Origin of the sequence: Variovorax sp. CAN15 (assembly GCF_030462475.1) — a bacterium.
GTDB lineage: Bacteria > Pseudomonadota > Gammaproteobacteria > Burkholderiales > Burkholderiaceae_C > Variovorax.
Map to the genome: position 1 here is coordinate 55896 of NZ_JASMRZ010000016.1, position 45907 is coordinate 101802.

Below are 45907 nucleotides of genomic sequence, written 5' to 3' on the forward strand. Positions count from 1 at the left end.
GACATGGCGCCGGGCACCGCCGATTTCATGCCCGGCAGCGGCGCGAGCTTGTTGGGGCGCTCGGTCTGCGCCAGGGCTTCGCGCGAGGCAAATGCAGCCAGCGCGGCACCCGCTGCACCGCCGGCCATGAGCTTGAGCATGTCACGGCGGCCTTCGTAGACCTCGCGGGGCGTGATCTCGCTGGACAACGGATGGATGAAGCCGTTGCCGCCGCTGTTGCTGGCGCTGCCGGTGCGGCGGATCGGACGGGAGTGGAACGACATGACGGGCCTTTCGCGGAATCGTTGTGCTCAGGGTAGTTCGTGGCTTCCCCTGATCTGGTTACGCGCAGCCGGAGCGCGCGGTTTCAAAATTCTTCGCGAAAGCCCGCGGGCCTGCGTTCACAGGGTGCCGTAGCTGTGCAACCCGCTCAGGAACATGTTCACGCCCAGGAAGGCGAAGGTCGTCACCGCCAGGCCGCCCAGCGCCCACCAGGCTGCCACGGTACCGCGCAGGCCCTTGACGAGTCGCATGTGCAGCCAGGCCGCATAGTTGAGCCAGACGATCAGCGCCCATGTCTCCTTCGGGTCCCAGCTCCAGTAGCCGCCCCAGGCGTCGGCCGCCCACAGGGCGCCCAGCACGGTCGCGATGGTGAAGAAGGCGAAGCCGACGGTGATCGACTTGTACATGACATCGTCGAGCACCTCGTTGGCCGGCAGGCGCGCGGCGATGCGCTTGCGGCCCAGCAGGATACCCGCGGCGATGAGCGCCGAAATACCGGCATAGACCACCCAGTAGCTGCCGCCGGCTTCCTGCACGCGCTGGCGGAACGCCACCGGCACGAAGCACAGTGCCACGCCCAGCAGCCAGATGGGCGTGAGCTTGTACCAGCGCTTCTCCTCGGCCTGCTCTTTTATGAGATAGGCGAAGGCGACCATGGCCGCCAGCGCGAAGGTGCCGTAGCCGATGAAGTTGGCCGGCACGTGCAGCTTCATCCACCAGCTCTGCAGGGCCGGCACCAGCGGCTGGATCTCGTGCGCCTCGCGCACGATCGTGTACCAGAGCAGGAAACCCACCGCCGCGCTGACCACCAGCATCACGAAGGCACCGAGCGCGCGCGTGTTGTAGCGCTCCTCGAAGTAGAGATAGAACGCGGCCGTCAGCCAGCAAAACAGCACGAACACTTCGTACAGGTTGCTCACCGGGATGTGGCCGATGTCCGGGCCGAGCTGGTGGCTCTCGTACCAGCGCACCATGGTGCCGATCAGCGCCATCGTGACGGCAGCCCAAGCGAGCCGCGAACCGATCATGTCGAAGGTGTCCGACTGCTTGCCGCCGAAGAAGCCCAGCCAGTAGAACAGCGTGCTCATGAAGAACAGCATGCTCATCCACAGGATGGCCGACTGGCTCGACAGGAAGTACTTGAGCCAGAACACCGTGTCGGCGCGCGCCAGGTCGCCCTGGTAGGAGGCGATGGCCAGCAGCGAAGCGGCAGCCACCACGATGGCCAGCACCCGCAGCGGCCGCCAGAACCAGCAGATCGCGATCAGCGAGACCATCGCGGCCACGAGGATCGGCTTCTCGTAGTAGTCCATCGACCCCGCATGGCGCGCGAAGGCGAACAGGCCACCGGCCACCACCAGTGCCGCGAACACCCAGTCGAACAGGTTGCGGCGCGAGAGCCAGCTTTCATTGAGCGTGAGGGTCGTGGTGTTCATGTTGTCCCGGGGTCTTGTTCGCTTATTCGTTCAGGGCGAGCAGCTTGCGTTTGAGATGCTCGAATTCGCGGTCGCTGTCGATGGTCTTGCGATTGACCGAGAAGGCCATCGTGGCGGCCGTCGTCGCAGGTGCATCGCCTTCTGAAGCCTTGCCATCGGGTGCCAGCCACACCCAAAGGCGGCGCTCGCGCACGTACAGCATGGCAAAAATGCCGATGATCAGCAACAGGCAGCCCAGATAGACGATGTTCTTGCCAGGGGCGCGCGCCACCTGGAACACGCTGGCCTGCACCTGGGTGAAATCGGTCATCATCATCGCGACCGGGGCCGGGTAAAAGTGCGCGTCGCTGATGGCCAGCACGGCCTGCGTCAGGTAGGCCTGGGTCTTCTCGTCGTTGGGCAGCGCGGCAAGGCCGGCGCCTTCGCGGCTCAGGTTCAGCACCTCGAACAGCACGTCGTTGAGGATGCGCACCAGCACCCCGCCGGCGCGCTCGCGCTCGGCCTCGGGCACGTTGACTTCCATGAATTCGGCAATAGCCTGCCAGCCACCCGTGGCGGTGGCGCCGGCCTTGGCGGGTTCGCTGCCCGCGAACAGCGCCAGCGCACGCGTGGCCGACACGCGAAGCTGCTCGGCCATCTCGGGGCGCTTGGGGTCGGTGGCCTTGGCGATGTAGCGCTCGACGGCGCGCTCGCGCGCGGCAGGGTCGGCGAGCGCGGCGCGCATGCGCACGAAGCCGTCCATCGAGCCCTGGTCGTCGGCCGGCACGCGCAGGTAACGGAAGGGCTCCTCGGGCTTCTCGCGCATGCCCAGCAGGAACACCGGCTGGCCGTCGCCGGTGTCGACCGGCACCATGTAGTTCTGGTACTCGCGCGCCTGGCCGGAAGCATCGCGCAGCTTGTAGCCGATGCTCGGGCCGATGTTGCGCAGCACCTTCGGCTTGTTGGTCTTGTTGGCGGCGCCCAGGCGCGATTCGATGTCGTGGCGCAGGTCGACCTTGCGTACGTCGGCGCCGCTGCCCATGGCGTTCGCGTCGGCGAAGTTCTCGACGTTGATCACGCGCAGCGCGGCGTACTCGAGCGTGAGCTTGTCCTTGCCGTTGGTGATCTCGGTGCTGGGCCCGCCGATGACGCCCTCCACCTCGAAGGGCTTGGCCATGGCCGCCATCGGCACCGCCTTGAGCTTCACCTTGGAGCCGCCGTCGTCGAAGCTCGACTGGTAGATCTCCACGCCCTTGTAGCTGGCCGGGTGGTTGACCTCGATGCGCGCGGGCACCTGCTCGCCGGTCTCGCGGTCGTGCAGCACGACCTCGCTGGCGAAGAGCTTGGGCATGCCGGTCGAGTAGTAGTCGACGATGAACTTCTTCAGCTCGATGGAGAACGGCAGTTCCTGCAGCAGCACGCCATCGGACTGGTTCAGGATGGCCACGCTGCCCTGCCCGCCCTCGGGCACCAGGATGTTGCCGCGGAAGGTCGGATTGCTGGCCGACAGCCGGTGCTGGGGCGGCACGTCGGCGATCATGCCGCCGCCGGTGAACACGCTCTTGCCGTTGAACCAGGTCTGCGCGCGAACCACCAGGTCGCCGTCGAACAGGCCGCCGATGCACACCAGCACGATGGCGCTGTGGGCCGCGATGTAGCCCAGCTTGTGGGCGCCGCCCGCGCGCGCCGCGACCATCCAGCCCGCCGAGGTGGCACGGCTGCCGTCGGTGGCCTCGCGCTGCTGCAGCTTGACCTTCCAGCCGCCACTCGCCAGCAACTGGCCGATGCGGTTGGCCGCCGCTTCGGGCGTTTCACCCAGCCGGCTCTCCGCCCGCTGGCCGAAGGCCTTCAGGCTCTGTGCGCGGATGTCTTCCTTGAAGGTCTTGAGGTCGATCAGGATGCGCGGCGTGTTGCGCGCGATGCACAGCGTGGTGCTGATCACCAGGAACAGCAGGATCAGCAGGAACCACCAGGCGCTGTAGATCGAGTCGAGCCGCGCAGCGCGGAACAGCTCTGCCCAGAACGGCCCGAACTGGTTGATGTAGTTGTTGATCGGCTCATGCTGCTTGAGCACCGTGCCGATGATCGACGCGATGCAGATGATGGTGAGCAGCGCGATCGCGAAGCGCATCGACGACAGCAGCTCCACCGCGGCGCGAAGCACCTGCGGGCCGCGATGAACGCGAAGGCCATGGGTGGAGACGGACATCGGGCGAAAGTAGGAAGGAAGAGAAGGAGAAAAAACAAAAAAGGCGGGCCATCCTGCTGGATCGGCCCGCCCTTTGTTGGGGTTGTTGTCGGCGGCTGGTCACGCTCCAGGGAGCGCCATCATCAACGCAAACCGGCAATGTAGTCGGCGACCGCCTTGATTTCCCTGTCGTTGAGCTTGGCCGCGACGCCGGTCATGGGCAGGCTGTTCAGGCGCACGTTGTCGCGGAAGGCGGTGAGCTGGGCCACGGTGTAGTCGGCGTTCTGGCCGCCAAGGCGGGGGTACTGGGCCGGGATGCCCGCGCCGTTGGGGCTGTGGCAGCCGGCGCAGGCCGGGATCTGGCGGTCGCCGATGCCACCGCGGTAGATCTTTTCGCCCAGCGCGATGGTGTCCTTGTCCTTCGAGAAGCCCGGCTTGATCTTCTTGGAGCCGACGAACCAGGCGATGTTGCGCATGTCTTCTTCCGACAGCGCCGAAGCCAGCGGCTTCATGATCGCGCTCTTGCGGGCGCCGGACTTGAAGTCCTGCAGTTGCTTGAGGATGTATTCGGGATGTTGCTGCGCCAGCTTCGGGTTGGCCGCGATGGCGGAGTTGCCGTCGGCGTTGTGGCACGAGGCGCAGCTCTGGCTGTTGGCCGGCGTTGCGTTGAACAACGTGTCCCCCTTGGCGGGGTCCGGCTTGGCCGGTTTGGCCGGTGCTGCGGCCGCCGCACTCGGACTGGCCGCGTGTTCATCGGCTGCAAAACTCACGCTGGATGCGATGCCCACGAGGGCCGCAAGCACAATATTGGCAAACAACTTCATATCGGGGGCTTCGAATTTATGGCGCAAAACCTCACGATTCTACAATGTGGGCCCTGTTTCGAAAGTCCGTAGATGCCCTCCCCGCGCGCCAAGCCCGCTGCCTATCCTCCCCGCGCGGCGCCCGCCGCAGACCCCAAGGTCGCCGAACGCGAGCGAATGGCGCTGGGCTGGCTGCACACCGCCCACTTCCTTACCAGCGCGCCCCAGCTGGAGCATCTGCCCCCCGTCGACCTGCCCGAGATCGCCTTCGTCGGCCGCTCCAACGCGGGCAAGTCGACTGCCATCAACACCCTCACGCAGCAGACGCGCCTTGCGTTCGCCTCCAAGACGCCGGGCCGTACGYAGCACATCAACCTGTTCGGCATCGGCAAGCAGAAAGTCGATGACGCGGTGCTCGCCGACCTCCCGGGCTACGGCTATGCGGCCGTGCCGCGCGAGGCCAAGCTGCGCTGGCAGCGCGTGATGGGCAATTACCTGATGACGCGCGAGAGCCTGCGCGGCGTTGTGCTCATGTGCGATCCGCGCCACGGTCTGACCGAGCTCGACGAGATCCTGCTCGACGTCATCCGCCCGCGCGTGCAACAGGGCCTGAAGTTCCTCGTGCTGCTGACCAAGGCCGACAAACTCACCCGCAGCGAGGGCGCGAAGGTGCTGTCCATTACGCGACTGCAGGCCGGTGGCGGCGAGGTGAAACTGTTCTCGGCCCTGAAGAAGCAGGGCGTGGGCGAGGCGGCGGCGCTGCTGTGGCGCTGGGTGCACCCCGATGGCACCGACGCACCGGCCGCCAAGCCCGAGCCGCCACCGGAAGACGCCTGAGGCAAGAAGAGGCTGCACCGGCCGTCCATCTGCGCAGGTCACTATCAAAACAATAGCGACAACAGTCAATCCGAAGGAGACAAGAAGCATGATCGAGACATTCCAACGCAGCCTGCCCAACGGCACGACCCTGAGCTGCCGCGCTGCCGGCAAGCCGGGCCGGCCGCTGATGGTGTTCCTCCACGGATTCCCCGAGGCCGCGTTCATCTGGGACGAACTGCTCGAGTATTTCTCCGACCCCGCCCATGGCGGCTACCGCTGCGTGGCGCCCAACCTGCGCGGCTTCGAGAAGTCGAGCTCGCCGACCGACGTGGCGGCCTACAAGCCGCACCTGCTGATCCAGGACGTCCAGCAGCTCGCCGCCACCGAGAGCGCCGACGGCACCATGGCCGCGCTGGTCGCCCACGACTGGGGCGGCGCCTTCGGCTGGGGCTACGCCAACGCCTTCCCGCAGCAGGTCGGCAGGCTGGTCATCATCAATTCGCCGCACCCCGGCACCTTCACCCGCGAGCTGCGCAACAGCCCGGCGCAGCAGCAGGCGAGCGCCTACATGAACTTCCTCGCGCGCCCCGACGCCGAGGCGCTGCTCGCGGCAGACGACTTCAAGCGCATGTGGCCCTTCTTCCTGCTGATGAAGGCTGGCCCCGATGGCCACGGCTGGCTCACCGAGGAAGTGAAGCAGCAGTACCGCGAGGTCTGGAGCGCGGGCCTCACGGGCGCCTGCAATCTCTACCGCGTGACGCCGATGAAGCCTCCGCTGCCGGGCCAGACCATCGACGGCATCCCCGTGCTGCCGCGCGAGCGGCTCATGGTGGAAGTGCCCACCTTCGTGTTCTGGGCGCTCGACGACGCGGCGCTGCTGCCGGGCCTGCTCGAAGGGCTCGACGAATACGTGCCGAAGCTCGAGATCAGGAAGGTGCCGAACGCGACCCACTGGATCGTGCACGAGCAGCCGCAGCTGGTCGCGCGCGAGATCGAAGGATTCCTGCAGCGGAATCAGTAGATAGGTGGTTCGCCTTCCGGGCGGGTCTTGAACCGGCGGTGCACCCAGTAATACTGGGACGGCATCGTGTCGATGTAGCCCTGCAGCCGCTCGTTCATGAGCGCGGTGTCGGCCTCCACGTCGTCGGTCGGAAAGTTCTGCCAGGTCGGCAGGATCTCGATTTCGTAGCCGTCGCGCGTGAGCTTCGACACCACCGGCACCACCTTGGCCTTGCCCAGCCGCGCAAAGCGCGACAGCGACGGCACGGTGGCCGCCTGCACTCCGTAGAAGGGCACGAAGATGGTCTGGTCGCGGCCGAAGTCCATGTCGGGCAGCAGGTACAGCAGGCCGCCCTTGCGCAGCCCCTGCAGCACCGGCTTGATGCCGTCCACCCGGTTGAGCGCCGCCACGTCGCCGAAGCGGGTGCGGCCCTCGCGGATCCAGGCGTCGATCATCGGATCGCGCTGGGTCGTGTAGATGGTGGCCGAGGGGCGCGACGTGTGCATCGTGAGCGCCGTGGCCGCCGCATCGAGTCCGTAGAAGTGCGGCGCGAAGAGGATCATGGGCTCGTCGCCATCGGCAATTTCGCGGATCTCCGAAGCCGCGCCCACTACCTTGAGCCGGCTCGCCACAACCTTCTCGGGCGCATGCCAGAGCCAGCCCCGGTCCAGCCAGGACTGCGCCACGTAAACGAAGGTTTCGCGCGCCATGGCACGGCGCTCGGCCTCCGACTTCCCGGGGAAGCACACCGCCAGGTTGGTGTCGACCACGCGCCGTCGCGGCACGGCGACGGTGTGCAGGATGCGACCGAGGAACGCCCCGAAGCCGCGCACCACGGGCAGCGGCAGCGGCGCGATCACGCGCATGAAGCCGATGCCGAGTCGGGAACCGAGGCTCATGCCGTCTCCCCTGCGGCGGCGACCACGCGCTCGGCGCGCGGCTCCTTGTAGCGGGCGTAGTCCCAGACGTACTGGCCCGGCAGGCTGTGGATCAGCCGGCCGATGCCGTCGTTCATGGCGGCGGCGGCGTCCTCGATGGAGGCCGATGGATCCGTCAGCGCGGTGCCGACGATGGGCTCGAAGCGGATCACGTAGCCCGCGCCGCGCGGCAGCCGTTCGCACACGCTGAGAAAGCAGGCCGCGCCGGTCTGCTGCGCGAGTCGGGGAAGAAGGGTCATGGTGTAGGCCGGCCGGCCGAGGAAGGGTGCCCACACGCCCTGCCCCAGCGGCGGCACCTGGTCGGGCAGGATGCCGGTGTAGCCGCCGCCGCGCAGCGTGCGGATCAGGCCGCGCACGCCGGTGTTGTTGGTGGGCAGGGTCTGCAGGCCGGGCCGGTCGCGCGAACCGGCTGCGATGAGGTCGGCCATCCATTTCTTGCGGGCCGGGCGGAACAGCGCGGTGATAGGCCCGTAGGTCGACAGAAAGCGCTCGCCGATGGCCTGKCCGCACATCTCCCAGCTGCCGAGATGCGGCGCGACCAGGATCACGCCCTTCTTCGCCCGCATGGCCGCCTCGAAGGCCTCCACGCCCTCCCAGCGCACCACGCGGTCCAGCACGGTCTGGCCGTGGGGGCGCAGCCACAGCCAGGGCAGCTCGGAAGCCATCTTGCCGGCTGCAGCGATGGCGGGACGGTATTGCTCGGGGCCGAAGCCCGCGCTCTCGGCATTGGCCTTGAAGCGGCGGCGATAGCCGGGCGCGCTCCACCAGACCAGCCAGCCCAGCAATGCGCCGAACCGATGCATCAGCGGCATCGGCACGCGGGCAAGCAGGCGGAACAGGGTGATCATCGAATACGGGAGGGAGTCAAAACACGGACGCGCGCGCATGGTATTGCGCGGCTCGAATAGAATGCAAATTGTCGCCGAGTTACGGAACAACTTGCAGGGCGACAAACACAAGCGCAGCAATGCAATTGTGCCGGGCCGAGAAATCGGCATCTGCTAAAGCGTTCGCCAGAGCTCCGCAGAGTTGGCAACGCGCCAATTCATTCAAGGAGTTTTGAACAAATGGCGAACGACTTCCTCTTCACGTCCGAATCCGTCTCCGAAGGCCATCCCGACAAGGTCGCCGACCAGATCTCGGACGCCATCCTCGACGCGATCTTCGAGCAGGACCCCCGCAGCCGCGTGGCCGCCGAGACGCTGACCAACACCGGCCTCGTGGTGCTCGCCGGCGAAATCACGACCAACGCGCACGTCGACTACATCCAGGTCGCGCGCGACACCATCAAGCGCATCGGCTACGACAACACCGAGTACGGCATCGACTACAAGGGCTGCGCCGTGTTGGTCTGCTACGACAAGCAGTCCAACGACATCGCCCAGGGCGTGGACCATGCCAGCGACGACCACCTGAACACCGGCGCCGGCGACCAGGGCCTGATGTTCGGCTACGCCTGCGACGAAACGCCCGAGCTGATGCCCGCGCCCATCTACTATGCGCACCGCCTCGTCGAGCGCCAGGCCCAGCTTCGCAAGGACGGCCGCCTGCCCTTCCTGCGCCCCGACGCCAAGAGCCAGGTGACGATGCGCTATGTCGACGGCAAGCCCCACAGCATCGACACCGTGGTGCTCTCCACCCAGCACAGCCCCGACCAGAGCGAGACGCCCACCAAGATGAAGGCATCGTTCAACGAAGCCATCATCGAGGAGATCATCAAGCCCGTGCTGCCCAAGGAGTGGCTCAAGGACACGCGCTACCTGATCAACCCGACCGGCCGCTTCGTCATCGGCGGCCCGCAGGGCGACTGCGGCCTCACCGGCCGCAAGATCATCGTGGACACCTACGGCGGCGCCTGCCCGCACGGCGGCGGCGCGTTCTCGGGCAAGGACCCGTCGAAGGTCGACCGCTCGGCGGCCTACGCCGCGCGCTACGTGGCCAAGAACGTCGTGGCCGCCGGACTGGCGCGCCAGTGCCAGATCCAGGTGGCGTACGCCATCGGCGTGGCGCAGCCGATGAACATCACGGTCTACACCGAAGGCACCGGCGTGATTCCCGACGAGAAGATCGCCGAACTCGTGCGCGAGCACTTCGACCTGCGCCCGAAGGGCATCATCCAGATGCTCGACCTGCTTCGCCCGATCTACCAGAAGACCGCCGCCTACGGCCACTTCGGCCGCGAGGAGCCCGAGTTCACCTGGGAAGCGACGACGCAGGCAGCAGCGCTGCGCGCAGCCGCCGGTCTCTGATCGACGCCTGCCAGCCGCCTCGCCTGCGCGGGCTCAGGCGGCCGTTGCAGGAAACCGCACCGTGACCACCAGCCCGTGCACCTCGCGCGGGTTCGCCTCCAGGCGCACATCCGCCTGGAAGGCCCGCGCGATCTCGCGCACGATGGCCAGCCCGAGGCCGGTGCCCTCGGTGTCATGCGCCACCCGGTAGAAACGCTCGAACACGCGATCGCGCGCCTCGGGCGGAATGCCCGAGCCGTTGTCTTCCACTCTCAGTTCGACCGCCCCATCCACGCGCCGCACGCCGACGGTGACACGGCCGCGCTCCTGCGTATAGCGCAGCGCGTTGTCCAGCAGGTTGGTGGCCAGCGCATCGAGCAGCGCGGGCTGCGCCATCACGACGGCGCCTTGCGGCCCCGCCTCCGATTCCAGCCCGAGGTCGATGCTGCGCCGGTCGGCCAGCGCGGCCAGCTGCTCCACGCAGCGCAGCGCCACCGCCGCGAGATCGACCGGCTCCAGCTTCGTGTGCGCATCGCCATGCTCGGCCTGGGCCAGCAGCAGCAGCTTGTTGGTCACATCCACCAGCCTGCGGTTGCTGGTCTGCATGTCCAGCCACATGGCGTCCATGTCGGCACGGCGCGTGTCCCATTCGCCGCGGTGCTGGCGGGTGTAGCGCGCGAACTCGATCTGCGAGGCCTGCATTGCCAGCGGCGTGCGCAGCTGGTGCGCAGCGTCGGCGATGAAGCGGCGCTGCGCTTCGGAATGCGCCTTGAGCTGCGCCACGAAGCGGTTGATGGTGTCGGCCACCGGCCGCAGCTCCGAATGCAGCGCCTGCGGATCGACCACGAGATCGAGGTGCATCGGATCGCGCTGTGCGAGCTGCTGGCTCAGTCGCACGATGGGGCGCAGCTCAAGGGTCAGCGCCGCCACCGCCAGCGCGATGGCGAGCGCCAGAGCGATCAGCAGGTATTCCATCGACGGCCACCACAGCGCACGCAGCATGTGATCGCGGCTGCGCTCGGTCTTGCCCACCGCGATGGTGATGTCGCGCGCGTCGCCCGACTCGTACATCGAGCGCGTGGTGACCACGGCGCGCAGCGGCACGCCAGCGAAGTTCGCGTCGTACCACTGGGCGCGGTCGGTGCCCTGGGGCTTGCGCACGGCGGGCAGCGGAAAATCAGGCGAGCCGGCCAGCACCTCGCCGCCCGCGCCCGTCACGCTGAGGAACACGCGGTCACGCTCGGGCGAAACGAACAAGCTGAGCGCCGATGGCGGCACACTGGCCTTCACGTCTTCGTCCTCCCAGATCAACCGGTCCGACAACACCTTGGCCGATGAAAGCAGGTCGTGGTCCTGCACGTAGTCGGCCACCTCCGCCGCATTGCGCCAGTTGAGCCAGCCGCAGATCGCGACGAACACCGACATCGGCAGCAGCAGCCAAAGCGCAAGGCGAAGCCGCAGGCTGGCGCGCTTCATCGCTAGCCTTCCTGGCGCATGCGCAGCAGGTAGCCCACGCCGCGCAGCGTGATGATGGTCGCCTGGCTGGCTTCGAGCTTCTTGCGCAGCCGGTGGATGTAGATGTCCACCGCGTCGGCGCTGGGTTCGTCGTCGAGGCCGAAGATGGCGTCGAGCAGCGCCTGCTTCGACACCGTGCTGCCGGCCTTGAGCACCAGCGTCTCCAGCAGCGTGCGCTCGCGCGGCGGCAGCGCCAGCTCGTCGCCCGCCAGCGTGAATCGCCGCGTGCGCAGGTCGTAGTGCAGGTCGCCGCAGGCGACGTCGTTGGCCTTGCCCGGCATCTGCCGGCGCACCAGCACCTTGATGCGCGCCACCAGTTCGCGCGCCTCGAAGGGCTTCACCAGGTAGTCGTCGGCACCGATCTCCAGGCACAGAACCTTCTGGTCGAGCGAGGCGGTGGCGGTGAGGATGATGACGGGCACCGCGTCGCCGCGCTCGCGCAGCCGCCGCAGCACGGCCTTGCCCGACATGCCCGGGATGTTGAGGTCCAGCAGCACCACGTCGTAGCCGCCCTGCAGCAGCAGGCGGTCGGCCGCCTCGCCGTGGTCCACGTGGTCAACCACGAAGTCCTGCTCGCGCAACAGGCTGGAGAGCCAGTGCGCAAGTTGCGGGTTGTCTTCGACGAGCAGCAGCTTCATGGGGCGGGATGATGGCCGTGGATTCTAGGAAGCATGGCAGGCATCGCGCCGCCCTAGGGATAACCATGACGAATCGCGCATGTCGCCGAAAGCCGGCTGAAGGATGCGGATTCCTAGACTGGCCCCGTCCCGCGGCAGGCTTCAGTTGTCAGCTGCACGCGGATTGCCGATTCGATTCCAACACGGAGAGACACCATGTCCACCATGCCCGCTTCCCGCCGCACCCTGCTGGCCGCCGCCCTGTGCACCGCCCTCGCCGCCGCGGCCCCGCTCGCGCAGGCCGCCGATGCACCCATCACCATCATGGTGGGCGGCATCAACAAGATCATCTACCTGCCAGCCAAGCTCACCGAGGCGCTGGGCTACTTCAAGGACGAGGGACTGAACGTCGAGCTGCAGTCGCAGCCAGCCGGCGTGGACGCCGAGAACCAGCTGATCGCCGGCGCGGTGCAGGGCGTGGTGGGCTTCTACGACCACACGATCGACCTGCAGAGCAAGGGCAAGGAGATCGAGGCCATCGCCGTGTTCTGCAAGGTGCCGGGCGAAGTCGAGATGGTGTCGACCAAGGCCGCCGCCGCCGGCTTCAAGAGCATGGCCGACGCCAAGGGCGGCAAGACGCTGGGCGTGACGGGCCTGGGCTCGTCCACCGACTTCCTCACGCGCTACCTGGCCGACCGCGCCGGGGTGGCCTCGAAGGAATACTCGCTGCTGCCCGTGGGCGCCGGCAACACCTTCATCGCGGCGATGAAGCAGGACCGCATCCAGGCCGGCATGACCACCGAGCCCACCGTGTCGCAGATGCTCAAGACCGGCGACGCCAAGGTGCTGGTCGACCTGCGCACCGAGCCCGACACGGTGAAGGCGCTGGGCGGCCTCTACCCCGCGGCCAGCCTGTACGTGCAGAACACCTGGGCCGAATCGCACAAGGCCGAAGCCGGCAAACTGGCCCGCGCTTTCGCCCGCACCATGGAATACATCCACACCCACAGCGCCGAAGACATCGCCGAGAAGATGCCGCGCGACTACTACGGCAACGACAAGGCCCTGTACGTGGACGCGCTGAAGGCTTCGCTGCCGATGTTCACCGCCGACGCGAAGATGCCTGCCGGCGGGCCGGAGAACGTGCTGAAGGTGCTCGCCACCTACAAGCCGCTGGTGAAGAGCAAGAACATCGATCTGTCGAAGACATACAGCAACGCCTATCTGGCTGCGGCGGCGAAGTGAACATGCGCAACGGAATCCCTGCCGGCAGCACCGGCACCGCCGTGACGTCCGCGATCGACTTCGACGACGTCTCGCTGCGCTTCATCTCGCAGGACGGCAACGCCACCGTGGCGCTGCGCAACTTCAGCATGTCGGTGGCGCGCGGCGAGTTCGTCGCCATCGTCGGGCCCACGGGCTGCGGCAAGTCGACCACGCTGAACATGATCACCGGCCTGCTCAAGCCCACCGTGGGCGACGTGCGGGTGATGGGCCAGCCGGTGACGGGCATCGACCCGCGCATCGGCTTCGTGTTCCAGGCCGACGCGGTGTTTCCGTGGCGCAGCGTGGAAGACAACGTGGCGGCCGGCCCGATCTTCCGCGGCAAGCCGAAGAAGGAAGCGCTGGAGCTGGCGCAGCAGTGGATCCACCGCGTGGGCCTCGCCAAGTTCGGCAAGCACTACCCGCACCAGCTCTCCGGCGGCATGCGCAAGCGCGTGGCGCTGGCGCAGACCTTCATCAACAACCCCGAGATCCTGCTGATGGACGAGCCCTTCTCCGCGCTCGACATGCAGACCCGCACGCTGATGCAGGACGAGCTGCTGCAGCTGTGGTCGGGCAACGGCGGCAGCGTGGTGTTCGTCACGCACGACCTGGAAGAGGCCATTGCGCTGGCCGACCGTGTGTTCGTGCTGTCGGCGCGTCCCGCCACGCTCAAGCGCGTGTACGAGATCGACCTGCCGCGCCCGCGCGTGATGGCGCAGGTGCGCTACGACCCGCAGTTCATCGAACTCTCGCGGCACATCTGGGACGACCTGCGCGAGGAAGTGGTGATCCAGTGATGAACACCATGACGACAACAATCACGACCGACAAGAACATGACGCCCTCCTCCACCCCCACGGCGGCCGTGCTGCCCTCGTCGCTGAGCGACGCCGCGCTGGCGCGCGAATCCGAAATCGCGCAGGCGGCCATCCGCGGCCGGCGCCGCATGATCATCGCGCTGCGCCTGGTGGTGCTGGTCGTCGCGCTCGGCGGCTGGGAGCTCGCGGCGCGCCTGAAGTGGATCGACCCCTTCTTCTATTCGATGCCCTCGATGATCTACGACCAGCTCGTGGAGTGGATGCGCGACGGCACCGCCCAGGGCTCGCTGTGGATGCAGGTCGCGGTGACGCTGGAGGAAACGGTGATCGGCTTCCTCATCGGCTCGATCGCCGGCGTGATCTGCGGCATCGTGCTCGGGCGCAACAAGCTGCTGTCGGACGTGTTCAGCCTCTACATCCAGATCGCCAACTCGATCCCGCGCGTGGTGCTGGGCTCCATCTTCGTGATCGCGCTGGGCCTGGGCATGGCCTCGAAGGTGGCGCTGGCGGTGGTGATGGTGTTTTTCGTGGTCTTCGGCAATGCGTTCCAGGGTGTGCGCGAAGCCGACAAGTACATGATCGCCAACGCACAGATCCTCGGCGCCTCGCCGCGGCAGTTGACGATGTCGGTGGTGATCCCGTCGGCCATGTCGTGGATCCTGGCCAGCCTGCACGTGAGCTTCGGCTTCGCGCTGGTGGGTGCGGTGGTCGGCGAGTTCCTTGGCGCCAAGGAAGGCATCGGCCTGCTGATCTCCACCGCCCAGGGCGCCTTCAATGCCAGCGGCGTGTTCGCGGCGATGATCGTTCTCGCGGTGGTCGCGCTGGCGGCGGACTTCCTGCTGAGTTCGCTGGAGAAGCGCCTGCTGAAGTGGCGGCCCGCGGCGTTCTGAGCGCGACGCTTCCAGAAGACAACGGCGGGCATTGCCCGCCGTTTTCCATTTCCGGAGCCCGCCTTTCAGAACCGGTAGGCGCCGCTCAGCCCCACCGTCCAGTTGCGGCCCGGCGCCGGCTCGTAGTAGCGGCCGTTGCCTTCGTTGACGATCACCGAGCCCACATAGCGCCGGTCGAACAGGTTGTCGACGCGCGCGAAGGCGTTGAACTCCCAGCGCTCCCACTTCTTCAGGTAGCCCGCGTACACGGCCGCGACGGCATAGCCCGGCGCGCTCGCGGTGTTGGCGTCGTTGGCCTGGATGCGGCCCAGCGCGCGCATCTCGACGCCGGCGCGCCAGCCTTCGGGCGGCACCCATCCGAGCGACGCGAACAGCGACTGCCGCGCGATCCCGGGAATGCGGTTGCCCGCCGCCACCGTGTTCGCGGCGGCGCACGGCGATGGCGAACAGAAGGCATCGCGGTAGGTGGCGTCCAGCCATGTGTAGGCCAGCTGCGTGCGCCAGTGGTTCGCGGTCTCGTGCTGCCAGCCCAGCTCGAAGCCCTTGCGCCTGGTGCGGCCCGCGTTCTGGAAGGTCGCTCGGCCGCCGACGTTGGTGTCCGTCACGATCTCGTCGCGCGTGCGGGTCTGGAACAGCGCTGCCGTCAGCAGGCCGCCGGAAAGCCGCGCCTTGGCGCCGATCTCGATGCTGTCGTTCACCGAGGGGCGCAGCGCGAAGTTGAGGCCGCTGGCGCCGTTGGCGCGGTAGGAAAGCTCGTTCAGCGTCGGCGTCTCGAAGCCGCGGCCGATCGAGCCGTACAGCGCGAGGTCCGCCGTGGCCTGGTAGCGCAGCGAGGCCACGGGCAGGGTCTTGCTGTAGCGCGCGCTGCCGCTGTCGTCGCGGTTGGTGCCGACGACGTAGCGGTCTTGCGAATTGAAGTGCACGCTGCTGCGGCGCACGCCGGCTTCGAGCGTCCAGCGGTCGGTGAGGCGCCAGGTGGCCTGCGCGTAGGGATCGAGGTTCCAGGCCTCGTTGAGCTCGTTGCGCCGCAGCCGCCCCTGCACGCCGAGCACCGGCGCCGACACCGGCCCGAGGTAGTTTTCGTAGCCCCGGCGCTTTTCGCGCAGGCTGTCGTAGCCCAGGCCCGCGACGATGTCGAAGGGCCGTCCAGCCAGCGTGAGCGCGGCGTTCCAGCGCAGGTCGACGCCGCCGTACTGGCGCGAGAGATCGATCACGCCGCCCGCGTGCAGCGGGTTCTGCTGCGTCGACGGCGGAATCGACTGGAACTGCGTGGTCTTGCGCTGGCCCCCGTAGACCATGAGCCGCAGCCCCTGCGTGGCGTCGATGCGGTGTTCGTAGAGCAGGCCGGCCTGCGTCTGCTCGACCGTCTTGCGGGTGTCGTACTGCGTGGCCAGCGGCGCGTTGCGCGGCGCCAGGGCGTACTGGTCGGCGGTGAGGCCCAGCGGGTCCTGCGCAGCTATGCGCACGCTGTTGAACACCAGCGTCAGCTTGTCGCCGTTGTCCAGCGCGATGCCGAGCTTGCCGTTGGCGATGTCGCGCTTCGCGGCGCTGTGCTCGCGCCAGCCGTCGGTGTGGAAGCGGCTGGCGTCGAGCAGGTAGTCCACCGCTCCCTGCGATCCGCTGACCTGCAGCGACTGCCGCCAGGTGCCGAAGCTGCCGCCCGCGAGCGAATACGACAGGCGCGGCGGCCCCTCGCCCGAGGCGGTGAAGGCCTGCACCACGCCGCCCGAGGAGTTGCCGTAGAGCGCGGAGAACGGTCCGCGCAGCACCTCGATGCGGTCCAGCGAGCCGATGTCGATATTCGAGGTCTGGCCCTGGCCGTCGGGCAGGGTCGCGGGGATGCCGTCGACATACAGGCGCACGCCGCGCACGCCGAAGGTCGAGCGCGCGCCGAAGCCGCGGATGGACAGTTGCAGGTCCTGCGCGTAGTTCAGCCGGTTCTGCACCTGCAGGCCCGGCACCGCGCCCAGGCCTTCGGACAGGTTGACCTGCAGGCGGCTGTCGCGCATCTCGCTGCCGTCGACGCGGTCGACCGAGCCGGGCACGTTGAAGGGTGCGACCTCGCCGCGAGGCACCGTCACTGTGATCTCGCGCAGGCTCGCGCCACTGCTGCTGGCTGAGCCCAGGTCGATTTGGGGCAGATCCTGCTGCGCCCGCGCGGCCGGCGGCGCAGCGAGCAGAAGCAGGAGGCCGGCGGCGGCGAATGCGACGGGCGCGAGATTCTTCATCGCGCCGATTCTGCTTTGCCACGCCGGCCGAACGTGTCGCAGTGGCGCGACTCTCAGGGAAAACTAGGACTCGCTGGCCTTGTCTGCCGCCCGCCTGCACCAGCCATACCAGACGCACACCAGGCACGGAGTGCCCAGCGCGATCCAGGCCAGGACATCGCCCATGCCGCCGTCGCTGAAGAGCGCCGAGATCAGCCCGAAGGTGATGAGCACGCCCAGCACGACGGGCCAGCCCCACATGCGCCAGAAGCCGTGATGCTGCGGCTTCATGCCTGGCCCTTCAACGCCGCGGCCGGCTCGGGTTGCGCGACGCCGGCCGGTTCCGCCAGTTGCCGCTCTTCATGCGCCTTCGCCTTCTTCGACGCCGCAGGCGCGGTGTTGCCACGCTTGAGCCACAGGTACAGGCCACTGCCCAGCACGATGATGGTCGCGATGTCGAGCAGCGCCCAGATGATCTGCATCGGCATTCCGCCGTAATCGCCGAAGTGCAGCGGCTGCGACACCAGCAGCGCCCACAGGTACCAGGGCAGCTTGGGCGACGCCGTCACCTCCGCCGTCTTGGCATCCACCAGCACGGGCTGCAGCAGCTTCGACGTGAAGGGCTCGTTGCCGCGCAGGAAGAAGGTCGTGTGGTGCGGGCTGGAGAAGGACGTGCCCGGGAAGGCGATGAACGACAGCTTCATGCCCGGTGCGCGCTCCATCGCGACTTCCATCGAGCGTTGCACCGAGGCGCGCTCGTTCACCGCCACGACGGGCTCGTTCTTGTAGGGCGCGAGCAGCGCGCTGAGCTGGTCGTACTGCCAGTACTTGATGACGAGGTCGGCCCAGGTGTTGATCATGCCGGTGGCGCCCACCACGAACACCCACACCAGCGTGACGATGCCCAGCAGGTTGTGCAGGTCGAGCCACTTCAGGCGCGGACGCTTCTCGCGCCGCACAGTGCCGAATTCGAGCTTGCGCATGAAGGGCGAGTACAGCACCACGCCCGAGACGACGGCCACCAGCAGCAGCAGGCCCATGAAGCCGAGGAACAGCTTGCCCGGCAGCCCCGCGAAGAGGTCGACGTGCAGCTTGAACATCACGTACATGAAGCCCTCGTCGAACTTCGGCTGCGCGAGCACCTCGCCCGTGCGCGAATCGACCGCGACCGACTTGAAGTCGTCCGTGGGCGCCGGCGTGGGCGTGAGCGTGACGAACCACAGGCCGTCATCGTCCTCGGGCTGCGAGGCGAACTGCACCACGCGATCTGGGTGCCTGGCCTTCGCGACCTCGAGCACGCGGTCGAGGCTGATGTGCGGCGTGCCCGCCGGCATCTTCGGCGCCTCGACCTCGGTGCCCAGCAGGTGGCCGATCTCGTGGTGGAAGATCAGCGGCAGGCCGGTGAGGCACAGCAGCAGCATGAACACCGTGCACACGAGGCTGCTCCACTTGTGCACCCAGGCCCAGGTCTTGATCTTTCTGCTGTTCATGTCGAAGCTGTTCCGTCGGTGGGGAGGGCTCTAGAAGCGGTAGGTCGCGCTGGCGACGATGTTGCGGCGTGCGCCGTACCAGCAGTCGCCGCGCGCGAGGCAGGTGCTGAAGTAGGTCTTGTCGGTCGCGTTGTTGATGTTCAGGGCGTAGCGCCACCTGGCCGACTCGTAGGCGAGCATCAGGTCGAGCAGGGCGACCGACGGCACATACGGCCCCGCGCTGGCGCCATCGACGTCGCGGAAGCCGCTCATGTAGCGCACCCCGGCGCCGGCCGAGAAGCCCGGCACGCCCGCGATCGAGAAACGGTACTTGCCCCACACCGAAACCTGGTTGCGCGGCGTGTCGGTGAGCTTGTGGTCGACGTCGATGTAGGTGTAGTTGGCGATGAGGTCGAGATCGCGCGCCAGCGTGGTCTTGAGTTCGAACTCCACGCCCTTGTTCTTCGTCGCGTCGACCTGGCGGCCATAGTCCGGGTTGGTGCTGTCGAAGACGGTGCGGTTCTTTTCCTTCAGCGAATACACCGAGGCGGTGAAGCTCGTGGGCGAGCCCTGGGGCTGGTACTTGACGCCAGCTTCCACCTGCTCGCCGCGCAAGGGCTTGAAGAGCTTGCCGTCGAGGTCGGTACCCGCCTGCGGCGTGAAGGATTCGGTGTAGCTCAGGTACGGCGACCAGCCGGACGGCAGCGCGTACATCACACCCAGGCGGCGCGAGGTGGCGCTGGTCGTCTCCGAGACATTGCCCGCCGTGCCGGCCGTGCTGCGGTCGTAGCGCAGCCCGGCCACGAAGATCCAGTTGTTCCACTTCATCTGGTCCTGCACGTAGATGCCGGCGTTGCGTTGCGTGGTGCGGGGCCTGCGCGTCAGTTCGGTGACCGGCACGTAGCCGATGCCGTAGACCGGTGCGTAGGCATCGATGGAGCTGTAGACGGAACCCTCTGTCTTGTCCTGGCGCTGGCGCGAGTACTCGGCGCCCACGAGCAGCGTGTGGCGCACGGCGCCGGTGTCGAAATGGCCCTCGACGTGGTTGTCGATGCCGGACATGCTGGTCCAGGCCAGCGACTTGTCGTTGTAGCGGCCGAGCAGGCGCTGGCCCACCGGGTCGAGCGACCAGCCGCCAGGCAAGGAGAACGAATCGGCGTAGTGGTAGTGCGAGTCGTTGAAGGTGCGCGAGGCGCGGAAGTTCTGCCGGAAAGTCCACTGGTCGTCGAACTTGCGCTCGAACAGCCAGCCGAAGGTCTTGCGTTCGGTGTCGTAGCCGTCGCCGGGTTCGCCGATGAAGCGGCTCGACGGCAGCGGGCCGTTGACGTTCGGCAGGATCGTGCCCTGCCAGGGGAAGAACTGCGAGGTGCTGCCCGTCTTGTCCTTCTGCCAGAGGGCCTGCAGCGTCAGCGACGTGGCGGCGTTCGGCCGCCACGTGAGCGACGGCATGATGAGCGAGCGGTCGTCGGGAACGTAGTCCACCTGGGTGTCCGACTTGCGCTGCAGCGCCACCAGCCGGTACGACCAGTCGCCGTCCGCCGTCAGCGGGCCGGTCAGATCGGCCTGGACCTGCTTGCGGCCGAAGGAGCCGAGTTGCACGCCCACTTCGCGGTACGCCTCCCGCTGGGGCCGCTTGCTGACCATGTTGACCACGCCGCCCGCGGTGCCCGCTCCGAAGAGCATGCCCGAGGGCCCGCGCAGCACCTCGAGACGTTCCAGTGTGTAGGGGTCGGGCCGCGCGATGGCGGTGTACCAGCCGGAGGAGTAGGTCTGCAGTCCGTCGAGGTAGATGGTGGGGTCGCTGCCGCGCACGGAGAAGCTGTCCGAGCGGGAATCGATGCCGTAGGCGTCCGAACGTACGCCGGCGGCGTAGGTGAGCGCGTCCTGCAGGTTGGTCGCGCCCTGGTCGACCATCTGGTCGCGGGTGACCACTGTCACGGACTGGGGAGTTTCCGCGAGCGGCGTATCCGTCTTCGTGGCGGTGACCGCATTCTTCGCGCGGTAGCCGATCACCGGCGTGATCGCCGTTTCGGCTTCGACTCCCGCATCGACCCGCACTTCCGGCAGCGAAGCTGCATTCGTGGTCTGGGCCAGAACCTGATGCTGTGTGTAGATCGCCAGGCATCCCGCCAGCACCGATACGGCCTTGCGCCGCGCCACCAACCTCTTCATTCCCGCTCCGCTCTTCTACAAATTAATAAGAACGATTCGCATTTTATGCGTGACAAATTCCCGCTTCCCCGAATCACCGCCCTGCGCGAAGGGCGTTGCGTTGCGAAATTGCGTCTTTGGCGTGAAGGCGAACCGGCTACGATGCCGCCCGCACGCTCCCCTTGCGTTGGCGGCCTTCATGCTCAAGCTCATCGCCCTTCTGTTTCCCGCATTGCGCGGTCCGGCTCTGCGGCTGATGGCGCTCTTGGCGGCCGCCGCGCTCACCGGCTGCGCCGGGCTGCCGCCGCGCACGCCCGAACCGCCCACCCTGGCCATCGCGGCCTCGCCCGCCACCGAACTCGGCCGCGCGGCCATCAGCCTCAACAACCCGCCCGACGGCCTGAGCAGCATGCGGCCGCTGATCGAGGCCTCCTTCGCGCTCGATGCGCGGCTTGAGTTGATGCGGCGCGCGAGGTCGTCGCTCGACATCCAGACCTACCAGCTCGGCAACGACAAGACCGGCCGCCTGCTGCTGCGCGAGATGCGCAACGCCGCGCGCCGCGGCGTGCGCGTGCGGCTGCTGCTCGACGACTTCTACACGGCCGGCATGGACCGCCTCCTGCTCGGCCTCGCGGCCGAGCCCAATGCCGAGGTGCGGCTCTTCAATCCCTTCGTGAACGCCCGCGACCACTCCTCCGGGCGCTGGCTGGAGTTCTTCTCCGACTTCCGCCGGCTCAACCACCGCATGCACAACAAGCTGTTCGTGGCCGATGGCGCCATGGCCATCGCGGGCGGACGCAACCTCGCCGACGAGTATTTCCTGCGCAGCGACAGCGCTAACTTCATCGATTTCGAGCTGCTCCTGGCCGGCCCCGTGGTGCCCGAATCCGCCGCCATCTTCGACACCTACTGGAACAGCGACGTGGTCTACCCCCTGCAGCGGGTGGCCAGCAGCAGCCGCACGCCGCAAGCGCTGAAGGACGATTTCGAGGAAGCGACCTCTCCCGCCCACGCCCCGCCACCCAACCCGCTGCCGTTTTCCGACGTCCTCGGCGATCCGCCGCTGGGCGCCCAGCTCGCCGACATCGACGAAGCCAAGTGGATGCGCGCCGAAGCGCACGCCTCCGCCGACAGCCCCAACAAGGCGCTGGGCGTGATGGCCCATCCCGTCGAGCCGCTGGCGGAGCGCTTCCACGAGATGCTGGCGACGGCCCGTTCGAGCGTGGTGGTCATCTCGCCCTACTTCATTCCGGGCGACGAGGGCATGGAGCGCATCCGCATGGGCCGCGAGCAGGGCGTGAACATCACCGTCATCACCAACTCGCTGGCCGACAGCGACGAGCCGCTGGTCAACATCAACTACAACCGCTACCGCGTCGACATGCTCAAGCTCGGCGTGAACCTGTACGAGGTGAGCACCCAGCAGCTCAAGCGCAGCGACCAGTTCCGCACGCTGCTCAAGAAGGCGCGCGGGCGGCTGCACGCCAAGCTGGCTCTGGTCGACCGGCAATGGGTGCTGCTCGGCTCGATGAACCTCGACCCGCGCTCCGCCCGGCTGAACACCGAGTTCGGCGTGCGCGTGCGCAGCTTCGACCTGACGCAGGCGCTGCTCTACGCCTACCAGCTCGACGACATCGAGGGCGTCTACCGCGTCACGCTCAAGCCCGACGGCCAGAACGTGCAGTGGGTCGGCACCGGCGACGTCGACAACGAGGTGCTCGACAGCGAACCCGATTCGAGCATGCTGACCCGGCTGCAGCTGCTGCTGTTCTCCTGGTTCGTGCCGACCGACCAGCTGTAGATCAGCTGCTGCCGCGGTCCGGCCCCTCTGCGGGGGCCGCGGCGCCTTCCCCATGCAGGCCGATGATCAGCGAGCGCAGCCACGCGATCGCAGGGTCCTTGTGGAAGCGGCCGTGCCAGAACAGGTTGATCGCGATCTCCGGCAGCTTCGCCGGATGCCGCACGTAGGAAAGGCCGAACGGCCCCGCCAGGGCCTGCGCGAGCTTCTCCGGCACCGTCGCGACGAGGTCGGAGTCGTGCAGGATGTGCCCCACGGCCACGTAGTGCGGCACGGTGAGCACCACCTTGCGCGTGATCTTCTTGCGGTCAAGGAACTCGTCGGCGTTGCCGTGGCCCGTGCCCGCCGACACCACCACCACGTGGTCGGCGGCGGAGAAGTCGTCGAGCGAAACCTTCTTCCTGCCGGCGAGCGGATGGCCGCGCCTGAACATGCACACGTAGTTCTGCCTGAACAGCCTGCGCTGGAAGTACCCAGCCTTGAGTTGCGGCAGCAGGCCGATCGCGAGGTTGACGTGCCCCGCCTCCATCTCGTCCTGTAGGTTGACCGCGGTGTTGCGCACGGTGCTGAGCGACACGTGGGGCGCGACGCGCGCGATCTCCTTCATCAGCCTGGGCAGGAAATAGATCTCGCCGATGTCCGTCATGCCGACGGTGAAGGCGCGCTTCGACGTGGCCGGGTCGAACGACGCCTTCATGTTCATCGCCGCATGGATGACCTGCAGCGCCCGCGCGGTCGGCTCCGCGAGCTGCTGCGCATAGGGCGTGGGCTCCATGCCGTTGGGCGTGCGCAGGAAGAGCGGGTCGTCGGTGAGCTTGCGCAGCCGCGCGAGCGCGTTGCTCACGCCCGGCTGCGAGAGGCCCAGGCTGGTCGCCACCTTCGAGACCCTGCGGTCGACGAGCAGTTGCTGGAAGACGACCAGGAGGTTGAGATCGATGTCCTTCAGCTCCATCGGCAGCCTCTCACATTCTTGAGATCAATATGAACTATTGACAACATTCTATTGAGCGATGAAGGCAGAGTACCGATCATCGAAGCACCCACGAGAGACAGACGCCGCCCTCCTACGGTCGGCAAAGGAGACACAGGAATGGACGACACCGCATCGGCGGTCTTCCCCCAGAAGATCCACTGGGAGAGCCAGGGCACCAGCCGCATCCCCTTCATGGCCTACACCGAGGCCGACCTGCACCGCCAGGAGCTGGAGCGCTTTTTCTATCGCAACCACTGGAGCTACGTCGGCCTGGAGGCCGAGATTCCGGCGGTGGGCGACTTCAAGCGCACGGTGGTGGGCGAGCGCTCGGTGATCATGGTGCGCGACGCCGAAGACTCGATCAGCGTGGTCGAGAACGTGTGCGCCCACCGCGGCATGCAGTTCTGCCGCGAGCGCCACGGCAACCGCAAGGACGGCGGCTTCACCTGCCCCTATCACCAGTGGAACTACACGCTCGCAGGCGACCTGCAGGGCGTGCCCTTCCGCCGCGGCGTGAAGCAGGACGGCAAGGTCAACGGCGGCATGCCGGCCGACTTCAAGCCCGCCGAGCACGGCCTCAACAAGCTGAAGGTGGCAAGGCGCGGCGGCGTGGTCTTCGCGGCCTTCGATCCCGACATCGAATCGCTCGAAGACTTCATGGGCCCGGAGATCCTGGGCTACTTCGACCGGCTCTTCAACGGCCGCAAGCTCACCATCCTCGGCTACAACCGCCAGCGCATTCCGGGCAACTGGAAGCTCATGCAGGAGAACATCAAGGATCCGTACCACCCCGGCCTGCTGCACACCTGGTTCGTGACCTTCGGCCTCTGGCGCGCGGACAACAAGTCGGAGCTGAAGATGGACCGGCACCACCGCCACGCCGCCATGATTTCCACGCGCGGCGCGAGCGGCAAGGCCGAGCAGGTGACACAGGTGTCGAGCTTCAAGGAAAGCATGAAGCTCAACGACGACCGCTTCCTCGACATCGTGCCCGAGCCCTGGTGGGGCGGCCGGACGGCGGTGATGATGACGCTCTTTCCGAGCGTGATCCTGCAGCAGCAGGTCAACAGCGTCTCGACGCGGCACATACAGCCCAGCGGCCCCGGCGCCTTCGACTTCGTGTGGACGCACTTCGGCTTCGAGGACGACACGGCGGAGATGACGCAGCGCCGCCTGCGCCAGGCCAACCTCTTCGGCCCCGCGGGCTTCGTGTCGGCCGACGACGGCGAGGTGATCGAGCTCTYGCAGAAGGGCTTCGAACAGAAGCCCTTCCACCGCACGCTCGCCGAACTCGGCGGCCGCGAGGTCGGCGACACGGACCACATGGTCACCGAGACGCTGATCCGCGGCATGTACGAGTACTGGCGCAAGGTGATGGAGGCTTGAGCGATGGACTTCCAGGACTACTTCGAGCTCTCCCAGCTCTACGCCCGCTACGCCCAGGCCGTGAGCTCCAGCCAGTGGGAACTCTGGCCCGAGTTCTTCACGGAAGACTGCGTCTACCGCCTGCAGCCGCGCGAGAACCACGACCGCGGCTTTCCGCTCGCCACGCTCTCCTTCGAGAGCAAGGGCATGCTGAAGGACCGCGTCTACGGCATCCGCGAGACCCTGTTCCACGACCCGTACTACCAGCGCCACGTGGTGGGCGCGCCGGTGGTGCTGAAGACCGTGCCGGGGCGCATCGAGTCGGAGGCCAACTACGCCGTCTTCCGCACCAAGCTCTCGGAGCTTTCGACCGTCTTCAGCGTCGGCCGCTACATCGACGTGGTGGTGCGCACCGAGGAGGGCCTGAAGTTCGCCTCGCGCCAGGTCATCTACGACAGCGAAATGATCCCGAACTCCGTCATCTATCCGATCTGAGGACCGCCATGAGTGACTTGCAATGGACCGACGCCGCCGCGCTGGACGACGTACCGGCGGACGACGTGATCGCCGTCCTGTTGGGAGGGAATGAGGTCGCGCTCTACAGCGTCGAGGGCAATGTCTACGCCACCGACAACATCTGCACGCACGGGCATGCCCGCCTTTGCGAAGGCTTCCTGGAAGGCCACGAGATCGAGTGCCCGCTGCACCAGGGCAAGTTCGACGTGCGCAACGGCGCGCCCACCTGCGCTCCGGTGACGCAAGCGATCCGCTCCTACCCCGTGAAGATCGAGGGCGGGCGGGTGTTCCTCTCGCTGGCCTGATCGGCACCCGGACGCTCCATGAGCACGGAAGACAGAACGATCGCCATCGTCGGCGCCGGCCAGGCCGGCGGATGGGCGGCGCAGACGCTGCGCAGCGAAGGCTTCGGCGGCAGGATCGTGCTGATCGGCGACGAGGCGCATCGCCCTTACGAGCGCCCTCCCCTGTCGAAATCGGTGCTCGCCGGAGAGGCTCTTGCGGAGACGACCAGCCTCCAGAAGCCCGAAGCCTTCGATGCACTGAACGTCGACTGGCGCCCGCGCATGAGCGCTACGCGCATCGACAGGGCGTCGAAGCAACTGCACCTGAGCGGCGGCGACGTCGTCGGATACGACAAGCTGATCCTGTGCACCGGAGGCCGCGCGCGGCGGCTGCGCATTCCCGGATCGGAGCTGCCCGGCATCTTCACGCTGCGCAGCATTGACGATGCCGCCGCGCTCGGTGCCGCGCTTGCGCCGGGCAAGCGGCTGCTGGTCGTCGGCGGCGGATGGATCGGGCTCGAGGTGGCGGCGACCGCCCGCAGGAAAGGGCTGGACGTCACTGTCGTGGAAGCGATGCATCGTCTCTGCGAGCGCACCGTGCCGCCGGAAATCTCCGCTTACCTGCTGAGGCTCCACGCGTCGCACGGCGTTCGCGTCGAACTTGGCACGGGCATCGAGCGCCTCGCGCAAGGAGCGAACGATGCCGGCCTGCTCGCAACGCTGGTCGACGGGCGAACGCTGGCCTGCGACGTGGTGCTGGCCGGCATCGGCCTGGTTGCGAACGACGAACTCGCGCGCGAGGCGGGTCTGCAATGCGAAGGCGGCATCGTGGTCGACCCGCAATGCCGCAGCTGCGACCCCGACATCCTCGCCGCGGGCGACGTCGCCGTGTGGCACTGCGAACGCGCCGGCCGCCGCATGCGGCTGGAATCGTGGCAGAACGCGCAGGAGCAAGGCATCGCGGCTGCGCGCTCCGCGCTTGGCATCGAGGTGAGCCACCAGCCGCTGCCGTGGTTCTGGTCCGACCAGTACGGCATCAACCTGCAGATATTCGGCATGCCGGCGCCGGAGCACCGGGCCGTGGTGCGCGGCGACATGCAGAGCGACAGCTTCGTCGTGTTCTTTCTCGATGTCGGCAAGGTCGCCGCCGCGCTGGGGCCGAACGCGGCGCGCGATCTGCGGTTTGCGCGGCGGCTGATCGAGCGCGGCACGAATGTCGATGCAAGCCAGCTCGCCGATCCGCAGGTGCCGCTGTCGAAGCTCTGAGCGGCGCGAACCGCGCGACTTCGTTCGCGGCCGAAGGGCGCTACTTCAACGCAGCGCCGCCTCGCGCCAGGTACTGCGCCGACAGGCGCGCGAACTGGCCTCCGTCCGTGCTGATCGAGGTCTGGTGGCTGCCGCCCGCGCTGAAGACGATCCCGATGGTGTGCATGTCGCCGTATTCCTGGGTGTTGGTCAGCATGTAGTCGACGTGGTTGTCGCGGTAGTGCTGGTCGGTGCCGCCGGGCGTATCGGAAGGCACGCCCATCGGCGTCTGCCACCACAGGATCGGCAGGCCGTTGCCGAGCGCCGTGCGGTAGTCCGAATACTGCTTCTGGTTGTCGTGGAAGTTGGGGCTGGTCTGGTTGGTTGCGTCCCAGTAGAACGGGGCGCTTCCGTTCTGGCATTCCGAGGGCCTCGATGCCGCCTCCCGGCAGCCCGCATCGCGGTCGCTGGTCTGGGCGACGATGAAGTCCGCCTGGTTCGCGCCGGCGGCTTGCATCATGGCGGCGACCTCGACTGGAGTGCCGTTCCAGAAAGCGGGCGGAAACCCGATCAGCGCCTTGGGCGCGACCTTGCGGCCCATCTGCACGAAGCACTGGCCGAGGCCCGCGACGGTGTCGGGCAACGTGGCGCATTCCGGCTGGCCGCTCACGGCGGCAGCCATCTTCGTCAGGTCGCGGCCGGGCGCCTGCGACGCGGCGAAGCCCCAGAAGTCCGGCTCCACGTTGACGAGGGCAGGCTTGCCCCATTCCGCGATGCGCTGGTACATCAGGCGGACCTGGCCCCAGTACTTGTTCATGAAAGTCGCATCGCTGATGCCGCTGAGGTTGCCCTCGCCGTTCGCCGTCATCTGGTAGAGCGTGAACATGGGCACCGCGCCATAGGCATCGGCAGCCTGTGCGGTGAAGGTGACATAGGCACCATCGGGGCTGTTCCAGGTGGGCCACGCGCCCGAGCCGACGCCCACGAGGTAACGCTCCACGATGTCGGGGTGGATGTCCTGGCTCTTCATGTCGTCGATGGAGGTCGCTCCCAGGCCGAACAGCACACGGGAGGGTTTGCCGAGCTTGTTGGCCAGGGCGACGGTGGCCGGCACTGTCGCGGAGCCGCCGCTCGTGCCTCCATTGCCGTCCTGGGTGCCCTGAGTGCCGCTGCCGCCCGCCTGGCCACCGTTGTTCTGCCCGCCGCTGCCGGCCTGGCCCGTCGGGCTGCCGATCAGCGGAATGCCGGCCCCTCCACCGCCGCCACCGCCTCCGCCACAGCCGAAGAGCAGCAGCGAGGCCATCAGCGCGGAAACGCATCGTCGAGAAAGAATGTCCATGAGAGAAATCCGAAAGGTCGAAGTCAAGAAAGCCCCGGCGCGCCCGTGCATGCGCGCGCCGGTTCGGGTTCAGGGTGGTCCGGGCAGCGCCGCTGCCCGATGGCGCTCAGCGGGCGAGGTCCGCGATGAAGGCCGCGTCCTGCGCGCCGCTGTAGATGCGGAAGTCCTGCATGCGGCCCTTGAAGTACGGGTCGCCGCCGTACTGGGAGCGGCCCAGCCAGGTCTGCGTGGTGCGGCCAAGCTGGAAGGGATTGATCCAGATGCCGTCGGCGGTAGCGACCTGCGTGCCGTCCACGTAGAGCGTGCCCACGGTGCCTGAAAGCGTGACCGCCACATGCACCCAGCGCCCGGTGGGCAGCACGTCGGTCGTCACGGACTCCTCGTTCCAGAACTGGTTGCGCGAGCCGGAGAAGCGCAGCGCGCCCTTGCCATCGCGAGGGATCAACGAGATGTAGGCCACGTCGTTGGAGCCGAAGTCGAAGATGCGCGCATTGACCACCGAGGCATCCCAGTAGACCCACACAGCCGCGGTGAAATCGCCCAGGGCCGACACGGCCCCGTCGGGCAACTGGACGTGACCGCTGCGGCCGTCGAGCTGCAAGGCGCTTCCGCCGTTGCGCCCTTCGCCCCAGCTCGTTCCGCCCTTCAGCTGCGCGTTCAGGCCACGGCCGCTGGCGTCGTTGGCATCGCCGCTGAGCGGCAGGTGCAGCCACAGCTCGCCGGGTACCGCTACGCGCAAGGTGTCCGCGCCGGTCATCTCTCCAGCGTCGGTCGCCGCGTCGATACGGTAGTACCAGGTGCCCTGGCCGGGATCGTCGGTATAGGTGCGCGGTTCGGTGACCGGCGCGAGGGTCGTGAACAAACCATTCGGCGAATCCGCCCGCTGAACGAGGTACTGGGAGGCGCCTGCGGTGCCCCACCATGACAGCTGCACCTTTCCATTGCTCAGGAATGCGCTCAAGCCGCTGGGCTTGGCGGCGGGGACCGGATCGCGCGCGTAGAGCAGCGTGCCCAGGCCCGGCTGGTCGCCGCCGTCGACGCGCTCGGGACGAAATTTGTCGACCATCGCCTTGGTCCACGGAGCGGAGAGACCCTTGCGGTTCACGTAGTGGTTGTAGATCAGTTCCCAGCAAGGCCGGCCGCTGCCGGTGCCCGCCGCAGCGGTAGCAGGTCCGAAGACACCGTTGTAAGGAGCGAACGGCATCGTGAACAGGGCATTGCCGCTGGCATCCGTCAGGTTCGTCTTGGCCACGTACTCCGCACCGGCCAGCAGCCGGTTGTTCCAGTAGCCGTAGAGGTCCTCGCCCTGGTGCCAGGCCATTTCGCAGAGCATCCCGGCCAGCGAGATGCCGAGGGTGGAGTGGCCCTGGTCGCGGTGGCTCTCCTGCCATTGCCCGAGGTAACCGGGGTGCACGTAGTAGACGCTGCCGGCACTCGTGCCGTTGCCGCGGCCGGTTTTGTAGTAGTTGCTTGCCTCGGCGACCAGGTCGGGCCGGTCGCAGAACACGCCGATCGCGTAGACGGCGCAGATGTTGGCCAGGTCCCAGTTGGCCCAGTAGTGGGTGACCTTTCTTGTTTCGCTGCCGTTGTGGTTGACCAGGAAATCATGGGCCTTCGGGTAGAACACGTTCAGCAGCATGGCCTGGAAGCGCGCGATGTCTTCTTTTGCCCAGCCGGGGTAGGTCCGCATCAGTTCCGCTGCGTTGGCCCACTGGTTGCCGTAGAGGCCCGAGGCGAGGTAGACGTTCGAGTTGCCACCCAACTCGGTCAAGGTCGACGACCATGCATTGAGGAACTCCACCGCCTTCTTCGCGTAGCTCTCGTCGTTCGAGATCTTCCAGCGCAGTGCGAGATGAAGGGCGCGCACCATGTCGTTGACCATCTGGCCGAAGTTCTGGCCATCGACGCCGCGCGTCACCAGCGCCACGGGGCGCGGCTTCGCATCGAGGGCGGTGCTGTTCGTCTTGAGCATCATGTTCAAGCCGCCCACCCAGGGCTCCGCCTTGGCGGCCAGCTTGTCGCGGATGCGCTGGAGATCGTCTTCAGTGACCAGCAGGCCCGGGTGCACGATCTTGCGCACTGCGGGCTCGGGGGTCGTCGGCTCGGCCGCGGGCGTTTCAGGGGTACCTGGGGCAGGGGTGGAGTCGACACCGGCGAGCGCAGCAGGTGTCTGCTGCGACGGCGCCTGCTGCGCGGTACCACCACCTATCGGCGCGAAGCTGCTGCCCCCGCTTCCTCCGCCGCAGGCTGTGGTGCCCAGCGCCAGGGCGCCTGCGGTACCGAGGAAGAAAGTTCGTCGATCCAGCAGGTTGGCGTTGGCTTTCTTCTCATCGCTCATGGGTGTGTCATTTCTCTTGAATATGTAAAGAAGTGATTCCGCAATCTGCGTGCCATCCGTCTCGATCGCTGGCTGCAATCAAATCGGTAAAACCGATGGATACATTGCACGCATCGCGAGCGACGTGTAACGGCAGCGAGTGACATTCGTTGTCACATCCGATGCGCGGCAACGCCACTGAATGTCATCGCCCGCTGCCTTGCGCGCAGGTGTTCGACAGACACGACCAGCGCGTCGCCGTGCAGCACGCGGACGCGGGTCCGCACGGCAACGCACGGCTGCCGCACTACGCACCTCGAGTCGCATCGCAAGCTTGCAGCTCGATCAGGTTGCGGAGTTCACTCCCACGTTCGGGCAAGGCTCGACTCGCGTCGGCACCTGCTGCCTGAGGAAAGAACCGATCCCGAAGTTGGACCGGACTGACTGGAGGGAACCTCCATCGGGCGCCTAGTGTGGCCCACAAGATGAAGAAATCGCGCGCCGGATTGCCTCTGAAAATGAGCGGCTGAATTTCATTTCCGCAATGACGGATGCGCCGGTTCGCGAATGCATCGCTCGCGCCTCGGCGATGCGCCGCGCACTCCATGTCCATTCCTGCTGCCGCTGGGTGCGGCAAACCGGGGAGCCACGAGAGTGGACGTGCTGCTGTTCCGCCATTCGGCGCTCACCTTCAACGGCCACCGCATCCACCACGACCGCCAGTACGTCACGCAGGCCGACGGCAAGACCGTCCGGCTCCGGGCCTCTGACCACCAGGGCGGGCCGACGATGGATGCCACGGCCGTCCTGCGCCGACTCGTTTCGATGGCCAGCACGGCCTGCGAGGGTGCCGCGCCCGCGATCGCGGAGACGCTGCAGGGCCTCTCGCAGATCATTCTTCCGAAGCACGGGATCGGGCATGGCGCAGGCCGTGCGCCACGACCTCGAACTGCAGGCGCCGAGGTCCGGCTGGAACCCGGGCGCCCGGCCCCCGCTCAAGCGTCGAAGCGCACGATGAGCTGTGTGCCGGTGTAGGTCGGCGTGACCTTGAAGCCCGGCGCGTTGATCGCCGAGAACCGGCCCGTCATGGAGCCGCTGCTGATGAGCGTGAGCGTGTCGCCCGCGCTGGGCGAGAAGCCGGGCCTGAAGCTCAGGTTCAGCGTGCCGTCCACGGCGGCGACGCCGGCCACGTTCAGCCGGCCCGCGCCGTTGGCGCCCAGGTTCATCTGCAGCGTCGTGCCCGCCACCTGCGTGTAGGCGCCGGCCATGGTGACCATCGAGGGCGCGTTGCACACCAGCGTGCCGCCGCCCACGTAGACGTTGCCGGTGCCGAAGGCGGCGGCGGAATCCGCCCGCAGCGTTCCTTCGGAGAGCTGCGTGCCGCCCGCGTAGCCGTTGCTGCCGCCGAGCGCCAGCGTGCCGCTGCCCTTCTTGGTCAGCTTGCCGGCGCCGGCGATGTTGTTGCGCCAGCTGTCGAGCGCGTTGAAGCCGCCACGGCTGGCATCCATGGTCACGACCACGTCGCCGTTGAAGGCGCCGTAGCCGTCGGCCGCATCGAACAGGTTCAGCCGGCCCCAGCCCTCGGGGTCGTCCATCGCCGGATAGCCCGACTGCACGGCCGTGGTCTTGAGCACCACGCGGCGCTGCATCGCGTCGAGGTAGGGCAGGCGCGTTTCGAGCAGCACCTCGGCACCCTTGGGCACGACTGCGGGCCTGGTGGTGTCGCCCACCGGCCGGAAGCCGAAGGTCAGCCGGCGCAGGTAGTCGGCCTTGCTCGCGGCATGGTCCGCGAAGCGGTCGGCGGCGGTGCCTTGCGAATGGGCGAAGTCGTTGAAGGCAACGGCGTCGCTCGCACCCACGGCGGCCATCAGCACGCTCTGCGCCTGGGCATAGGCTGCGGCCTTGCGCGCGGCATTTCCGCCGGTGGCCAGGCTCGCGGTGGCCACGGCCTGCCCGTGCATGCGCCCGCCGACCACGTCCAGCGGTGAATGCATGCCCGCGAGGATGCGGTTCTCGCCGAGCTCGAGGCCGCGCGCCACCATCTCCTGGAAGCGCTGCGGCACGACGTAGGCGGAGGCGATGGAATCGCGCACCGCCTCGGCCGTGTGGCCGCTGATGAAACCGCCGTCAGTCGCGGGCGTGGGGCTCTTGGCGGGCTCCAGCGCCGGAACCACCTTCACGCTGCTGCTCCAGCGCCAGGGGCGCGCGTACTTGTAGAAGCGCTTGGCGGGCTCGGTGGAGCCGTTCTCGCCGATGTTCTTGAGCAGGTCGACCACGGTGCCGAAGCCCGGGTTGGCGGAGCCGCCCACGCCGACGTCATTGCCATCGTCGGGATAGAGCTTGGTGGTGGCATCGGAGGCGATGCCGGTGATGGTCGTGACTTGCTGCGTGGCCGCACGCCAGGCACTGGTGAGCGGGCCCATGCCGTCGCTGATGCTGTAGCCCTTGCCACGGCGGTCGTCGAGGTAGGCGGCCAGCTCCTGCGCGGGGGTGCGCGCGTTGGTGGCGTCGACCACGTACTGGATGTTGCGGTTCAGCACGTCGGTGTTGAGCATCCTGCCGTCGGTGGCGTCGCCGGGGATGCCGCTCCAGGTGGATGCGGTCACGGCCGGGAAGCTGCCTTGCGCGGACGCCGAGACGCCCGCGTCCACCAGCAGCGTGCTGGGCTGCCAGAAGTCGAGGAAGCCCGCCACCACGCGCACGCCCGCATTGGTTTCCTTGGTCGCGAAGCGCGCATCGCCGCGCTGGTTGGTCGCCGCGTTGTCGACGAAGGGCGGAACCGCGGCCGAATCGGGCACGGGCGCTGTGTCGGTGAAGCCCAGGTCCTTCGGCGGGCCGGCGACGACCACGGCGGGCGGGTTGGCGGTGGCGGGCGGCGTGCCGGCGATCGGAAGCGAGAAGCCGCCCCCGCCGCCACCGCCGCAGGCCGAGAGGCACAGGGCTGCGACGAGGGTGATGGCGAAGGGACGGACGGGAGAAAGGAGATGGGGCATGAAGCAGGGAAAGGGAGGGAGTGAAGGCGCAACGCCACCGGGCAACGCTGCGGCCCTGGGAATCTAGGGGTGCAAGAAGTCATCTTTGTGAACAACTGCAAATTGCGCAGCCGATATCTACCGGTCAGGTATTGGTCAGATCAATTCGCCAATTGCGCGCGCAAATACATTGCCGATTACCCGGATTTTCGAGTCGATGGATTTTCAATTTCTCAAATATCGCGGAAATTGATTCACCAAATCATCATATTCAATACCTAGAGTTTGCAACTCCCGGCCTGCAAACAATTCCGGGGAAATATCCTATTTATCTCGAATTGAATGCCATGTCAAAAAATACGTTCCCCGATAAAGAAAACATCGATCTCAACGAATTGGCCCGCGTGCCGGAAAACAGGCGCCGCGAATTGCTGAAATTGATGCTGGCCGGTTCCGTCACGGGTGTGGCTGCTGCGGCGCTGCCAGGGTGCGGTGGCGGCGGCAGCGGCGGCGCGGGGGCATTTCCATTTCCTGCGACCGGTACGGGCGGCACGCCGCCAGCGGGCTCGCCCGCCAGTGCGCCGCCGCCCGCGGCACCGGGCACCCCGTCCCGGAAAATATCTAGCTTCACGATTTCCGTGCTGCCGGACACCCAGTTCTATCCGCGCTATGCCTCGGAAAAGATGAAGGGGCTCTATCAGAAGATTTATGCGGGCATCGACCCGAAATACGACAATCCATTCAAGTCGCAGACGCAATGGATCGCGCAGAATGCCAGCCAGCTGAAAATGCCGTTCACGATCCACCTGGGCGATATCGTCGACCAGTCGTGGTACTACACGGCGGAAAACTCGTCGCCCTGGAGCCCCACGACCGACCTCGTGGGCAACGGCCAGCTCGGCAATGGCCAGGTCACGAAGGAATGGGAGCTCGCGAGCCAGGCGATGCAGGTGCTCGAGGCCGCCGCTTGCCCCTACTCGATCTGCGCGGGCAACCATGACGTCGGGGCCATCAACTCGGACATGCAATGGGGTCCCGACTGGGGCGTCGGCGTCACCGGCTTCGCCAACGACGACGGCTACCAGGACGGCGGCAGCCACCGAGCCGGCCTGCTGGAGCCGTACCTCAAGGTCTTCCCGCCGGAGCGCGCGCAGCGGCAGGCGACCTTCGGGGGCCGGCATTCCTCCGGCTTCCACGAGTACCACGTCTTCCAGGCCGAGGGAAACAAGTTCCTCGTGCTCTCGATGTCGTGGCGCGCGTCGGACGATGCGATCGCCTGGGCCAACCAGGTGATCCAGGCCAACAAGACGATCCCCGTGATCCTGGTCAACCACCAGCTCGTCGGCATCGGCAGCGACGGCAAGACCGCCGCCGACACCGCCTACTCGAACTACCTGTGGGACAAGCTGATCAAGGACAACGACCAGATCTTCATGGCGGTCAGCGGCCACTACCACGGCTCATGCATCAGCACGAAGAAGAACACGCGCGGCAACGACGTCCACCTGATGGTGGTGGACTACCAGATGGCCTACATGGGCGGCAACGGTCTCATGCGCATGTTCGAGTTCGACCTGACGAACAGCAAGATCGTCGCCAGCTCGTTCTCGCCCTGGGTGCCGCTGAAGCCGGCCGCGATGCTCAACGAGTTCGACGCCGCCTGGCTGTCGGATTCGAACCAGTCCTTCACGCTGGACATCGACTTCGTCCAGCGCTTTTCCTCCTTCGATCCCGGCTTCTCGGTGCCGGCCGGATCGACGGACAGCAGCCTGACCGACGCGGCCAGGACGCTCATCCTGACGAACTTCAGCCAGCCGCCGCAGAAGGCGGCCGCGCTGCCGGCGAGCCCCGACGACTACCCGAAGGTCGACAACACGCTCGCGCACTGGCGCTTCTTCAACGCATCGGCCGCGGAAGGCGACCTCTTTCCCTACCAGCCCGGGCAGCAGATCCAGGACAGCGCACCCGGCGGCAAGAACCCCATCTCGGTCAACACCTGGGCGGGACAGCCGGGCGACCTGGTCTGGTCGAAGAGCCATCATCCGCTGTCGGCCGCCCCCGGAAGCCTGCGCTTCCTGAACGCGACGCCTGCCGTCGGCGCCACGAAGGCAAGGTTCTCCTACTTCACGACGGACCAGAACTCGGCGCTGAACGTAGAGACCTTCCAGAACGGCTACACGATCGAGGCATTCGTCTACATCGACCCGGGCTTCGACGCCACGAAGAACGGCTGGATGGGCATCCTGTACCGCCTGGGTGCGCAGTCGAATCTGCCGGGCTTCGGATCGGGCGACGGCGACTGCGCGCTGATGTTCGCCTTCTCGAACCTGATGGAGTTCCAGTGGGAAATCGTTCCCGTGGGCCAGGCGACCAGCCTGCCCTGCTGGTCGGGCGGCGTGTCCGCCGGACAGTGGCTGCACGTCGCGATCGTCAACGAACCGTCCAAGTCCTACTCGACCACGATGTACGTCGAGGGCGCGCCGGTGCTGCGCAACAACACGAACATGAAGGGCATCCAGTTCGTGGCTGCGACGCAGCAGGTCGCGATCGGTTGTGCCCAATGGGCAGGCAACATGTCAACGGGTTTCCTGGGAAGCATCGGCGAGATCCGCATCGTCGGCGTCCCCCTGACTTCCGACAAGTGGCTGACGGCCCGCGCAACCTGAGCGACTGTCGAGCTTCCCCGGCTCAGGCGCACGCCGCGTGGCCCGGCGTGCGCTCCCGCGCTTTCGAACACCAGAAGGAGCACCAATCGCCGACTTGAAGCGCTCTCCAAAGCTGACCACAATCCGGCACACTCACGGGTCGTGACGCTCCAAAGCTCCGCACGGGCCGTGCAGGCCGTGCACATCCGGGGCATGCAGACCAAAGAAGAAGCGTCATGCCGGCCCCGCATTGCTGTCACCTCACGGAATTCCAGTTTTTGGGAGACATACGGACTCATCCATGTCGTTCGCCATCCGCGATCTGGAACTATTCCTGAGCGTCGCCGAACTCGGCCAACTATCCAAGGTCGCCAAAGCGAACGGTGGCGGCGATGCCACCGTGGCCAGCGCCATCCGCCGCCTCGAAACCGAAGTGGGCATGCAGCTTCTCGAACGGGGCGGACAGGGCGTGTTTCTCACGCCCTTCGGTCAAGAATTCCTCAGGCGAGCTCATCAGATCTGCGCCAGCCATCGGGATCTGGTGCGCCATCTCGACGACGTGCGCGCTGGCGAGGCAGGCGTCTTCCGCGTGGGCGGAACCATCGCGACGCTGAGACTTCTCATCGAGCCCGCGCTGGCGCGTCTGCACGTCAAGCTGCCTGGCGTGCGCACGGAACTCGCGACCGCTTCGACCGAATCATTGCTGGAGCAACTGCTGCAGGGGCAGATCGATGTCGCCGTACTGCCGGCGATGGAGAAAACGCCGCCGCGGTTCAGGCAGACCCGCATCTGGAGCGGGCATCTGGTGCCGGTGGTCCGCAGCGGGCATCCGCTGACGCGCCTGAATCCGCCGCAAATCGAGGATCTGGCCGCCTACTCGTGGATTCTTCCCACAGGCAACCCCGTGCTGCGCGAAGAATTCCGGCTGGTTTTCGCCGGCGCCGGCATGGACTTTCCTCACGTGTCGATCGAATCCACGATGGGCATGCTCACGGACAGGCCATCGCCCCTGAGCCTGCAGACGGATCTCATCACGTACATGGCAAAGCCGGTGGCCGACGTCTTCACCGGGAGCGTCGAGGTCCTGCCCCTGGAGCGGCTCTGGCAACCGATGGGCGCGTCGGCCATGTCCCGCGTCGACGGCTACTGGTCGCCAGCGCTCGATGAATTCGTCGGCTCGCTGGTGGCCGTGGGCGAGAGCGGCGTGGTGCGGCCCTGACGCTGGCTGGGGCTCCAGGACCCTAGTAGTCCAGCCGGATCGTGGCCACGCCCTGGTAGTCCCCGCCGGAGGCTTGCGCCCCCCGAGGCTTCACGTCGACCGGCAGCAGTTCAAGGACCACTTCCTGCGACTGCTCCGCGGCGATGCTCCCTTCGTACCGGCCGCCGGGCAATGCGCCGAGGTCCACGTTGACATCGGCGCCGCCCACGCTCTTCAGTCGCGCCCGTACGACGATCCGGTCCCCTTTCGGATTGCTCAGCAGCAGCGTGCCCGGGGGCTGCGCGAGGTCGACGCCGGCGAGCGACAGGCGATAGCGCGACGTGCCGCTGCACTTCATGGAGAAGACGTAGCGATACGTCCTGGCGTCCTTCGGAAATCGGATGGCGCCCGATGAAAGGATGGCACCGGCAGGCGTCAGCAGGCCAGGGTTGACGACGCGGCATTGGGCATGGCTCGCCGGCAGGCATGACAAGCTGGCCAGCGCCAGCCCCATGCTCCTGGCAAGGACGCGCCACGGCGCGGGCTTCGGGGCACGCATCTACTTCTCTTCCATGGCTGTGATGCGCCGCGTTTCCGTGCCGTTGACCAGCACCACCGAAAGGCTGGCGCCTGCACCGGGCTGCTTGATGCGCGCGTATGTCATCCGCCTGTTCGCGAAGAGCGTGTCGCGCGGCCTGCGGATCTCCTCGTCGCCAATCCGGATGGCGTCGACGATGACGTGCCGGCTGCCGCCGTTCTTCACGGAAAGCATGGCGTCCTGCCCGGTGCGGCGGAAAGTGGCTTCCACGCCCTTGAATGCCGGCGCGCGCGACGCGAAGTCCGAGACGAAGACCGGGATCGTGACCACGATGCCCGCGAGGACCTGCGCGCCGACGCCCTGCCCCGCGTTGTCCGGGTCCAGCGCAGGCATGCGTGTCTCCCGGAACGACGCCCTGAATGTCGATTCGCCCTCCTTCTTCGGCCCGACGTAGCGCACCGAGAAGGCTGCCGCGCCCTGCGCGGGTATACGGGCCGTGGCGGGCGAGATCGCCAGATCGGTGGTCGGCTGCGTCGTCAGCGCGCCCGCCTCGTCGCTGTTCCAGGCAAGAGGCCTGCCGGTGACATAGACGGTGTCGTTCGTGTCGTTGAACAGCACGACCTGGGAAGCGGAGGAGAACTTGCCATTCGCATCGATCTCCAGCGACAGCTTGTCGATGCCCAGCGCGAAGGCCGGCCGCAGCGCGAGCGTCAGAAAGGCCAGGCATGCCAGCCGCGGGACGCGGGTCTTGTTGAATGAAAGCGACGGGAAAAACATGGGTCAATCCTTGGAAGGGGGGGTGCAGATGAAATCGGGCATGTCGACGCTGCTGCTCTTGAGCTCGAGCGCGGCGCCGCCGAACTTCACGTCGCATCTCGCGACGTTGCCCGGCAGCAGCACCTGGGCGTGCGAGGTGCCTTGAGGAAGTTCTTCGATGAAGACCTCGCCGTCATCCAGCACGACGCTGGGTTCGGCGCCGGCCAGGTGCACCAGCGAACCGGGCGGAACGGCGACGCCCGAGGCGAGCGCCAGCCGCATCCAGCCGCGGTTGACCCTTCGTACCTCGGGCATCCAGAGCGCCGCGCTCCAGCGGCGCTCCACCTTGCCCACGATGTGCGTGCCGACCTTGATGTCCTCGCCGAGTTCGCTGGCGGCCAGCTTGAGTTCGGGCTGCTCGCCTCGCCCGACGAACACCGCGGCGTAGCCGTGGTCGTTGGTCACGGCCTGCGGCTGCCCGGAGCGCTCGACCTTCACTCCACGCGCCTCGGGCGCGCGGATCACGGCCAGGCTGTCATCGCCGCCAGCGCGGGTGACCAGCAGCTGGCCCTCGGTCCAGACCAGCGTGCCGCTCTCGTTCAGCCCCAGGAAGGCGCCCCGGCGATCGAACTGGAGGTTGGCGCCATAGGCGCCGAACCACGGCGTGTACTGCACGGAGCCCGAAAGCTGGTTCGACCTCCCGCCTGCGCCGATCTGCGTCTGCGCGCCGAGCGCGTACGACAGGTCCGCGCCCCGCTGGCCCAGGTAGGTCGTGGAAGCCATCGAGCTTCCCGAGCTGTTGTGCCGCATCGCGCTGCGGACGCTGCCCCTGTCGAGCGGCACGGTCAGTGTGGCGCCCACCGAGTAGCGGCCCTCGCCGCGCCGCGATGTGGTCCGGTTGGCGTAGAGCGATACCGAGGACCGGCCGAAAGCCGGCAGGTCCCAACCGATGCCCTGGCTCGACGTGTCGCCCGGACCGCCGAGCGATTGCTCCGCGAACGCGGAGACCGTGCCCAGCGCATCCAGGCTGGCGCGAGCGCGTACCCAGGCCGACGTGCAACGCCCGGGTTGCCTGCGGATGACGCTGTCCCCCTCGCAGCCGCGGCTGGACACGCCCATGCCGGCGCCGAGTGTCTCGCCCCGGAAATCGGCTTCCAGCGTGAACGAAGCCGGCGGACTTTCGCCCTTGCGCCGCCAGACCTTGCCAGCCGCGGCGGAGACAGACATCCAGCTCACCGGCACGTGATACAGCGACATGCCGACCCGGCCGCCGTCCCGCGCCAGCGACGCCAGCCATTCGGCCGTGGTCGACGCATTCAGGCCGCGCTGGTAGACGGCCCCGACGCCCGGACTCGACAGGTCCGGGGCCTGGCGCGCGCGCGCCAGGCCGGTGCGGCCCATCTGGCCCGCGAAGACCTTCCAGGTCGAGTCGCCGGCGCGCAGCAGGTTGCTCTGGTAGGGGACGAAGATGTTCCACCTTCGCACCACGGTGCCAGAGGCATCGTGCAGGGTGAGCGTGAAGTCGCCCGAGTTGTTGCGCACGCTGCCCAGGCTGGAGACCGGGATCGAGAAACGCCCGGCGGGAACGGGCACCTCGCGCAGCAGGACTCCGCCTGCGTGGATCGACAGCTTGCCCGGCACGTCGGCGAAGCCTTCCAGCACCCGCTCCACGCGCAATGGCGCGCCGACTGCCAGGTCGTCCGACTCGAGCAGCACGCCGTACAAAGACAGGCTTTGCTGCGCGGCATTGACCGTGCGCGCGCCGATGGCCAGGTTTGCCTGCCACTCGGGGATGTAGCGCTGCAGGCCCAGGTTCGAGAACGTGCCGCGCAAGCGGCCCGAGTCGACCGAGAAACTGCCGCTGGCCTCGAGGCGCCCCAGGTCGTTGTAATGCGATGCCTGGAGGCTGGCGCTCAGGTTGGCCGAGCGATTGCTGGACGAAGCCCAGAGGCCGAGGTCATGCTGCAGCACCGTGGCCGTCGTGGCTGCCGAGGGAACGGGTCTCGCAGGAACGGCCGCGCCGCCGCGGGCAGCGTCGTCCTCGACTTCGTCGGTGTAGTCCTCGGGCGTCGCCGTGACGGAAAGCAGCAGGCGGCCGTCGTCGCGCTCGAAGTCCAGGCGCGGCCGCGCAAAGGGAGTTCCCTCGCAGTCGATGGTCTCCCCGGAGCGCTTGAGCATGACGGTGCGATAGAAGCTCCCGGGCAGGAAAACCTGCGAGGAGCCAGGCTTCGTGCAGACCGGAAACACGCCGACCGGCCGCCGGTTGATGTAGATCGAGCGCTCCATCACTTCGTGCGACCGGATGCCGCCCGGAAACGAGGTTTCGTTGGCCTGGGCGAATGCGCCCAGGCTGCCGCCGAACGCGGCCATCGCCATGAGGCCGCGCCCCAGCGCGGCAGGGCCTCGGGCGGCCCGAAGCGGACTTGAACCAGCGGGTTTGAACATATGAACGAGAGCTGCCGCCTCCGGCTGCTGGCGAGGCACTCCGGCCACGGCATCGCCGCGGCGGGCTGGCACCGGCCAGTCGGGAAGGGGCAGCAGAGGAAAAGCGATTGCGTCGCGGGCTTTCGATCCACGCGGACCGCGCGCCGGCCGGTTGCCTCGGCCGGAGGTGCCCATGAAGGCGGGGCCGCAAGCCGGCCCCGCCCATGAAGTCAAGGCTTCAATAGTCGACGACGATCTGGCCGCTCGCGCCGAAGCTGCCACCGTCGGGCGTGCCCATGGGCGTGGTGTCCGGATAGTCTGCCCAGACAACGGGCCTCCAGGTCACGGTGGCGGTGCCGTCGGCCACGTTGCTGGTGGTGAAAGTGGTCTTGTACGGGCCGTCCTTGTAGCTCTGGAAGGCGTCCTTGTCGTTGACCTTGAGCTGCTCGAAGCTCATGTACAGGTTGCCGCCGCTCGCCTTGTTGCCCTTCGTGTCGAGCAGCCAGGTGTACTTGTCCTTTTCCTTGAGGGCCTTGTCGCCGGTCGGCCTGATCCAGACGCTGCTGATCGGCGTGGCCGGGGTGGTGCACTTGATCGTGGCCGTCTGGTTGAAGTTCGGCGAGGCAAACATGCCGCCGTTGGTCTTGTTGTTCAAGTCGAAGCCGGCGCTTTGCAGGTAGCTCTTGGTCATCTGCTGGGCGGATGCGCCCGTGGTCAGCCTGATGTCAGCGGCCGCCGTGGTCACGGTGCAGACCGGCGCGTTCACCGGCAGCGTCACCGTGAAGTCCGCGGTGGCCGAGGCCGCTTGAGCCTGCACGCCGAAGGAAACAAGAAGCGACGCCGCGGCAACACCGCCGAGCGCCGAGCGAAGGCGGGATTCATTCCAGAAAGACAGGGAAGACATAGGATCCTCTTGAGCTTGGTTTTTTAAGACTGAAAAACATGTACCCGCCATGGACGGCGGGCGCACCGAAAACCCGCTCAGCCGTTGCTCCGCAGGCTTGCCGCGACAAACATGATTTGATTCTGAACTCCGGAAAAACAGGGCCTACCCCGGAGACATCCATCGATGAAGGCTGGCGGGTGGAAAATTATTGAACGTTTCCACTTATTCCAATCTACCTGAAACACACCTCGACGCCGAATCAGGAAGTATTTGGCAAATTGCATTCGACTCAATTGATTTTTATTTCATTCAATTGTTTATTGCGTTTTCAAAAATATTAACAAGCGCGATTTCAGCCAAATTCCAGTGCATTGGAAATTCACCCGAAAATCCGATGCGACGCAAAAAACCCGGGGCCGCGACCCGGTCTTGATTCGAGCGGTACAGCGCGTAACATCGCCCGCGCGGGATATCCCAGTCTTTTCGATCAGGCCGTTCATGACCATTGCCATCCGGGATCTGGAGTACTTCCTGGCCGTTGCGGATATGAAGCAGCTGGCCAAGGCGGCGATCAACCTCGGGTTGACGTCCGCAGCCCTTTCGAAGTCGATCGGCCGGCTCGAGAAAGAGGCCGGCATACGCCTTTTCGATCGGTCCCCCGAGGGCATGCAGTTGACCTCCGCGGGCAGGGCGCTCGAATCGCGGGCGCGTGCCGTCTGCATGGAGCACGACGATGCCTTGCGGTTTGCAACCGACGTGCGCACGGGGCGCGCCGGCACGATCCGCATCGGCGCCACCCTGGGGTCCGTCGACGACATCGTCGCGCCCGCCGTGGCCCACCTGCAGCCCAAGCGCCCAGCCATGCGAGCCAAGATCACCTTCGGAACACCGGATTTCCTGCTGGAGGAGCTGCAGCACGGCCACCTCGACATCGTCGTGGTGGGAAGCTACGACGCGCCCTGCGCGGGCCTGAACAGGGTCTCGATCGGGGACCACACCTATTCGCCGCTGGTTCGCGCCGGGCATCCGCTGCTGTCGCGCCCCGGCCTGTGCCTGGAAGACATCGACGGCTACTCCTGGATCGGGCCCGACACCCAGTTCGCCGCGAGACGCCGCTTCGACGACAAACTCAAACACGCCGGCATGGAAGCCCCCGTCGCCTGCGTGGAAGCCGAACTCGGCACGGCCTGGGTGGTGCAGGTCGTGCGCAGGACGGACCTGATCGGCTACGTATCGACTTCCCTGGTCCCCGAAGTCGAGGAGCATCATGTGTGCGTGCTGCCGATCCGCGAGCTGGTGCTGGAAACCACGGCCTCCTACTACCTGCGGGATGGCGCCTACATGTCGCCCATCCTGGCCGAATTCATCGAGCAGCTGGATCTCGGACGACTCGACCCGAGCTTTCGCGCGGGGGCAGCCGCTGCCGCGGCGGCTGCTGCAGCCAGGGCCTGAGGCCGCACGGCGCAGGTCACTCCCGGCCCATGGACTCCTCGCGGATGAGCCACTTCGTGCCGAAGCGCCGCAGCCGCAGGGTCTTGCGCCCGCTCTCGCGAAGCCTTCCGGCACTGTAGTTCTGGGTGAAGGTGGCGGTGGCGGCGGAGCCGGACAGGTGGATCACCACGTTGTCGACGACGACCCGGATGCTCGGCTTGTCCTTTATGCGCTCGCGGCGCATGGCCTCCCATGCACGTCGATCCCAACCGTTGCCCGGATCGAAGTCCGGGGCGTATGCGGCGAGGTAGTCCTTCACGTTCCTGGCCGACCAGGCGGCAGCCCAGGCACGCACCGCCGCCTCGACTTCGACCTCTTCCTCTGGCGCCGCGACTGGCTCGGACGGCGGCGAAGCCTCCGGGCGGCGGGCATCGGCGGCGGCTGCCGCGGAGGTGCCGGCCACCGCTTCAGCTTCCTCGCCTGATCGCCGCGACATCACGTAGCCCAGGAAATGCCAGCGTCCCCCTTCATATGACAGGCTGATGCGTTCCACGCCCGCAGTTCCGTTCACCTGCAGGATCGAGAACTCGACATTGGCGTAGCGGCCCGCGGGCACCGCCTGACCGGATTCGGAATACATCACCTGCCTGATCTGCGCCCACTCGCGCGCCTTGACCCTGCCCCGCTCCTTCAACGCCTTGCGGGTGCTCTCCACGAACTCCGCACGCGGCACACGGCTCCTCAGCACATTCGAAGACGCGCCCCACAGCTCGCCGAGCCGGTCTTCCTCGACCTGCCGCAGCGCCTCGCGCGCGATCTCGAGCAGTTTGCCGGGCGAGGCGTCCACCTCGGCAACGCCGGACCGGTGCCCGGCCACGGCGGCGAGGGGCACGCAAACCGAGACCGTCGCGGCGGCAACGGCCCAGGCGGAAAGAAGAGGCAACAGGTTTCTCATGTGCTTGGAATCTCCGCATGCGCCGGCACCGGCGGGCCGGCGCGCCGCCGATCAGTAGTCGACAACGATCTGCCCGGACGAGCTGAAGCTGTGGCCCTTGGGCTCTCCCAGCGCGACCGCGTCGTCCTCGGTCTTGAGTACGGGCCTCCAGACCACGCGCACGACACCTCCGGGCTTGGCTTCGGTCAGGAGCGCATTCGCGGGCTTGTACGGGTTGATCGCCCCCCCGTAGAACAGGCCCTCGATGAGGAAAGTGCTGGGCTGGCGGAAGTAGGACCAGGGAAGCGGCTGGTCGTTGATCGAGACCTGCTCGAAACCCATCAGCAACTTGCCGCCGCTTGCCGCATTGCCGGCCGAATCGAGCAGCTTCGCGACGCCCGCGGACCTCGTGGAGGCCGAAGAGGCAGGCTGCACCACCACGCTGCTGATCGGCGTGGCCGGCGTGGTGCATTTGATCGTGGCCGTCTGGTCGAAGCCCGCCGAGTGGAAATAGCCGCTGTTGAGCGAAGAGGCCGCGCTGAACCCGGCGGCCTCCAGGTAGGCCCTCGCCTTCTTCATGGGAGACCCCGCATCCGGCAGCCGGATGTCGGCCACGCTGGTGGTGACCGAGCAGTTCGGGGCGTTCACCGGCAGCGACACGGAGAAGTCCGCCGAGGCCTGCCCGGCATGCGCGCCCGCCGGAACGAGCGCCGCCACGACTGAATTGCAAAGCGCCGCACGAAGACGGCCCTTTCGAAGCGAGATAAGAGATACGGGGATATTCATTGGTTTGGATTCCGGATCGCCGCACGTGTCCGCCCCCGTCAAATGGGTCGTGCATTGCGATCGTGCTGGATCTGTCTGGTGGCGATTCCGCGGCAAGAAATTTCCCGCGCGCCGGCTTTCGGGGGCTGACGGTGGGCGAATATAGGGCACTCTTTCCGCTTTCGAAGCCCGATTCGAACTCAAGCCAAAGCAGCATGAAAAAATTGGCAGGCCTCAATGCATTCAATTGGCACCGATGAGCTCCGATTGATTTTCCGGCTTACGAAAATGCAAACAATGGTTTTTCAATCGCATTTTCATTGGCAGGAAAATCGATATTCCATTCTTCAGGAAAACCGGACCTGCCTCGCTTCCCTTTCTTGGAATTGCCAATTCCACGCGGAAAGTTAATCCAATCACGCTTCCCGGGAAACCTGTCCTGCAGTGTTGGCGCCGACCGGAAACTGAGCCAGTTTTGCAGGTAGTGCCGAAGTAAAAGTGAGCCAGGTGTTCAACCTACCCTGCTGTTTATTTAAGCAGCGGGGTTCGAGGAGTGATCACCATGGACATGATTGGCAAGATCCGACGGCTGCACGCGAGGGACAAGCTGTCGGAGCGCGAGATAGCGCGCAGGACGGGACTGTCGCGCAACACGGTTTCCAAGTGGCTGCGCGCGCCGGTGAAGGAGGCGCCGAAGTACCGGCGCGATCCCCGCCCCAAAAGCTCAGCCCGTTTGAGGAAGCGCTGAAGCGGGCATTGACGGCCGATGCGCGACGGCCCAAGCATGAGCGGCGCACAGCACGTGCGCTGCACGCCGAGATCAAGGCGGCGGGCTACGACGGCGGTTACTCGGCCGTCACTGACTTCGTTCGAGCCTGGCGCCAGGGCGAGGGACAGGCGGTCAACGTCACCGCGTTCGTTCCACTGACCTTCGAG

The 45907-nt window shown here is 66.9% G+C and carries 37 protein-coding genes and 2 pseudogenes (1 of these 39 running past the window's edge); 16 read left to right on the forward strand and 23 right to left on the reverse strand.

Translation table 11 applies throughout. The annotated features are described in order from the left end of the window. The 4 genes from msrP to QMO14_RS13705 form a co-directional block, all read right to left on the reverse strand. Positions 1 to 263, reverse strand: partial view of a protein-methionine-sulfoxide reductase catalytic subunit MsrP gene (gene msrP / locus QMO14_RS13690; RefSeq protein ID WP_301507752.1) — the beginning only. The gene continues 772 nt to the left of window position 1, outside the view; 263 of the gene's 1035 nt are visible here — the first part of the coding sequence; it begins with the start codon at positions 261 to 263; its stop codon lies beyond the left edge, outside the window. Between the two features lie 117 nt (positions 264 to 380). Then, positions 381 to 1697 carry a c-type cytochrome biogenesis protein CcsB gene (gene ccsB / locus QMO14_RS13695; RefSeq protein WP_301507753.1) on the reverse strand — a complete coding sequence of 439 codons (1317 nt, stop codon included), beginning with the start codon at positions 1695 to 1697 and terminating at the stop codon, positions 381 to 383. A gap of 22 nt (positions 1698 to 1719) precedes the next feature. Continuing rightward, entirely contained in the window at positions 1720 to 3885 is a 2166-nt protein-coding gene (locus QMO14_RS13700; RefSeq protein WP_301507754.1) for a cytochrome c biogenesis protein ResB, read from the reverse strand. Positions 3886 to 4007: 122 nt separating this feature from the next. Further along, positions 4008 to 4688 carry a cytochrome c gene (locus QMO14_RS13705; RefSeq protein WP_301507755.1) on the reverse strand — a complete coding sequence of 227 codons (681 nt, stop codon included), beginning with the start codon at positions 4686 to 4688 and terminating at the stop codon, positions 4008 to 4010. Between the two features lie 72 nt (positions 4689 to 4760). On the opposite strand from QMO14_RS13705, the gene yihA reads away from it, so the two are divergent. Then, positions 4761 to 5504, forward strand: a complete 744-nt coding sequence (gene yihA / locus QMO14_RS13710) for a ribosome biogenesis GTP-binding protein YihA/YsxC (protein WP_301507756.1) — start codon at positions 4761 to 4763, stop codon at positions 5502 to 5504. Between the two features lie 88 nt (positions 5505 to 5592). Then, positions 5593 to 6507, forward strand: coding sequence for an alpha/beta fold hydrolase (locus QMO14_RS13715; RefSeq protein ID WP_301507757.1), 915 nt, complete (start codon positions 5593 to 5595; stop codon positions 6505 to 6507). Here QMO14_RS13715 and QMO14_RS13720 read toward each other — a convergent pair. Together QMO14_RS13720 and QMO14_RS13725 are read right to left on the reverse strand one after the other, a co-directional pair. After that, positions 6501 to 7385, reverse strand: coding sequence for a lipid A biosynthesis acyltransferase (locus QMO14_RS13720; RefSeq protein ID WP_301507758.1), 885 nt, complete (start codon positions 7383 to 7385; stop codon positions 6501 to 6503). The genes QMO14_RS13715 and QMO14_RS13720 overlap by 7 nt on opposite strands. Next, the gene (locus tag QMO14_RS13725) at positions 7382 to 8272 is read right to left on the reverse strand and encodes a lysophospholipid acyltransferase family protein (protein ID WP_301507759.1); all 891 of its coding nucleotides are present in this window, start codon (positions 8270 to 8272) and stop codon (positions 7382 to 7384) included. The genes QMO14_RS13720 and QMO14_RS13725 overlap by 4 nt, the downstream gene beginning before the upstream one ends. A gap of 219 nt (positions 8273 to 8491) precedes the next feature. On the opposite strand from QMO14_RS13725, the gene metK reads away from it, so the two are divergent. Beyond that, on the forward strand, positions 8492 to 9673 hold the full coding sequence (metK, locus tag QMO14_RS13730; RefSeq protein WP_301507760.1) for a methionine adenosyltransferase: 1182 nt from the start codon (positions 8492 to 8494) through the stop codon (positions 9671 to 9673). A 33-nt stretch (positions 9674 to 9706) separates the two neighbouring features. On the opposite strand, the gene QMO14_RS13735 is transcribed toward metK, so the two are convergent. Both QMO14_RS13735 and QMO14_RS13740 read right to left on the reverse strand, forming a co-directional pair. After that, the gene (locus QMO14_RS13735) at positions 9707 to 11128 is read right to left on the reverse strand and encodes a sensor histidine kinase (protein ID WP_301507761.1); all 1422 of its coding nucleotides are present in this window, start codon (positions 11126 to 11128) and stop codon (positions 9707 to 9709) included. Between the two features lie 2 nt (positions 11129 to 11130). Beyond that, the gene (locus tag QMO14_RS13740; protein ID WP_301507762.1) at positions 11131 to 11805 is read right to left on the reverse strand and encodes a response regulator transcription factor; all 675 of its coding nucleotides are present in this window, start codon (positions 11803 to 11805) and stop codon (positions 11131 to 11133) included. Between the two features lie 204 nt (positions 11806 to 12009). Here QMO14_RS13740 and QMO14_RS13745 point away from each other — a divergent pair, with 204 nt between their 5' ends. From QMO14_RS13745 to QMO14_RS13755, 3 genes are read left to right on the forward strand one after another with little or no spacing between them, the layout of a single operon-like run. Beyond that, on the forward strand, positions 12010 to 13029 hold the full coding sequence (locus tag QMO14_RS13745) for an ABC transporter substrate-binding protein (RefSeq protein ID WP_301507789.1): 1020 nt from the start codon (positions 12010 to 12012) through the stop codon (positions 13027 to 13029). Between the two features lie 2 nt (positions 13030 to 13031). Then, positions 13032 to 13847: an ABC transporter ATP-binding protein gene (locus QMO14_RS13750; protein ID WP_301507763.1), complete on the forward strand. Its 816-nt coding sequence runs from the start codon at positions 13032 to 13034 to the stop codon at positions 13845 to 13847. A gap of 38 nt (positions 13848 to 13885) precedes the next feature. Next, positions 13886 to 14758, forward strand: a complete 873-nt coding sequence (locus QMO14_RS13755) for an ABC transporter permease (protein ID WP_301507790.1) — start codon at positions 13886 to 13888, stop codon at positions 14756 to 14758. 65 nt (positions 14759 to 14823) lie between these two features. On the opposite strand, the gene QMO14_RS13760 is transcribed toward QMO14_RS13755, so the two are convergent. The 4 genes from QMO14_RS13760 to QMO14_RS13775 all read right to left on the reverse strand — a co-directional run bounded on the left by QMO14_RS13760 (position 14824) and on the right by QMO14_RS13775 (position 20606). Then, positions 14824 to 16986, reverse strand: a complete 2163-nt coding sequence (locus QMO14_RS13760) for a TonB-dependent receptor (RefSeq protein ID WP_301507764.1) — start codon at positions 16984 to 16986, stop codon at positions 14824 to 14826. 63 nt (positions 16987 to 17049) lie between these two features. Beyond that, positions 17050 to 17256: a hypothetical protein gene (locus tag QMO14_RS13765; RefSeq protein ID WP_301507765.1), complete on the reverse strand. Its 207-nt coding sequence runs from the start codon at positions 17254 to 17256 to the stop codon at positions 17050 to 17052. Further along, positions 17253 to 18455 carry a PepSY domain-containing protein gene (locus tag QMO14_RS13770; protein WP_301507766.1) on the reverse strand — a complete coding sequence of 401 codons (1203 nt, stop codon included), beginning with the start codon at positions 18453 to 18455 and terminating at the stop codon, positions 17253 to 17255. Before QMO14_RS13770 ends, QMO14_RS13765 begins: the two co-directional genes overlap by 4 nt. A 30-nt stretch (positions 18456 to 18485) precedes the next feature. Continuing rightward, positions 18486 to 20606, reverse strand: a complete 2121-nt coding sequence (locus QMO14_RS13775) for a TonB-dependent siderophore receptor (protein ID WP_301507767.1) — start codon at positions 20604 to 20606, stop codon at positions 18486 to 18488. Between the two features lie 178 nt (positions 20607 to 20784). Between QMO14_RS13775 and QMO14_RS13780 the strand changes: the two genes are divergently transcribed. Next, the gene (locus QMO14_RS13780; protein WP_301507768.1) at positions 20785 to 22386 is read left to right on the forward strand and encodes a phospholipase D family protein; all 1602 of its coding nucleotides are present in this window, start codon (positions 20785 to 20787) and stop codon (positions 22384 to 22386) included. Position 22387: 1 nt separating this feature from the next. On the opposite strand, the gene QMO14_RS13785 is transcribed toward QMO14_RS13780, so the two are convergent. Next, entirely contained in the window at positions 22388 to 23335 is a 948-nt protein-coding gene (locus QMO14_RS13785) for a LysR family transcriptional regulator (protein ID WP_301507769.1), read from the reverse strand. Between the two features lie 138 nt (positions 23336 to 23473). On the opposite strand from QMO14_RS13785, the gene QMO14_RS13790 reads away from it, so the two are divergent. From QMO14_RS13790 to QMO14_RS13805, 4 genes are read left to right on the forward strand one after another with little or no spacing between them, the layout of a single operon-like run. Then, positions 23474 to 24742, forward strand: coding sequence for an aromatic ring-hydroxylating dioxygenase subunit alpha (locus tag QMO14_RS13790; RefSeq protein WP_301507770.1), 1269 nt, complete (start codon positions 23474 to 23476; stop codon positions 24740 to 24742). A gap of 3 nt (positions 24743 to 24745) precedes the next feature. Beyond that, a complete protein-coding gene (locus tag QMO14_RS13795; protein ID WP_301507771.1) occupies positions 24746 to 25216 on the forward strand; it encodes an aromatic-ring-hydroxylating dioxygenase subunit beta in 471 nt (156 codons plus the stop codon). Positions 25217 to 25224: 8 nt separating this feature from the next. Further along, the gene (locus QMO14_RS13800; protein ID WP_301507772.1) at positions 25225 to 25542 is read left to right on the forward strand and encodes a non-heme iron oxygenase ferredoxin subunit; all 318 of its coding nucleotides are present in this window, start codon (positions 25225 to 25227) and stop codon (positions 25540 to 25542) included. Between the two features lie 18 nt (positions 25543 to 25560). After that, a complete protein-coding gene (locus QMO14_RS13805; protein WP_301507773.1) occupies positions 25561 to 26787 on the forward strand; it encodes an NAD(P)/FAD-dependent oxidoreductase in 1227 nt (408 codons plus the stop codon). 40 nt (positions 26788 to 26827) lie between these two features. Here QMO14_RS13805 and QMO14_RS13810 read toward each other — a convergent pair whose 3' ends face one another. Further along, a complete protein-coding gene (locus QMO14_RS13810) occupies positions 26828 to 28105 on the reverse strand; it encodes a hypothetical protein (protein ID WP_301507774.1) in 1278 nt (425 codons plus the stop codon). 106 nt (positions 28106 to 28211) lie between these two features. Beyond that, positions 28212 to 30443, reverse strand: coding sequence for a LamG-like jellyroll fold domain-containing protein (locus QMO14_RS13815; RefSeq protein ID WP_301507775.1), 2232 nt, complete (start codon positions 30441 to 30443; stop codon positions 28212 to 28214). 636 nt (positions 30444 to 31079) lie between these two features. On the opposite strand from QMO14_RS13815, the pseudogene QMO14_RS13820 reads away from it, so the two are divergent. After that, positions 31080 to 31457: pseudogene (locus tag QMO14_RS13820) on the forward strand (hypothetical protein); the annotation flags it as partial. On the opposite strand, the gene QMO14_RS13825 reads toward QMO14_RS13820, so the two are convergent. After that, on the reverse strand, positions 31418 to 33415 hold the full coding sequence (locus tag QMO14_RS13825; RefSeq protein ID WP_301507776.1) for a phosphatase PAP2 family protein: 1998 nt from the start codon (positions 33413 to 33415) through the stop codon (positions 31418 to 31420). The pseudogene QMO14_RS13820 and the gene QMO14_RS13825 overlap by 40 nt on opposite strands. A 307-nt stretch (positions 33416 to 33722) precedes the next feature. Further along, positions 33723 to 34046 carry a hypothetical protein gene (locus QMO14_RS13830; protein WP_301507777.1) on the reverse strand — a complete coding sequence of 108 codons (324 nt, stop codon included), beginning with the start codon at positions 34044 to 34046 and terminating at the stop codon, positions 33723 to 33725. Here QMO14_RS13830 and QMO14_RS13835 point away from each other — a divergent pair. Further along, a complete protein-coding gene (locus QMO14_RS13835; protein WP_301507778.1) occupies positions 34033 to 36060 on the forward strand; it encodes a LamG-like jellyroll fold domain-containing protein in 2028 nt (675 codons plus the stop codon). The genes QMO14_RS13830 and QMO14_RS13835 overlap by 14 nt on opposite strands. A gap of 280 nt (positions 36061 to 36340) precedes the next feature. Then, positions 36341 to 37258, forward strand: coding sequence for a LysR family transcriptional regulator (locus QMO14_RS13840; protein WP_301507779.1), 918 nt, complete (start codon positions 36341 to 36343; stop codon positions 37256 to 37258). A 22-nt stretch (positions 37259 to 37280) separates the two neighbouring features. On the opposite strand, the gene QMO14_RS13845 is transcribed toward QMO14_RS13840, so the two are convergent. From QMO14_RS13845 to QMO14_RS13860, 4 genes are all read right to left on the reverse strand, one after another. Then, entirely contained in the window at positions 37281 to 37796 is a 516-nt protein-coding gene (locus QMO14_RS13845; RefSeq protein ID WP_301507780.1) for a hypothetical protein, read from the reverse strand. Beyond that, on the reverse strand, positions 37797 to 38552 hold the full coding sequence (locus tag QMO14_RS13850) for a hypothetical protein (RefSeq protein WP_301507781.1): 756 nt from the start codon (positions 38550 to 38552) through the stop codon (positions 37797 to 37799). A gap of 3 nt (positions 38553 to 38555) precedes the next feature. Beyond that, positions 38556 to 40907, reverse strand: a complete 2352-nt coding sequence (locus tag QMO14_RS13855; protein WP_301507782.1) for a hypothetical protein — start codon at positions 40905 to 40907, stop codon at positions 38556 to 38558. 286 nt (positions 40908 to 41193) lie between these two features. Continuing rightward, positions 41194 to 41859, reverse strand: coding sequence for a hypothetical protein (locus QMO14_RS13860; protein ID WP_301507783.1), 666 nt, complete (start codon positions 41857 to 41859; stop codon positions 41194 to 41196). Between the two features lie 480 nt (positions 41860 to 42339). On the opposite strand from QMO14_RS13860, the gene QMO14_RS13865 reads away from it, so the two are divergent. Continuing rightward, the gene (locus tag QMO14_RS13865; RefSeq protein ID WP_301507784.1) at positions 42340 to 43293 is read left to right on the forward strand and encodes a LysR family transcriptional regulator; all 954 of its coding nucleotides are present in this window, start codon (positions 42340 to 42342) and stop codon (positions 43291 to 43293) included. A gap of 16 nt (positions 43294 to 43309) precedes the next feature. Here the strand turns inward: QMO14_RS13865 and QMO14_RS13870 are convergent, their stop codons facing one another. Next, positions 43310 to 44227 carry a DUF4019 domain-containing protein gene (locus tag QMO14_RS13870; protein WP_301507785.1) on the reverse strand — a complete coding sequence of 306 codons (918 nt, stop codon included), beginning with the start codon at positions 44225 to 44227 and terminating at the stop codon, positions 43310 to 43312. A 51-nt stretch (positions 44228 to 44278) separates the two neighbouring features. After that, the gene (locus QMO14_RS13875) at positions 44279 to 44923 is read right to left on the reverse strand and encodes a hypothetical protein (RefSeq protein ID WP_301507786.1); all 645 of its coding nucleotides are present in this window, start codon (positions 44921 to 44923) and stop codon (positions 44279 to 44281) included. A 610-nt stretch (positions 44924 to 45533) separates the two neighbouring features. On the opposite strand from QMO14_RS13875, the pseudogene QMO14_RS13880 reads away from it, so the two are divergent. Continuing rightward, positions 45534 to 45907, forward strand: a pseudogene (locus QMO14_RS13880) (helix-turn-helix domain-containing protein); the annotation flags it as partial.

What these genes read in the sequence shown, in the direction of transcription:
- QMO14_RS13715 (WP_301507757.1), top strand. Translation starts at nt 5,593, where the DNA reads ATGATCGAGACATTCCAACGCAGCCTGCCCAACGGCACGACCCTGAGC.
- QMO14_RS13840 (WP_301507779.1), top strand. Translation starts at nt 36,341, where the DNA reads ATGTCGTTCGCCATCCGCGATCTGGAACTATTCCTGAGCGTCGCCGAA.
- QMO14_RS13860 (WP_301507783.1), bottom strand. Translation starts at nt 41,859, where the DNA reads ATGTCTTCCCTGTCTTTCTGGAATGAATCCCGCCTTCGCTCGGCGCTC.
- QMO14_RS13775 (WP_301507767.1), bottom strand. Translation starts at nt 20,606, where the DNA reads ATGAAGAGGTTGGTGGCGCGGCGCAAGGCCGTATCGGTGCTGGCGGGA.
- QMO14_RS13765 (WP_301507765.1), bottom strand. Translation starts at nt 17,256, where the DNA reads ATGAAGCCGCAGCATCACGGCTTCTGGCGCATGTGGGGCTGGCCCGTC.
- QMO14_RS13740 (WP_301507762.1), bottom strand. Translation starts at nt 11,805, where the DNA reads ATGAAGCTGCTGCTCGTCGAAGACAACCCGCAACTTGCGCACTGGCTC.
- QMO14_RS13700 (WP_301507754.1), bottom strand. Translation starts at nt 3,885, where the DNA reads ATGTCCGTCTCCACCCATGGCCTTCGCGTTCATCGCGGCCCGCAGGTG.
- QMO14_RS13770 (WP_301507766.1), bottom strand. Translation starts at nt 18,455, where the DNA reads ATGAACAGCAGAAAGATCAAGACCTGGGCCTGGGTGCACAAGTGGAGC.
- QMO14_RS13805 (WP_301507773.1), top strand. Translation starts at nt 25,561, where the DNA reads ATGAGCACGGAAGACAGAACGATCGCCATCGTCGGCGCCGGCCAGGCC.
- QMO14_RS13795 (WP_301507771.1), top strand. Translation starts at nt 24,746, where the DNA reads ATGGACTTCCAGGACTACTTCGAGCTCTCCCAGCTCTACGCCCGCTAC.
- QMO14_RS13785 (WP_301507769.1), bottom strand. Translation starts at nt 23,335, where the DNA reads ATGGAGCTGAAGGACATCGATCTCAACCTCCTGGTCGTCTTCCAGCAA.
- ccsB (WP_301507753.1), bottom strand. Translation starts at nt 1,697, where the DNA reads ATGAACACCACGACCCTCACGCTCAATGAAAGCTGGCTCTCGCGCCGC.
- QMO14_RS13845 (WP_301507780.1), bottom strand. Translation starts at nt 37,796, where the DNA reads ATGCGTGCCCCGAAGCCCGCGCCGTGGCGCGTCCTTGCCAGGAGCATG.
- QMO14_RS13810 (WP_301507774.1), bottom strand. Translation starts at nt 28,105, where the DNA reads ATGGACATTCTTTCTCGACGATGCGTTTCCGCGCTGATGGCCTCGCTG.
- QMO14_RS13755 (WP_301507790.1), top strand. Translation starts at nt 13,886, where the DNA reads ATGACGCCCTCCTCCACCCCCACGGCGGCCGTGCTGCCCTCGTCGCTG.
- QMO14_RS13735 (WP_301507761.1), bottom strand. Translation starts at nt 11,128, where the DNA reads ATGAAGCGCGCCAGCCTGCGGCTTCGCCTTGCGCTTTGGCTGCTGCTG.
- metK (WP_301507760.1), top strand. Translation starts at nt 8,492, where the DNA reads ATGGCGAACGACTTCCTCTTCACGTCCGAATCCGTCTCCGAAGGCCAT.
- QMO14_RS13760 (WP_301507764.1), bottom strand. Translation starts at nt 16,986, where the DNA reads ATGAAGAATCTCGCGCCCGTCGCATTCGCCGCCGCCGGCCTCCTGCTT.
- QMO14_RS13745 (WP_301507789.1), top strand. Translation starts at nt 12,010, where the DNA reads ATGCCCGCTTCCCGCCGCACCCTGCTGGCCGCCGCCCTGTGCACCGCC.
- QMO14_RS13870 (WP_301507785.1), bottom strand. Translation starts at nt 44,227, where the DNA reads ATGAGAAACCTGTTGCCTCTTCTTTCCGCCTGGGCCGTTGCCGCCGCG.
- QMO14_RS13720 (WP_301507758.1), bottom strand. Translation starts at nt 7,385, where the DNA reads ATGAGCCTCGGTTCCCGACTCGGCATCGGCTTCATGCGCGTGATCGCG.
- QMO14_RS13780 (WP_301507768.1), top strand. Translation starts at nt 20,785, where the DNA reads ATGCTCAAGCTCATCGCCCTTCTGTTTCCCGCATTGCGCGGTCCGGCT.
- QMO14_RS13865 (WP_301507784.1), top strand. Translation starts at nt 42,340, where the DNA reads ATGACCATTGCCATCCGGGATCTGGAGTACTTCCTGGCCGTTGCGGAT.
- QMO14_RS13705 (WP_301507755.1), bottom strand. Translation starts at nt 4,688, where the DNA reads ATGAAGTTGTTTGCCAATATTGTGCTTGCGGCCCTCGTGGGCATCGCA.
- QMO14_RS13750 (WP_301507763.1), top strand. Translation starts at nt 13,032, where the DNA reads ATGCGCAACGGAATCCCTGCCGGCAGCACCGGCACCGCCGTGACGTCC.
- QMO14_RS13825 (WP_301507776.1), bottom strand. Translation starts at nt 33,415, where the DNA reads ATGCCCCATCTCCTTTCTCCCGTCCGTCCCTTCGCCATCACCCTCGTC.
- QMO14_RS13815 (WP_301507775.1), bottom strand. Translation starts at nt 30,443, where the DNA reads ATGAGCGATGAGAAGAAAGCCAACGCCAACCTGCTGGATCGACGAACT.
- QMO14_RS13850 (WP_301507781.1), bottom strand. Translation starts at nt 38,552, where the DNA reads ATGTTTTTCCCGTCGCTTTCATTCAACAAGACCCGCGTCCCGCGGCTG.
- QMO14_RS13800 (WP_301507772.1), top strand. Translation starts at nt 25,225, where the DNA reads ATGAGTGACTTGCAATGGACCGACGCCGCCGCGCTGGACGACGTACCG.
- QMO14_RS13855 (WP_301507782.1), bottom strand. Translation starts at nt 40,907, where the DNA reads ATGGCGATGGCCGCGTTCGGCGGCAGCCTGGGCGCATTCGCCCAGGCC.